Source organism: Bacillus sp. EKM202B, assembly GCF_011066025.1.
Lineage (GTDB): Bacteria > Bacillota > Bacilli > Bacillales > Bacillaceae_G > Bacillus_A > Bacillus_A toyonensis.
Genome location: NZ_JAAMNK010000005.1, coordinates 57,010 through 113,620 on the forward strand (window position 1 = coordinate 57,010; position 56,611 = coordinate 113,620).

Here is a 56,611-nt window from a genome sequence, read left to right on the forward strand (position 1 = left end):
TTTTATTTGAACTTATATAACTTATCTCAAACACCAGCTATTTTAGCTGGTGTTTTTTCACTGTAATTATTTTGAATTTTCAATCTCTCGTGGTATACTTATGTACAAATCTATTTGGATAGAAAGGACGTTATCTACGTATGCCAACATTTACTTTGTAATGGACCAGCAATTGGATAGCATTACTCTCAAAAAAGCACCGTGCTTTTTCAAGGGAGTAGTCTGCCCATTCCCATTACAAAGGAACGTAACGCATCTGTAGTATGATGTTTACGGAGGTTCCTCTTTGGGGAACCTCCTTTTATTTTTGTCTACTTCTCATGTCTTCATACTACAAGACATCCAAATAGCTGTATTACGTTCCTTTACCACTACTATAAGAGGTGAAGGAAAATGCAGAAAGTACAACTTTCTTGGAGTTTATATGAAAATCAGCAAAACACAATCGAAAAATATTGTAAAAATTGCGGACGTAATACCCTATTTACTGATACGAATATTCGCAGGCATAACGCCAATGGAAAAAACATATACCGCTTTGCCATTTATAAATGCCCGAACGATCATACGTGGAATCAAAAACTGCGCATTTATAAATCATTTACTGATCATGTGGAAACAATCGATATGATTCAGCAAGACCAAACAGAAACGACTACTACCATTTCTATGACACAACATAAAGAAAGTGGCATAGTTGAAATCACGATTGTATTAGACATCGTTTTTGGCTCCCACCGAATTGATAAAGTGTTATCCACATATATTTCAGATTGGAGCCGTACTACCATTGTGGATAAAATTAAAAGTGGGGATATTCAATTGAACGGACAACAAATGAAACCAAATAAACAACTCTCTGAAGGCGATTATATTTCAATTTGTTTATAAGGAGGTGCCTCATGCTAAACGTGAGAAAAGGTACGATGGATTTATTAGAAGGATTAGATAGAATGTATACAGAATGTAAAAAAGCGCTCTTACAAAATCAAATTTACCAATGGGATGATTCTTATCCAGCTCGAGAACATATTTCCTATCACTTAGAACAAGATGAACTCTATTGCTTGTTTGAGGATGATTCACTCGTTGGTGCTGTCGTGTTAAACGAGTGGCAGTCTCCCGAATATAAACGAATTGATTGGTCAGAAACAGACGGACGCTTTCTTATCGTCCACTCTTTCGTTATCCATCCTCTCTCGCAAGGAAAAGGATATAGTAAAGTACTTTTATCTTTTTGGGAAAGTGAAGCAAGACGGAAAGGTTACAATGGCATACGCCTAGATTGCTTTACTCGCAATCCGGTTTCATTAAGTCTATATGAAAAAAACGATTATATTTGCCGAGGTGCTGTTTATTTTGAAAGTAAACAGCCTCCTCACAACTGGTATAATTGCTATGAAAAAATCCTCTTACAATCGTAAGAGGATTTTTTTATTTCTTCACTTTTCGTAATACGAAGTGTGCACAACCGAAGTTACAGTACTCGTATAAATACTCTGATAAAGTACTAATTTTCGTATCATATGTCGCACGTTGGTTACTATCATCAAAGAATCCGCGCAATCTAAGTTGCTCATATCCCCAGTCTCCAACGATATAATCATATTTATTTAAAATTTCTGCATAGCGCTCTTTAAATGCTTCTTCACTAAAACCGTCACGAAAGTTTTTAATTACTTCGTACTGAACATTATTAATGCTCACCGTAGCATGAATTTCTTGCTTTTGCTCCATCATTAACTTCCTCTCTAAGCATTCTTCTTTTTATCGTATCACAAAGCATAACAACCAACAATTTCAAATACAAAAAATTGCAAATTAGTACATGCTATGGAGAAGGAGGTGATACATCGTGAAAAAACAAATTTTACTTTCCCTTCTCACTCTTTCCCTATTTGCAGGCTGCCAATCAACGAATAAAGCCGAAATGGAACGTGAGGAAGGAAGCCGTGTTCTTGTTTCCAACAAAAACGACATGTATCATACGGAAAATACAAATACACGATTAACGAGAGTCGGTTATTCATCTAAACAAAAGCATGAAGTATCTAACAAACAAGTAGGGGCCATTAACCGTGAGAAAGTTGCTGAAATGATTACAAGCATGACAGTCAAACTTCCTGACGTTACAAACGCTGCTACGCTCGTTACCGATGATGAAGTATTTGTTGTATACCGTGCAAACACAACGGATCCGAAACTCGTAGCGGATCAAGTATATAAAGCTGCTTTGTCCATCGTTCCTCGCTATTATAAAGCATATGTATCGACAGACCAAAAGTTGATTTCTCAAATTCAAGGACTGCAATCTGGTGCATTAAATGATACAGAATATACGCAAAGCCTCGATATGTTAAAACGGGAAATGAGTAAAAATCCTCATTTGAACAATACAGAGGATCAGACTTTAAATGATATGATTAAAAAGTAAAACAGGTGGAGAAAACCTCCACCTGTTTTACTTTTTATTTTTTATTACGATCCGCATAAACCTCCATCGCATCACACATAAACTGTGCTAACCCTTCGCCAAACTTATCAATATTTTTCGTGAAGCGCTCATCAGCGACGTACATTTGACCGAGTCCCTTGAAGGCTTCTAATGAATATTCACCAAAGTTTTGCAAGTAATCATACCATACTTTAATAGCTTCTTGTGCCTCTTTAGAATCAGGTGCACCATGTCTAAGCGCCGCTAAATTTCTGTAAATAGTATTAAACTCTTCCTGATTCTCTTTTGACATACCTTTTGCATATTCGTTCGCTTTATCTACAGCTGTATCTCCCCATCTTTCACGCGCTTCTTCTTCATATGGGTTATGGCTAAAATCAAATCCTTCAAATTTCTCTTTGTTCGTCATTTCAATCTCTCCTTTTGTATGCTGAATTGTTTTATCAATCGTCGCAATCACCTTATCTAACCTCGCACGTTTTTCAAGAAGCATTTTCTTATGAAGCTGTAATGCTTCTTCGCGATCAAATGACGGACTCATGATAATTTCTTTAATTTTCTTCAAAGGGAAGCCTAGCTCTTTAAAAAATAAAATTTGCTGCAGTGTCTCTAAATTTTCGTCAGAATACAGACGATATCCAGATTCTGTCGTCTCGTCTGGGGTTAACAACCCAATTTCATCGTAATGATGCAGTGTGCGCACACTAATTCCAACTAAATCAGCTACTTCTTTTACTCTCATTGTCATTTGTATCTCCCCCTTAATACATACGATAAAGTATGACGCAACGTTAGAGTCAATAAGTAAATTCATTTTATCCCTCTATTTGCGAGCAGTAATACCCTCACCTCAAAATTCGGGGAATAGACAACACTCCCATTGATTAAAGTTTCAATTTATCTCTAAAAGTTTCATCTCTCCCATATTTCATGCATAATAGATATGTACATATATTAGAAAGCGGTGAAAGTATGGTTTCAAATACTGTAATTGCCAGCATCATTATGCAACTCGTTGTTTCGGTTCTGGTCCCAATTATTGTACTCGTTTATTTCCGTAAAAAATATAATATTAATTGGAAAGTGGTCGGAGTTGGTGTTCTTATCTTTATCGGATTTACCCAAATTCTCGAAACACCATTTCATCTATTTATGCGCGGTAATCCAGCAATCGCTCCATTTTTAGAAAATCCATTTGTCTTCGCACTTTATGGCGGGCTAACTGCTGGTATTTTTGAAGAATTAGGACGCTTCGTTGCCTTCTTCTTCCTACTAAAAAAATATCTAGAATATAAAGATGGCTTTGCTTACGGAATTGGTCACGGCGGGATAGAATCTATTTTAGTTGGCGGATTCTCTGCATTGCAAACTCTCATATTCGCAAATGCTATTAACGATGGTAGCTTCGCTCAAATGGCAGAAAAACTACCTCAATTAAATCTTGTAAAGGACATGTTAATCGAGCAGCCTGCCTATTTTTACTTCCTTGGTAGCGTAGAAAGAATTATGGCACTCGTATTGCAAATTGCCTTTACAATGCTTGTTTTATACGCAGTAAAACAAAAGAAGTACATCTTCCTTGTATATGCTATATTATTCCACGCATTTGTAGACTTTTTCGCAGCACTTTACCAAACAAAAACGATCAACATCTTTGTTGCAGAAGGGATTACTCTTCTACTAACAATTTGTGCTCTCGTTGTGATTCGCAAAATGAAAGTGAAATTAATGAGTGTGCCGGAGTAAAAAATAACCCACCAGTTGGTGGGTTATTTTTTACTCCGCACTAACGGGCAGTAGGACTCTCACCTCAAAGTTCGGCAAATGCAGAGAAGTTAGGCGGGAGATCAACTACCCGATTGGTTCAACTAATAATCAGTGGACAAATCCCCCACTGATTAAAGTTTCACTTTATAAGGATTATCACAATGATGATAACTTTTGCCCTCTTGCAGCTCCCTCTTTGTTTCTGCATCTATAACGATATACTTATGAAACTCTTCTACTTCATTTTGAGTAAAAGAAGCAAAGAAGTACACTTGGCGATCAGGGTGAACAAAAAAATCTTGAAGCACCACTCTACTTCGACAACCGACAGCTGTTTTTTGTAGGAAAGAAAATTCTTCATCAGGCACTTCTTTAAATGAGATTTTTTTACGAACACTATATGCTACATTTTTGTATTCTTTATAAATTTTCTTATCTAACTGTTTATAAAACACATCCTCACTCACAAATGGCTTATTTCGATTACTTGGATAATCTAACTTTTGATTGGATTCTGCATATGTTGTGGATAATTGCATAAGAAAACAAATAATGAATACAATGCACATCATTTTTTCATAGTGACACCTCAATTTTTTTTATCCACATTACTTTTCCACATACTTAAATCGCTAGTCCGTTTCCAAGAAAAAGGAATTTTTTCCACATTTGTCGAAGTATATAGCGTCAACTTGAAAGATGGGGATGAATTATGAATAAAATTATTGTAATACGACATTGTTCCGCAACTGGACAAAAACGTGATGCCGAATTAACGACTGCCGGAAAAAATCAAGCTAATATCCTTGCTACATTCCTTTTAGAAAATCAGATACAAATAGATCATATTATTTCGAGCCCATTTGTCCGAGCTATCGATTCTATTCGGCCCTATGCGCTCCAAGCTAACCTATCTATCGAAGAGGATGAACGATTAGCTGAACGTATATTAAGCAACGTTCCGATGGATGATTGGATGCCAAAACTAGAATCTACTTTTACAAACATAGATATTGCCTTTTCAGGCGGAGAGTCAACAAAACAAGCGACGGACCGTGCTATATCGCTTATCCAAGACGTTTTAAAATTAAACCATACTACAACACTACTCGTTACACATGGAAACTTACTTACACTCATTTTAAAGCACTTTGATCATACGATCGGCTTTAATGAATGGAGAACTTTAACGAATCCTGATGTTTACGAAATTACAATTGGTGAACAAAGTATCATAAAGCGATTATGGGAAGCATCGTCCAAGTAGTATCCCTTTCCAAAACACTCAGTTGACGCCACGAGAAGAGACTGTATTAACAATAGAGAGGGGTATCATTCCATATGTATGAAGATGTACTTTCTTTACTACATAAAACAAATATTTCTTATGAAAAGTTTGAACACGAGCCAGTGCTTGATTATGAGACAGATCGTATCGTGCGTGAAAGACTCGGTTTGCAAGGTACTCCAAGTAAAAGCTTATTTTTAAAATCAAAATTCGGAGATTATTTCGTATTTTTTACGTTAGAGGGTACTCGGCTCGACCGAGGAGAAATGAAAGAAATAACAGGAGAAAGCTTATCACTTTGCTCTCCACATGAGTTACGAGAAAAAACTGGTTGCACCCCTGGCTGTGTAGCTCCTTTCGGTTATTCACAAGATGTAACGATTATTGTGGATAGTTCCATTTATACGTACGATAAAATTTTGATTACACCTGGTGTACCCGAATTTACAATTGAATTATCCACAGAGGAATTAAAAAAAATTGTATTCACATGCCCAAATACTGTTTTAGAGTACAAACAAAAAGAGAGCTAATGGTTAGCTCTCTTTTTTCATTATTTGGCTTCTGCTGTTTTTTCTTTTGCAGAACGTACTTGCTCGTCCGCATGATAAGAAGAACGTACAAGTGGGCCAGCTTCACAGTGGCTAAATCCTTTGCTAAGTGCAATTTCTTTAAGCTCTGCAAATTCTGCTGGTGGGTAATATTTAAGAACTGGTAAATGCTTCTTAGATGGTTGTAGGTATTGCCCAAGAGTTAAAATATCCACATTGTTTGCACGTAAGTCATCCATTGCTTCAATTAAATCTTCTCTCGTTTCACCTAAGCCCACCATAATGCTCGATTTAGTTGGAATATCAGGCTGCATTTCTTTCGCTCGACGTAAAAACTCTAATGAACGATCATATTTTGCTCTAGCGCGAACTCGGTCAGATAATCGACGTACTGTTTCAATGTTATGGTTTAAAATATCTGGTTTTGCATCCATTAACATTTTTAAGTTTTCTTCTACTCCACCCATATCAGATGGTAATACTTCGATAGACGTGAATGGGTTTTTACGACGTACTGCTCGTACTGTTTCAGCAAAAACAGCTGCTCCCCCGTCCTTTAAATCATCACGTGCAACCGCTGTTATAACGACGTGCTTTAAGCCCATTTGTACTACTGAATCTGCTACGCGTTCTGGTTCTTGTAAATCAAGCTCAGTTGGTAAGCCTGTTTTAACCGCACAAAAACGACAAGCACGTGTACAAACCGCACCTAAAATCATAAATGTTGCTGTTTTTCTTACAGCCCAGCATTCATGAATATTCGGACATTTTGCCTCTTCACAAACGGTATGAAGATTTTTAGAACGCATCATTTTCTTTAAGCCTGTATAGTTTTCATTCGTGTTTAACTTAATTTTCAACCATTCGGGCTTGCGCTTATATTCTGTTTGTTTTGTCATGGTTATCAACTCCGCACAATATGAAATAGTTTACCGTGTTCGCTTCTTTCAATGTAACATATCTATTCTAACGTATGAAAGCGATTTGCTCAAATGAAGATTCTAAGATTTTTTCCAATCGTTCCCTATAATGAAATACTCCGTATATCCCACACTAAAAAGAGTGATGTTGTGAAAGGAGTCTATTTCATGCTTCGAAAAATTTCTCTTTTGCTTTCAATTTGCTTTCTTCTCCACCAAAACATCGCTTACGGTGAAGATAATCAGCAAAGCATATACGAAAAGCGCATGGCACTATATAAAGAAACCGAGCAGTCTTCAGGCATTCCGTGGTATTACTTAGCTGCAATGGATCAATATGAAAGAAATATACGGAGCGTAAGAAAAGATATTCCGAAAAAACCAGATGCCATCATTTCCCTTTATTTCAAACCAGAAATATGGGCTGGACCTATTAATAGTAACGATACTCTCCCCCATACAATTTCTCTATTTGGCGGAATAGGTTTAGATGGTGACAAAGATGGATTTGCAAATGCAAGTAGCGACCGTGATCTTCTGCATACCGCAGCGACTATTTTAAGGAAACAAGGAACGTCAGAAGACCGTATTAAAATTATGCTCTGGGAATATTATAGACGTGCAAAAACAGTTGATTTAATTAGTGAATACGCCCGAATTTATAAACATTATGGACGTATTAATTTAGAAGGAAATGCTTTTCCTCTCCCAATTCGCAGTGACCATAGCTACCGTAGTACTTTCGGCGCTGGAAGAAGTTTTGGAGGAAGAAGAGTTCATGAAGGAACCGATATTTTTGCAGGATATGGTGTACCAGTAAGATCGACTTGCTATGGCATTATTGAGACAAAAGGATGGAACCGTCTTGGTGGATGGCGTATCGGCATTCGCGATCTGCATAATAATTACCATTATTACGCACATTTAGGCGGGTTCTCAAAAGAAATACAGCTTGGACAAATTGTTGAGCCAGGAAAAGTAATCGGATTTGTTGGTAGCACCGGTTATGGACCTCCTGGTACAGCCGGAAAATTTCCGCCCCACTTACATTTTGGCATGTATAAAGACAATGGCTATACAGAATGGGCCTTCGATCCATACATGCATTTAAGCTTGTGGGAACGCAAAGAACGAGCAAATACAAAACGATAACCGTAGCAGATTGCTACGGTTATTTTTTATCCCGCTATTTGCCCGGCAGTAAGATCCCTACCTCAAAATTCAGCGAAAGCAAAGGCGTTCGGTCGGTTGGGGATCAACTGCCCGTAAAAGCCCCCCACTGATTAAAGTTTCACTTTATATTCGCTAACTATCCGTTTTCTTTTTATCCGGTACAACAACGCCACCGCTTCCATAATAAGTAGGCACTTCTCCTTGAACAATGCGCGTTGCAATCGGAACATCTTGTTTCACTTTTATTTCTTTCGTATGAAATGGAATAATCACTTGCAACGTTACTTCCATCTCCATAACAATTTGAATCGCTGTATTATTAATCCCATGCGGCTCAATTTTTTGTTTAATATCCGTGTTTACATGACCGATTGTCGTGAAATCAATCGGAATATCTGGCCCCAGATGTCCGAGAAGCACATTATCCGTTACACGCCCAAAAGGAACTGCCATAGTCGCCCCGTTTTTTTCAGAAATACCTAGCTCCTTCAAATTCCCTTGTTCTACTTGCTGTAAATATTTTTCTATGTATGTGGTCGTTGATGTTACGATTTCATTTACTTGCTTTGTATTTAAATTAATTGTAGATACTCTTCCGTTCCGATCCGTTTGTACTTTCATTAATGAATCGACGTCGAATCCTTCATTAATTCTATCCTTTACCGCCTTCGTCATGACTGCTGTCGCCATTTTATGCGTCTCTACTTCCCCATATTTCATTAACGTTGGCTGAATGCTGTTATTCACAATCCATAATCCTTGCATTAGTAATATCACAAAAAGAATAAACGACATAAGCAGTATGTACCGAAAGGAAATAGGTCCCCTTCGAAACCGCGAATTTTTCGAACGAAATATGCTCATAAAAAAACCTCCTTCTTATATCATTTCTATGCAAGAAGGAGGGACGATATATGCTTATCTCATTTTTAATAACGCTTCTTTTCCAATCGTTCCTACTGGAATACCTAACGCTTCCGCTCCAGTCGTTACGGATTCTAACGGTGCTTCAAGAAGTTGTTCAATGGTTCTTACACCAACCGCACGGCCAGCAATAATTCCCCGATCACCTAACTTCTCATTTAAAAGACCTACATCTAATGCACCACACATAATATATCCTTTATCGCTCATTACAGCTAGCAAATTTGTCTTTGGAAGTTTTACACTAACCGCAATAAACGTATAATTATCGATTATAATTGGCTCCACATTAACCATAGTTCACACTCCTCTCTTTCTTATCTGTATGACAAGAGAAAAATGAGTGTTACAAGTAACTAGCCTATAGTTTGACGGAAGATGTATGAGTTATCAACACGTCTGTTAACACATCTCTAAGTAGTTCCGGCATATAATATTGTTTGTCAGAAAGTGTGGATAGCTCTGGGTATAAGTATCCGAATGTAAACATATCAATCGTTCCAACCGTATATATACGATCTAATTCCAGCGATTCCCCGTTAATCAATACATCTTCGAGTAAAATTTTATTCCCAGGAGTCGTATCTGGAATGACTTCTACACCAGCGTAAATCATTTTCCCCATCACTTTTCCTCGAAATCCGAATCCTTTCACCTCAAGATTCTCCATATTCGGGCGGCGTGCTTTCAAGATCACTTCTCTTAATGTTTTTCCTGACACTTTCAACGCACATGGATTAATTGGATGTGGACAAATTCTGTGAATATCTCCGCGCGTCACAACACCTTCTTCTAATCCCTCAAGAAGTACACCAGCGTTCACCATTCCAATCTCTGCACCGCACCACGTTTTCAGCGCATTTGCTAACATGTGCGAAAATGGTGTCTCATGAAACCAATCAACTGGTAATGATTCCTTTAAATGAACGACAGGCTCTGCCATGATATGCTTACTTTCTTCCTGCAGCATTTCAATTGTGGATAACGGTTTACTATAAGCACCTAACCGCTCTGTCTTAATCGCTCTACCGTCCTTCTTCAACAGTCTCTTCGTCTCTTTATCCACAGTAAGCTGCACGTGCCCAACGTAACGGCCCCACTTTTCACAACAACAAAGTAAAGTATTATTCATAAGAACACCGCGCTCAAATAAATGATGCGTATGTGCACCTAAAATAACATCTATATCATAATGCTCCGCCATATACTCATCCATGCTTTTTCCAAGGTGAGATAGGACAACTTTAATATGCGCCTCATCTTTCACTTCTTCTAAAATAGACTCTAAATGCTCGATTGGATCTTCAATGTGCCAGTCTAACATTTGATAAAACTCGGGATATGCTACCGTTAATCCAATAAAAGCAATCGTAATTCTATCTGTCGTTGTATGTAATTTATAAGGCTTTGCCCATGCTGGACGTATACCTTCTTTTTCAAATAAATTCGCGACGAGCACCTCAAATCCAGCATCATCATATAGACGATTCAAATGCTCCTTCGCTAACGTAATTCCTTCATTATTTCCAATCGTTACATAATCATATAACGCCTCATTTAAAAGCTTCGTATTGCCAAGCCCATTCGTCGCTTCCGAAATACTGTGAAAACGATCCACATGATCGCCGATATCAACCGTCAAAACGGTCTCTCCCGCTTCCTGTCTTCGCTTTTTCTCCCCTTGTACAAACCGATAAATTTGCGGCCAATTTTCAAAATGACTATGTATATCGTTTGTATGATAAAGGTGGATGATTGTTTCTTTATTTATATTCAGAGAAAAAACCTCCTCTCAATTCCTTACTGCCATTTACGCTATACGTACGCAATAATCCTGTAAATACTTTTCGTCTTTTCTTGCTATTTTACATTGTACTCGCATTATGAGAAAAAGCAAAAGATTGTCTTTTTTATATGAGAAGCTTTATTTTTTAAATCTGTGGATTCATTGGTAGAACGAGGAGTTTTCAGAAAGTTTACCGTGAGGAATTTTCCTATAAATTCTTTACTGTATTTGTCAGTATCTTAGCCTCAACTACTTTCAGTCGCCCTCTTTATGTATAAATGCTCCTTTCCTGTTTGAATGGTGCGGGGTATTCATTCCTCTTACTATGTCGTAATTTGTTGATAAGTCGATATCCCTTGTCGAATCGTCGATATATTGAAATAATCGCTGATATATTCCGAGTTATGGTCGATATATTTGAAAAATCGCTGATATATTTAACTGAACACCCACCTAGGTATCCTCTACCAAACCAAGACAAATCCGCAAAACAAAAAAGCGCCCTGCACAGCAGGGCGCTTTCTTGATACATATATTAACCAATAGAACCTTCCATCTCAAACTTGATTAGGCGGTTCATTTCAACTGCGTATTCCATTGGAAGTTCGCGAGTGAATGGCTCGATGAAGCCCATTACGATCATTTCTGTAGCTTCTTGCTCAGAAATACCGCGGCTCATTAGGTAGAATAATTGTTCTTCTGATACTTTCGATACTTTCGCTTCGTGCTCAAGTGAAACGTAATCGTTTTTGATTTCGTTGTAAGGAATTGTATCAGATGTAGATTGGTTATCCATGATTAACGTGTCACACTCGATGTTAGAGCGAGAGTTTTTCGCTTTTGGTCCGAAGTGTACGATACCACGGTAAGTTACTTTACCACCATGCTTCGCAATCGATTTAGAAACGATTGTTGAAGAAGTGTTTGGTGCTAAGTGAATCATTTTCGCACCAGCATCTTGGTGTTGGCCTTTACCAGCAATCGCGATAGATAACGTTAAACCACGAGCGCCTTCGCCTTTTAAGATAACTGCTGGGTATTTCATCGTTAATTTAGATCCGATGTTACCGTCAATCCATTCCATCGTTGCGTTTTCTTCACAAACCGCACGTTTTGTAACTAGGTTGTATACGTTGTTCGCCCAGTTTTGGATTGTTGTATAACGGCAATATGCATCTTTCTTAATGATGATTTCTACTACCGCACTGTGAAGTGAGTTAGTCGTGTAAACAGGTGCTGTACAACCTTCTACGTAGTGTACGTGTGCGCCTTCGTCTACGATGATAAGCGTACGCTCGAATTGTCCCATATTTTCAGAGTTAATACGGAAATACGCTTGAAGTGGTGTATCAACTTTAATACCTTTTGGAACATAGATGAATGATCCACCAGACCAAACTGCAGAGTTTAATGCAGAGAATTTGTTGTCTGTTGGTGGGATTACTTTTCCGAAATGCTCACGGAAAATATCTTCGTTCTCTTTTAATGCGCTATCTGTATCTTTGAAGACGATTCCTAGAGCTTCTAAGTCTTCTTTCATGTTGTGGTATACAACTTCAGATTCGTACTGTGCAGATACACCAGCTAAATATTTTTGCTCTGCTTCAGGAATACCTAATTTATCAAATGTCGCTTTAATTTCATCAGGTACTTCATCCCAAGACTTCTCAGATTTCTCAGATGGTTTTACGTAGTACGTAATTTCATCGAAATCTAAGTCATTTAAGTCGCCGCCCCATTGTGGCATTGGCATTTCATAGAACTTATCCAGTGATTTTAAACGGAAGTCTAACATCCACTGTGGTTCTTCTTTCATACGTGAAATCTCTTCAACGATTTCTTTTGTTAAACCGCGTCCAGCACGGAAAATCGAAACGTCTTTGTCTTTGAAACCATATTTGTAATCGCCGATATCTGGCAGTTGCTTCGCCATGTTGGTGTGTCCCTCCTTAGATAACCTCGTTTTTAGGAACCTTTAACATTACTTATCTTCGTTTAAGCCCTTTTCTAACGCTTTCCACGCTAATGTTGCACATTTAATACGTGCAGGGAACTTGCATACGCCTTGTAATGCTTCAATATCTCCTAAATCGATGCTGTCATCGTACTCTTTTCCTAGCATCATGTCAGAGAAAATTTTAGAAAGCTGAAGTGCCTCTTCAATTTTCTTACCTTTTACTGCTTGTGTCATCATGGAAGCTGAAGACATTGAGATAGAACATCCTTCTCCTTCAAACTTCGCTTCTTGCACAATACCTTCTTCTACTTTCATCGTAAGTTGAATACGATCGCCGCAAGTTGGATTGTTCAAGTTTACTGTAACACTATCTTCTAGCACGCCATTGTTACGAGGATTCTTATAATGATCCATAATAACTTGACGATATAACGTATCTAAATTATTAAATGACATTTGTGAAATACTCCTTTGTCTTGATTAGCGATTCAACAAATGTATCAATTTCTTCTTTTGTATTATATAAATAGAAGCTCGCACGTGCTGTTGAAGAAGCTTTCAGCCACTTCATAAGCGGTTGTGCACAGTGGTGTCCTGCGCGAACCGCAATACCTTCTACATCTAATACTGTCGCTACATCGTGAGGATGTACGTCTTCAATATTAAATGTAACAAGACCAGCGCGATGCTTTGGACCATAAATTGTAACGCCATCTACTTCTGATAGTCTTTCTAAAGCGTATTGCGCTAATTCATGTTCATGCTTTTCAATATTATGAAGACCGATTTCTTCTAGGAAATCAATTGCCGCACCAAGTCCGATTGCATTACCGATAATCGGTGTACCTGCTTCGAACTTCCATGGAAGCTCTTTCCACGTAGATTCTTGTAAGTCTACGAAATCAATCATTTCACCACCAAATTCAATTGGTTCCATATTGTTTAGCAATTCTTTCTTACCATATAATACGCCGACACCTGTTGGTCCGCACATCTTATGAGCAGATAATGCGTAGAAATCACAGTTTAAATCTTGTACATCCACTTTCATATGAGGTGCACTTTGTGCTCCATCAACGATCATGATTGCACCGTTTTCATGTGCGATTGCTCCGATTTCTTTTACAGGGTTAATCGTTCCAAGTACGTTTGACACGTGCATAATAGAAACGATTTTTGTATTCGGTGTAACAGTTTGACGAACATCTTCTAAAGAAATTGTACCGTCTAGTTGAAGCGGAAGGTATTTCAAAGTTGCGCCAGTTTTCTTCGCAACTTGTTGCCACGGAATGATGTTACTATGGTGTTCCATGTAAGAAATAACGATTTCATCGCCTTCTTTTACATTTTCAAGACCATAGCTAGCCGCTACTGTATTTAATGCTGTTGTCGTTCCGCGCGTGAAAATAATCTCTTCCATTGATTTCGCGTTAATAAACTTGCGAACTTTCTCACGTGCACCTTCATACGCGTCAGTAGCTTTCGTACCGAGCGTATGAACACCGCGATGCACGTTAGAATTATATTCTTTATAGTAACGTTCTAACGTTTCAATGACTTGAATTGGTTTTTGAGAAGTTGCTGCACTATCGAAATAAACAAGTTGTTTGCCGTTCACTTTTTGATCAAGAATTGGAAACTGTTTGCGTATTTCATGAATATTCATTAGCGAACTTTCCTTTCAATTACCTCAACAAGCTGTGCTTTTACTCCTTCAATTGGAAGCTCATTTACTACAGGTGCTAAGAATCCATGGATGACTAAACGTTCTGCTTCGCGTTTTGGAATACCACGGCTCATCAAGTAGTATAATTGGTACGGATCTACGCGGCCTACTGAAGCTGCGTGACCTGCCATTACATCATCTTCGTCAATTAAAAGAATTGGGTTTGCATCTCCGCGAGCTTTCTCGTCTAACATAAGAACGCGAGAAGATTGTTGTGCATTTGATTTAGATGCACCGTGTTCAATCTTACCAATTCCGTTAAAGATAGATGTTGCACTATCTTTTTGTACACCGTGTTTTAAAATCCAACCTTCAGAGTGTTTACCGAAGTGAACAACTTTAGTTGTAAAGTTTTGTGTTTGGTTACCACGGCCAATTGTTACTGTTTTCGTATCAGCATATGAACCGTCGCCCATTAAGTTCGTAACGTTCTCTGAGATTGTGTTTCCGTCATTCATAAGGCCTAGAGCCCAATCAATGCGGCCGTCGCGTCCTACAATGCCGCGGCGGTTAACGTAAGTTGTTACGTCTTTTGCTAATAAATCAACCGCACCGAATTTCACTTGTGCGCCTTGTTCCACGATTACTTCTGCTACGATATTTGCAATACCTTTAGCATTTTCATTTGCAACATAGTTTTCTACATAAGTTGCAGTACTGTTCGCATCAGCTACGAATAATACGTGGTTATATACGTTAGCTTCTTCGCCGTCTACTAAGAATACAGCTTGAAGTGGAGTTTCAAGAACAACGTTTTTCGGAACATATACGAATGCACCGCCGTTGATTAATGCAGCATGAAGTGCAGTTAGACGATGCTCGTCTACTTTCACGCCGTCTTTCATTAAATACTTTTGTAATAGTTCAGCATGCTCTGTTGCAGCTGTTACGATGTCTGTAAAAATAACACCTTTTTCTTTTGCTTCGTCTGCTAAAGAAACGAACGCAGTTGTACCAGTACGTTGTACTAATACGCTGTTATTTTCATCGATTAAGTTTTTCACTGCTTCTGGAAGCTCTGTTAAAGAACTTACAGGCTCTTGCTTAGCAGCGTCGCCTTTTCCGATAAAGTCCCATTTTTCAATTTTCGTTTTATCAGGCGTTGGCATTGGAAGTTCTGTTGCTTGTGCAAGAGCTTGTAAGCGGAACTCAGTCAACCAAGCAGCTTCGTTTACTTCGCTAGCGCGCTGACGGATTGTTTCTTGATCGAAAGGTAATGTACCGATTGTCATGTTTATGCTCCTCTCTTACGCTTCTTGCTCTGCTGTTTCGTCTTCAATACCTAATTCTTTTTTAATCCAGTCGTAACCTTCAGCTTCTAGACGTTGTGCAAGCTCAGGTCCACCAGATTTAACGATACGACCGTTCATCATAACGTGAACGAAGTCTGGAGTGATGTAGTTTAATAAACGTTGGTAATGCGTAATCATTAGGCAACCGAACTCTTCGCCGCGCATTTGGTTAATACCTTTAGATACAACTTTTAACGCATCGATATCAAGACCAGAATCGATTTCGTCTAAGATTGCAATTTTTGGCTCAATCATCATTAATTGAAGAATCTCATTACGTTTTTTCTCACCGCCAGAGAAACCTTCATTTAAGTAACGTTGTGCCATTTCTGGATCCATTTCTAGGAATTCCATGTTTTTATCTAACGTACGGATAAATTTCATAAGAGAAATTTCATCGCCTTCTTCACGACGTGCGTTAATCGCAGAACGTAAGAAGTCAGCGTTTGTAACTCCGCTAATTTCACTTGGATATTGCATTGCTAAGAATAGACCTGCTTGTGCGCGCTCGTCTACTTCCATTTCTAATACATCTTCACCGTCAATGATGATGCTACCTTCTGTTACTTCATACTTTGGGTGACCCATAATTGCAGAAGATAAAGTTGATTTACCTGTTCCGTTAGGTCCCATAATTGCGTGGATTTCTCCACCTTTTACTTCAAGGTTTACACCTTTTAAAATTTCTTTGCCGTCAATTGATACGTGTAAGTCTTTAACCGTTAATGTAGAACCAGCCATCTCAATACCTCCATTAATCCTATATATACATTTTAAAAATTCCTAAAACGTTCATATTCTCATTTTATTCTCATTCTAATTTTATATCAAATAAAATGATATCGCAAACGACGAAAAAAAGTAACAATTTTTTCACAAATGTATATAAGTATTTCCTTTGCATCCTTATATGATACACCTTTCTTCTTATATATATAAAGAAAAAAGGACTGATAAATTCCCAGTCCTTTCCTTACGTTTATTCACTTACCGGAAGTACAGCACCTTTATATTCTTTAGTAATAAAATCCTGAATTTCTTTTGAATGCAATACTTCTACCAGTTCTTTAATTTCTTTTTTCTTCTCGTCACCTTTACGAACTGCAATAATATTTGCATACGGAGAGTCTGATCCTTCAATCGCAATTGCATCCTTTGTTGGATTTAATTTCGCATCAATTGCATAGTTTGAATTAATAAATAAAGCATCTCCCTCATTATTTTCATACAGCTTCGGTGACAGTCCAGGTTCAACATCTGTTTTAAACTTTAAGTTTTTCGGATTTTCTACAACATCTTTTACTGTCGCCTTAACAACATCTACTCCATCTTTAAGCTTAATAACGCCACCTTTTTGTAATAGTGCTAACATACGGCCGCGCTCAGCCACGTTATTACTCATAATAACTGTTCCGCCCTCTGGCAGGTCTTTTAAGCTTTTATATTTCTTAGAATAAATGCCCATTGGTTCTAAATGAATTTTTCCTGCGTTTACAATTTTATATCCTTTTTCTTGAATTTCTTTATCTAAATATGGAATGTGTTGGAAGTAATTCGCATCAATTTCTTTATCCGCTAACGCTTTATTCGGTAAAACATAGTCCTGGAACTTTTTAATCTCTAATTTAATACCCTTTTTCTCTAATATTGGCTGTGCTTTCTCCAAAATGACAGCGTGCGGCACGTTAGAAGCTCCAACGACAAGCTTATTTTCCTCTTTTCCCCCGCAAGCAGCTAATGTAAATACAGATAGCGCTGTAACAACTGACAGTATAATCTTTTTCATCTGATATCCCCTTCTCCCCTATAGGTATGTAGTTAGAAAAAAAGAGCCGGCATACACCAGCCCTTCTTCAAACAATTATTCTTTTACAGGAACAACTGCCCCTTTATACTCTTTAGTAATAAAGTCTTCAATTTCTTTAGAATGCAACACTTCTACAAGAGCTTTAATTTCTTTCTTATCTTTATCCCCTTTACGAACTGCTACGATGTTAGCATACGGAGAATCACTACCTTCAATTGCAATCGCATCTTTTTCTGGGTTTAATTTCGCATCAATTGCATAGTTAGAGTTAATTAGAACAGCGTCGCCTTCTTTATTGTTATACACTTGTGGTAATAAACCAGGCTCGATATCCGTTTTGAACTTTAAGTTTTTCGGATTATCTGCAATATCTTTCGGAGTTGCACTAACTGGATCTACTCCGTCTTTAATTTTTAAAATACCTTCTTTTTGTAAAATTGCTAAACCACGTCCATGGTCAGTAACGGAATTACTCATAATGATTGTTGCCCCGTCTGGCAGTTCTTTTAAGCTCTTATACTTTTGAGAGTATACACCAATTGGTTCTAAATGAATTTTCCCCGCTATTTCAAAATCATATTTTTTATCTTTAATTTCTTTTTCTAAATACGGAATGTGCTGGAAGTAGTTTGCATCTAATTCCTTATCCGCTAACGATTTATTTGGCAACACGTAATCTTGGAATTTTTTCACTTCTAATTCAATTCCTTTTTTCTCAAGCAACGGTTTTGCCTTTTCTAAAATTTCAGCGTGCGGTACGTTAGAAGCCCCAACAACTAGTTTCTTTTCATCTTTATCTTTCCCGCCACAAGCAGCTAACCCAAAAATTGAAGTTGAAATAAGTGCTGTAAGTAATAATTTTTTCATTTGAAATACCCTCCTGTTTTCATTATCTTTTATCTATTCGAGTCGTTACACTATCACCAATCCACTGAATGAAAAATACAACTAGTAACACGCAAATTGTCGCAACGATTGTTACATCGTTATTTCCACGCTGGAATCCTTCTAAGTAAGCAAGTGTTCCAAGACCACCAGCACCAACAACTCCCGCCATTGCTGTGTAGCCTACTAAAGCAATTGTCGTTACCGTAATACCAGATACTAACGCTGGTAATGATTCTGGAATTAACACTTTTAAAATGATTGTGCTTGTTTTTGCCCCCATTGCTTTTGAAGCTTCGATTACACCTTTATCAATTTCACGAAGTGCGATTTCAACCATTCTTGCGTAAAATGGTGCCGCTCCAATAATTAAAGCTGGCAATGCTGCACTAGCCCCGAGAATTGTTCCAAGGATAATCTTTGTGAATGGAATTAATAAAATGATTAAAATGATGAACGGTATAGAACGGAATATGTTTACAAAGGCTCCAATCCCTGTATTAACCGCTTTGTTTTCCCATAAATTATCTTTCGATGTCATAAAGAGTAACAATCCTAAAATGAGTCCTAAAACAAATGTGGCAAGCGCTGCGATTGCCGTCATATATAACGTTTCACCAGTCGCTTCTAACATTTGATTCCAATCAACATTTGCGAGTAACTTATCCATGTGCAATCACCTCCAGCTCTACTTGATCTTGATGTATTCCCTCTATCGCTTGCTGGATTGCTGTTTCCTCACCATTTAAATGAACAACTAAACTTCCGTAAGAACCGTTATTCGTTTGTGCGATATTTCCTTGCAAAATGCTAACTTCTATATCACTGCGTTGCATTAATCTTTGAAGTACTGGTCTTTCTACAGCCTCGCCGACAAACTGCAAGCGAATTACTTTGCCATCTGGATATTTTTCAATTAAACTTTCAATTGTTTCGTTTGTATCTTCAGAATCTGTTAACTGCTGTACAAAGCGTTTCGTAATGTCTTGCTGTGGATTACGGAATACGTCAAGTACTGGACCTGTTTCTACGATTTTCCCTTTCTCCATTACCGCAACACGATTACAAATCTTTCGAATTACGTGCATCTCATGTGTAATCAATACAATTGTTAAACCGAGACGCTTATTAATATCAAGTAGTAAATCTAAAATTTGATCTGTCGTTTCCGGATCCAGTGCTGACGTTGCTTCATCACATAAAAGCACTTGTGGGTTGTTAGCTAACGCTCTAGCAATCCCAACACGCTGCTTTTGTCCACCACTTAACTGGGATGGATACGCGTCTCCTCTTCCTTCTAATCCAACGAGATGAATTAACTCATCAACACGTTTTCTTCTCTTCTCCTTATCAACACCTGCAATCTCAAGTGGAAATGCGATATTTTCGCGTACAGTTCGTGACCAAAGTAAGTTGAAGTGCTGAAAAATCATTCCAATTTCTTGCCTTGCCTTACGAAGTTCACTTCCTGTAATTGCTGAAATGACACGATTTGCAATTGTAATTTGGCCAGAAGTTGGTTTCTCTAACTGATTAAACAGCCTTATTAAAGAACTTTTCCCAGCACCACTATATCCGATAACACCAAATATTTCGCCTTTTTCTATTTTTAAATTGGCGTTATCTACAGCAGTGACATCACCGCTTTTTGCCTTATATATTTTCTTTACATTTTCTAATAAGATCATGATGTTCACCCCTTTTTTAAGTAAAAAGCGCAAGCGGCTCGTTTAGAACAAGAGGACACCCGAATCCCTGACGTAGAGGCGCTTTTTGCCTCATAGGAAGGGATGAAACGACCGACTGTTCTAGCCGCTGGAGCTGGATTTCATAAAACTTTGGATAGACTCCGCAATTTTTTTATTTTTCATGCGTGTAATCTATCGCCATAGCTCCTCTTATTATTTGAATGTCCTCCACATTCAAACAACAAAAAAACCTTTCCGCTTTAGAGAAGCAGAAAGGTTTATATGCGTATATAACAACATTATCCCTCTCTCTCATCTCTCAAAGCATTCGCTTTGCAGGAATTGGCACCATTTCAACATAAGTTGACGGTTGCCGGGCTTCACAGGGCACAGTCCCTCCACCTCTCTTGATAAGAGAAATCAGATTTAATTTTCGTCTGATTTGTAATTTATGAAATTGTCTATATTTTATGAATTGAATTGTATCAATATCCACACGTCATGTCAACAAGAATTTTCACAAAACAAGAAACTTCAGAATTTTAAGCACCTACTGACATCGGTTTACATATATGAAACATCGATTCAACTAATAGCATCGTTCGATATGTTCCCGAATATTGCACACGTCCATCGTTCATTAACGTTTGCAATCTTACATTTCCGTTCACTAATTGTTTTACATCCTCTGCATCTAAGCACACAATTTGTTCCGTTCCTTTTGCCTCTTGTGACAATTCTATATAATCTCTTGAAATTTGTAATGAACAACTTTCATCTCCAAAGCGGAAATTAACAGTTTTTTCTCCTTGTCTTAAAAGCGGTTCTAAATGATATTGACCGTTAGCGTAATTTACAAATGATTGAAGCAAAGAATATAATTTCACCCTAAATCACATCCTTCATATCACTTTCTATTACATACCATTTCCCTCTCACTAAAGAGCAATCCTGTTACTTTCGCTCGACAAATACTGTATCCATCCCGCATGTCGACATATTTCCCAAGAAATATGTCGAGGCGGCAAAAACTTTGCCGCCTACTTTAATTCCGTATATAAATATTCAACCGAATGAAATGCATATATCTTCTTCATGAGTGTCCCATTTTCAAAAACAAGTAAACAAGGCACACTTTCGATTCCATACTCTTTCGCTAAATGCGGAGCATAATTTAAATCTAACATTCCAATTTTCAACTCTTCAATCGTCATCTCGACAACCGTTAACATCTTCTTTGCTAATTGGCATGTTCCACACATCGGTGTATATACATATAGCACTGTTTTTTCTTCATTCTCTATTAGGGCTGTAGCTTCGGCTCCTGTCCAGTCAATCACTTCTATCATTCCTTACCGTAAATATTCTGTATAAACGTCAATGTCAGCTCCCCATAATACATTTGCTAAATGTGAAGAAGGTGCAGTCGCCACTTCTCGGTACGAGCGATCAATATAAATATGCTCTGCTTGCGGAAATTCTTTTCGAAACTGTTTCCTTAACTTTTCCCCTGCATCATCAGCATCCACTAGCACATATACGTCCTTATCAAAAAACTGATCAATGAGCTCATCCATTTTCGACAAACCAATTGTACCATTTGTACAAACAATTTCCACCGGTTCACGAATAATAGATTCAATCTTTCTTCTGTCTGATTTACCTTCTACAATAATGACTTTTTCTACATAAATCATATGTCATCACCCGATCACCATATACTATACAACCTTTAACTTAGTATATAGTATATTCGTTATTTTCATGTTGTTTCCTGTTTATTTTTGCAAAAGAAAAGCGGAAGCGGCTTGTTTAGAACAAGAGGGCAATTGGAACTCCTGAACTATAGGCGCCTTTTGCCTCAAGTGAAGGAGTGAAATGACCGACTGTTCTAGCCGCTGGAGCTAGACAATGAAAAGCGGAAGCGGCTTGTTTAGATTGTAAAAAGCATGAAACTTCACTAAATAGATTTCCCATTAATGTACTCTCACATGATAATTGATTCATATATATGTGCTTTTCAACTCATTATGTAGCACAAAATAAAAAGGACAGCACAAAGGCTGTCCTTCAGTTGACTAAAATTAGTCTTGGTTTGTCATTTCTGCATATTTTTCTGCAGTTAATAACTTCTCAACTTGGCTTGCATCAGAAAGTTCAACTTTAACCATCCATGCACCCTCGTATGGAGATTCGTTTACAAGTTCTGGTTGGTCACTTAATTCTTCGTTTACTGCTACAACTTTACCGCTTACAGGTGCGTATAATTCAGAAACTGTTTTAACAGATTCTACGCTTCCGAATGGCTCGTCAGCTTCGATTGTTGCACCTACTTCAGGAAGTTCAACGAATACGATATCGCCTAGCTCACCTTGTGCAAAGTGAGTAATACCGATTACAACTTCATTACCTTCAGTTTTTACCCATTCGTGTTCTTCAGAGTAACGTAAATTATTTGGAATGCTCATGACTGTACCTCCAGTGAATGTATTAATTATGTAAAAATACCTTATTGGTACTTTTTCCACACACTTTCAAACTGCTCTTCGTTAAAACCAAGTGTTACATTCGTTCCATCTGTTACAATTGGACGTTTAATCAACATGCCATCAGATGCTAAAAGCTCATACATTTCGTCTTCGCTTGCATCTTTCAACTTATCTTTTAGACCAAGTTCGCGGTAACGCATTCCACTTGTATTAAAGAATTTTTTTAATGGTAATTCACTTTTTACATGTAAATTACGTACATCTTCTTTTGACGGTGGATTTTCAACAATATGAATCATCTCATATGCTACATCGTTTGCCTCAAACCATTTCTTTGCCTTTTGACATGTGCCACACTTTGGATATGAATAAAATGTTACTGTCATAAATTCACCTACTTTTTTACTAACCTTTACCTTTATCATATAGAAAACGTTTTATTATTTCAAACGATTATTCGCTAAACTTTTACTTATTTCGTGATAAATTTTAATAATCCTGCGAATTTTTCTTATTTTTCCGCCATTTATTAAGAAAAAAATAAATATATAATTTTTTTCGATTCTTCTCTCATTCTGCATCGAACATATATCTTAAATAAACGTTTGATTAATTTTCTATTTTTCTATGTGAGCCTTTGTGCTGCATCAATTCTTTCCTACCGAACATACATCTTAAACAAACGTTTGATTAATTTCCTATTTTTTATGTGAGCCTTTAAACTGCATCGATTTCTTCCTACCGGACATGCATCTTAAACAAACGTTTATTCAAAAAAGAAGAAGCCCCTTTTACGGCCTCCTCCATCATCGACTTAAATAATCTGAAATTGTTTGAAACACTACTATATACATATTATGAATATTTTGATTGGAAACCGTATCTTTATATAATCCCATACCCCAATACTGTCCTTCAGGGTTTCCCATATTTACAAATCCTTGCGTATACATCATAGCTCTATCCTTTGGGGCATTGTCATAATCTAAATCTTTTTCAGTAAAAATTAAATATGGTTTATCTTGTAAGCCAATAAAAAACACTGGCTTCTTTAACGATAAAAATAAGTCCGTATACCGCTCCTTTGATGCCTCTTTAAAATATTCTTTCATAACGAAAAAACCATCAACTTTTGCTGATTTCTCCTGCATCTCTTCTAGCTTTACACTTTCAAACTTTATATTTCTAAACGTATCTTTCGGTTTTTCTCCAACAACTCCAATTACGAGTGCTCTCCCGTTATATTCTAATTTCTCTCCTTCTTTATCCTTTGCACACCCAGCACTCACTAGGCATATCAATATAAAAAATAAGAAATACGATAAACGCTTCATATAGCACTCTCCCCTTCTTTTAAGTCAAGTGACAAAAACGTAAGGTTAATTCAAGAAAATGTAAGTAAAATCGATAGCCCAATTTACGTTTCTATATTATAATCAATTGAATTTACCTACATTACTAAACATAGGAGATTATCATGAAGAAATTTAAACTTTCATCTTTTCTTCCGTTAAGTTATATACTTCTACTCGTACTCGTAAGTCCCCTTTACGACGTATTAAATAAATCAACTGTTCACGCAGTAGATGTCACAACTGTAGTAGATGATTGGATTCCATTTGTAAAAGCATTTATTATTCCTTATTTACTTTGGTTTCCTTACTTATACGGCGCACTTATTTATTACTGCTTTGCTGATCGAAAGCAATATTACGTTACTTTAAGTAGTGTAATTCTTGGCAAACTTGCTTGTTTTTCTATTTATTATTTTTGGCAGACAACTGTACCACGTCCAACTGTCGTTGGAACAGACGTATTTTCTGAACTAGTTCGCTATATTTATAGTATTGATCAACCGGTAAACTGTTTCCCTAGCATTCACGTTCTTACGACATTTGTAATTATGTTAGCTGCCTTTAAGCGTAGAGAGCAACATGCTTTTGAATATTACATCCTTACTTTCTTCGGTACACTTATCATTTTATCAACACTATTTACGAAGCAACATGCATTTGTAGATGCTGTTTCTGGAATGACGCTCGCGAGTATATTATACTTCGGCGTTCAGCTCTTATTAGCAAAAGAAACAGTACGCATTCCAGTAAAACAAAATCATAAGATGTAACATAACAAAAAAGCAGACTGTGGCTTCTTCAGTCTGCTTTTATCTATTATTAAGGAGATTTTCAAATTAAGATTGCGGTACAGTCATATCACCAGAATGAATACGACCTGCTTTTTTAAGAGCAATGTAAAGTATATAAGAAACAGCTACTGGAATGATGATATAAGTGATTGCCATAGCTGGAAGAACTCCCCATCCTTGACTGGAAATTAAATTAATTGGTGCGATAAGAGAACTTAATCCAAGACCAGCGATTTCTTTCCCTGCTTCTAATTGGAAAATTAATGCCGATACTGGGCCGACTATCGCACTAGCGACGACAGTCGGGACGAGAATCATTGGATTTTTAGTAATGTTTGGTAACTGTACTTTCGGAGTACAAAGCGCCTGAGCTAATATGCCACCTAAATTATTTTCTTTCGCTGAGATTACAGAGAATCCGATAAACTGAGCAACGCATCCTGCTAGAGCTGCACCACCTGCAACGCCATCTAAGCTAAGTGCGATCGCTAATGCAGCTGATGAAGCTGGAGAGATAAGTAATAGCCCCCAAACTACTGCAATGACGATAGAAGCGATAAACGGGCTACCAGCTGAACTATCTTTAATAAATGCTCCAACTGTATTTAAAACAGGAGTAATATTATGAGATAACCAAATACCAACTAAACCAGAACCTAATATGGCCGCAAATGGAACGAGCATCATATCTAACGCAGTTTTTCCACTTAAACGTTTACCGATATATACAGCTAAAGTTGCTGTTAATAATGCACCGATTGGCTCACCTGTTTTAATGATTAGACCCGCTTCAGTAATTGAAATGGATCCGGCACCAATCGCTCCAGCTACCATCGCTGAAAAGATAACAAGACCGTTTGCACCGAGCATAAAAGCAATGCCGGCACCAATCGCTGGTGCCATAAGTGATTTTGCAACAACTCCGATTGTAATAAGTAATGGAATATCAACAATTCTTCCTATATTTTCGATCAGTAAACCAATTCCGAGGGATACGAAAATACCTTGTGCGATTCCAGCAGATGCTTTAAATACACGAGACATTATATATTCCTTCATTTGTTTCACCTTCTCCTATAAGTTAGTAACCAATTGTTTTCATATAATCACGTAAAATATCGTTTGATTTTGCGAATCGAGATTCTTCGTCCTCTGTTAAGTTTAGTTCTACAACTTCTTTCATACCATCTCTAGTAATAATAGCTGGCACTCCTGTACAAATATCATACTCACCGTACTCTCCATCTAAAATGGCTGATACAGCAATGACACGGTGATCATCGTTAAAGATTGAGCTCGCAATATACGCTAGAGAATTTCCGATTCCGTAATAAGTAGTACCTTTTCGTTTATAAATTTCCCATCCTGCTTTTGCAGTCTTCTCAACAATTTCATCTAAATCTATTTCACCAAATCGTTCTTTTTGCTCCTCTAAAATTTGTAGAATTGGCTTTCCACCAACAGTCACGTGAGACCAAGCAACCATTTGAGAATCACCATGTTCTCCTAATGAATACCCATGAATACTACGAGGATCTACATGTAACATTTCAGATAAAATTGTTCTTAAGCGAGAAGAATCTAGTGATGTACCAGTACCGATCACACGATTTCTAGGTAATCCAGATAATTTCCACACTTCATATGTAATAATATCAACTGGGTTCGATGCAAGTAAGAAAATACCGTCAAATCCACTTTCCATTACGCCGCCAACAACACTTTCCATAATTTTCGCACTCGCTCCTAAAGTATCTAAGCGACTTTGTCCAGGTTTTGGTGCTGGTCCCGCTGTAATAATAACGATGTCCATATCTTTGCAGTCTTCATAGCTTCCTGCATATACTTTTGTTCTTGTATTTGTAAAGTTAATGCAATGTGATAAATCCATCGCTTCCCCAACTGCACGTTCATGATTTATATCAATTAATAATAGCTCTTCGCAAATGCCTTGATTTACAATGGAATATGCACAACTTGATCCAACTAATCCAGTACCGATAATTGCAATTTTTCTTGTATTTCTTTTCATAGCAATCTCTCCTAATTGATCATATAATCTATTTCTTTTGTTCTTTACACTCTTAATTATAGAGATTCCCACGATAGAAACCATGGATACTTTGTGAAATATTGATCAAAGTTTTTGTCCTTTTTGTGAATTGTTATATTTAGTTTTCGTCATATTTGTTACAACTGAAAAAATATTTATTATGTATTTATTGACATATATAAAGTGAAACTTCAATCAACCTTTATCCATTGGGCTTTTACGGGACAAAACAAAAAAACGAGCGACTTCATTCGCTCGTTTTTTTCATCCCATTATTCCGCACTTAATTGGCCTTTTAATTGCTGCACAATCATTGGATTCGCAGGTGCTGCCGGTTTGTAATAACTCTTTTGCTTTGCGTACTCATACATATTACGTTGGCGCATTTCATCTTGATTACGAATTTGAATTAATGTTTGGTGTAACTGTTCATTATCAGACTGAGCAATATAATTTGCATAACTTGTTAAACTTGCATTTAATCCTGCTAAATAATCATTTACCATATCTTTTTCATTCATTTCTCTCTTCCTCCTATCCTAAAAAAGTCATTAATTGTTGCTTCGTATTTCGTGCATCTTGCGCATCCTTTTGTAGCATTTGTTTCAACTCTGGATCTGTACACGTCTGTGCATACTGCTCCAACTTGTTAATAATTGTTGCGTGTCCACCGATTAAATGACGTAAGTTTTCTACTTCAAGCTCTGTTAAATTTTGCATGGAATACTCCTGCCTTTCTTTGTTCATTCGTCATTAGTATTTGGTTCTTTTTGGATTATATACATGCATGAATTAACTTCTCCTACCTATAAACAAAATAAAAGATGCATAGCTAGGCCATCCATCTTTTATGCTAAATATTCGTTCAATTTTATAGAGATACAATCATACTTATACTCACAAGTAAATTCCATACAATGTGTAAAATAATACTAGGTATAATAGATTGCGTCTTTTTGTATAACATCGCAAACACAATCCCCATAATCGTCGCCGTAATTAGAAGACCTCCATGAAGAATTCCAAAAATGAAGGAAGAAATAATGATACCAACTAAAAAATTATATTTCTTTTCTAAAAATCGATATAAAATACCTCGAAATAGAATTTCTTCTTTAACCGGTGTAATTATAGCAACACTTAACACATATATAATACTTTGTAGACTATTTTGAAGTCCTAAGCTCCCTAATTGTTTCTGTTGTTCTGCTGCACTTTCAAAACTAAACACATGTAACATTAAATATTGTGATAACGCAATAACCATAAAACCAATTAATAGATATAAATATGTCTTCCCATTCTTCAAAACGGATAAATCCCAAATATATTTAATAAAATGAAGAACTGGTTTATAAGCTAATAAAACGATAGCAACAACAGCTGCATCTAATAAAAGGAAATAGTACCCTTCTAAATTATCACGCAACGCTTCCTCACCATAAATCCCAAAAGCTAAACCAAGGAATAACCCTCCTAGAAGTAAGAATCCTAAAATGATTGCTATCATTACAAATAGATTTTTATATGTTATATTATCTATTTTCCTTTCCACACTATACGCTTCTAACACCGTTTTACTCATACTATTCCTCCATTTGTTTTCATTACCTTAACAAAAATCCTTTAATATAAATATAAGGATAATATAACAAAAATTTCAAAAAGAATAATATGCAATTTTACATATTATGAACGCTTTGTATTCTATAGTTTTAGGAATTATATTATTATAAAATAAAAATTTCTTACTTCCACATCATGATCCCCACTTCATACTAAACCTTATGAATAAAAGGAGAGGTAAACATGAAAACACATGATTTTCTTACTAAGGTGCAAGATAGCTATGACCCTAACCCAAGCCAAGACCCTTTTATATTTATGTTTTTCGGTTTCCTATTAGCGATATACACATACTTAAAACCCACAAAATAATATCATTTAGCAAAAAAGAGCCTCTAAACAATTAAAGGCTCTTTCTAGTTAAATTCCTTTCCGCTTCTTCAATCGCCCGTTGCATTTGCACTAACGGATTTTTAATCATCTTCCCATGCCCTGTCGCTAATATAGACGGCTTATACTCTAGCAATTTCTGAGCGCTTTTTAATGAAACTTCTGCATCCCACGTACCAAACATAGGAAACGGAAAAAGCCACATCAACTGCCCTGCTACCGCCACTCCTCCTCTCGTTTGAAATGCATCTCCAACAATGAGCGCATCATTTCTCGTGTCTAAAAACGCCATTGATCCCGGTGTATGGCCTGGGGCTGCAATTGCTACAAGTGAACCAATTTGATCTCCCTCTTGAAGAAGGATATCTGGAATCGTCTTTATCCTTTTTGACACACTCACTTTTACTTGCGTGCCTGGTTCTCCGAGTTGCAGTGACAAATCCCCTTCAAGTAAACGAGCATCTCTTTCAGAAATATAGACCGAAACATTCGGCAGTTCTTGTTTTATAGCATCAAGCGCTCCTACATGGTCATCATGTGCATGTGTTATAACGATATTCGTAATCGGTTTTCCTAGTTTTCGAGCCGCTTCTAAAATCTTCTTTGCACAAAATGGCAAAGCTGCATCAATTAACGTTAATCCTGTTTCTTCTTCGACAAAGTAACAGTTAATCGGAAATAGACGCGGTAAAAATGCGATTTGATGAACTGTTCCTACTTTTATTAACTTCATCTCCTATCCCTCCATGAAAAAGAGCTGTTTACAAATACATATGTAAAACAACCCTTTTCAAGAATCCATCAATAAAAAAACCAGCAGCCAAACGGCCACTGGTTCCTTTTCATCTATTAAACTGTATAACGCTCATCTTCTAAAATTTTCGCAGCGATTTCACGTTTCTTCGGAATTACGTTAAGTGGCGTGTGACGAGTTAATTTACGTAATGATGATAACATCATGCGCAGCATGTCGCCGTTTTCAACTGCGATAAGTGTTTCTTTCGCATCTGCTTCGATTTCGTTGAATGCTTCTTGGCAGAATACTTCAGTGTATAACACTTTTTGTTTATTCTTTTCAAGACCAGTTGTTTTAATTGCTTTTTCTGTACGAAGAACAGCTGATTCCATTGCATAAAGGTTGCTTACGATGTCAGCGATATTCACAAGAATTTCTTGCTCTTTATCTAATGCTTTACCGTATTTTTGAGCCGCTAATCCAGCTACCATTAAGCCGATTTTCTTCGCGTTAGTTACTAAATATTTTTGAAGTGCTAATGGCTCATCGCCTACTTCTTCTGGCATCATCATCATTAACTCTTCTTGTAATTTTTGTGCTTTTTGAAGAAGTGGTAATTCACCTTTCATCGCTTTACGTAAGAACGTACCTGGTACGATTAGGCGGTTAATTTCGTTCGTTCCTTCGAAAATACGGTTAATACGAGAATCGCGGTACATTCTTTCAATCTCGTATTCTGCCATAAATCCGTAACCACCGTGAATTTGAACACCTTCATCTACTGTATAGTCTAATACTTCAGAACCGAATACTTTATTTAAAGAGCACTCGATTGCATATTCAGCGATAGAAGCTGCTACTGCTTTACCGTCTTTCACTTCTTCTTCAGATAATGTGCTCATGCGGCTTTCGAATAAACCTACTGTACGATATACAGAGCTTTCAGCTGCATATGTTTTCGCTGCCATATTCGCAAGTTTCTCTTGAATTAATGGGAAGCGAGCGATTGGTTGTTTGAACTGTTGACGTTGGTTTGCATATTGTGCTGAAATTTCTACTGCACGTTTCGCAGATCCAACTGTACCAACACCTAATTTATAACGACCGATATTTAAAATGTTGAACGCGATAATATGACCTTTACCGATTTCACCAAGTAAGTTCTCTTTTGGTACTAATGCATCTTCTAAAATTAACGTACGAGTTGAAGAACATTTAATACCCATTTTCTTTTCTTCTGGGCTTGTAGATACGCCAGCATATTCTTTCTCTACGATAAATGCTGAGAAGTGCTCTCCATCGATTTTTGCATATACGATAAATACGTCAGCGAATGCAGAGTTTGTAATCCACTGTTTTTCACCATTTAATACGTAATGTGTACCTTCTGCATTTAAACGTGCAGTTGTTTTTGCACCTAATGCGTCAGATCCTGAACCTGGCTCTGTTAATGCGTATGCAGCTAATTTTTCACCAGTTGCAAGTAATGGTAAATACTTTTTCTTTTGCTCTTCGTTACCGAATAATACGATCGGTAACGATCCAATACCTACGTGAGCACCGTGAGTAATTGCAAAACCACCAGCGCGAGAGAATTTCTCTGCGATTAACGCTGAGCTTACTTTATCAAGACCAATTCCACCGTACTCTTCTGGTACGTCAGCACCTAATAAACCAAGTTCCCCAGCTTCTTTTAAAAGACGAACAGAACGATCAAACTCATGTTGCTCTAAATATTCAAGCTCTGGAAGAACTTCATTTACGATAAAGTCCTCTGTCGTTTTTGCAATCATTTTATGCTCAGATGAAAAATCTTCTGGCGTAAACACTTGATCAATCGTAATCTCATCAACTAAAAAGCTACCGCCTTTAACCGCATTTCCTACTGTTTTTTCCATGAAAATTTCCTCCTTCATATTTTCATGAGCCGCTTCTCTCTTTTTGAAAGAAACTGGCTCTCCCGTTTATTTTTTATAAACCTTTGTTGCTTCCATTCTTTTTTTCATAATCCAGTTCCAGTGGCTAAAACAGTCGGTCGTTTCACCCCTTCCTGTGAGGCAAAAAACGCCTCTTCGTCAGGGCTTCCAACGCCCTCCTGTTCTGAGCGAGCCACTTCCACTTTTTTTATAATCCAGTTCCAGCGGCTAGAATGTTCGGTGGCTTCGCTTCTTCCTGCGAGGCAAAAAGCGCCTCTACGTCTGAAGCTCCATCCCCCTCACATTCTGAACGAGCCGCTTGCACTTTTTTTATAGTAATTCAAACACTCCCGCTGCTCCCATTCCGCCGCCGATACACATTGTTACGATACCGAATTGTTCGTTGCGGCGTTTCATTTCGTGAATAAGAGATAGTGTTAGTTTTGCTCCTGTACAGCCAAGTGGATGTCCAAGTGCAATTGCACCACCGTTTACGTTTACTTTTTCTTCATCTAAACCAAGTTCACGAATAACTTGGATCGATTGAGAAGCGAATGCTTCGTTTAGTTCGAATAAGCCAATATCAGATAGCTCTAAGCCAGCTAGTTTTAACGCTTTTGGAATTGCAGCGATTGGGCCGATTCCCATTACTTCTGGTGGTACGCCAGCTACTGCAAATGAACGGAATTTCGCAAGTGGCTTCATGCCATCGCTCACTGCTTTTTCACGATCCATTAATAGTACAGATGCTGCACCGTCACTCATTTGTGAAGAGTTACCAGCCGTTACAGAACCGCGAACGTTAAATGCTGGACGTAATTTACCTAAAATGTCTAGCGTCGTCTCTGCTCTTACACCTTCGTCTTGTGCGAAAATGATTGTTTCTTCTTGCAATTTATTGTTTGATCCAACCGAGCGTAACGTCACATCTACAGATACTGTTTCATCAGCAAAGTTCCCTGCCGCTAATGCTTTTGCAGCACGTTGATGACTTCTTACTGCAAATGCATCTTGCTCTTCACGAGAAATTCCATATTTCACAGCAACTTGCTCTGCTGTATGTCCCATGCCCATATAATATTCTGGAGCCGCTTCTACAAGGCGACTATTCGGACGAACGACGTGTCCCATCATCGGAACCAAGCTCATTGATTCCGCTCCGCCTGATAATACAGCTTCAGAGTGTCCAAGCATAATGCGCTCTGCTCCGTAAGCGATACTTTGTAAACCTGAAGAACAGTAACGGTTAATTGTAATAGCTGGAACATCGTAAGAAAGCCCTGCTAATCCGCCGATATTACGAGCCATATTTAAACCTTGCTCTGCTTCTGGCATCGCACAACCGAAAATTAAATCATCGATTGGTCCTTCATAATTCGCACGCTTTAACGTTTCCTTTACTACTAACGCCCCTAGATCGTCAGGACGAACTGTTTTTAATGAACCCCTCTTTGCTTTTCCAATTGGTGTTCTTGCTCCCGCAACAATGACAGCTTCTCTCATGAACGATATCTCCCCTCGTTATTAGTTACGTAATGGCTTTCCTTTTACAAGCATGTGCTGCATTCTTGCTTGTGATTTCATCTCACTTACTAAGCTAATAAATGCTTCACGTTCTACATCTAATAAATACTGCTCATCAACTTCTGTTCCATACGGTACTTTTCCGCCCGCAATGACATATGCAAGTTTCTTCGCAATGTGAAGATCATGTTCAGAAATGTAACCTGATAAATGCATTGCTTCTGCACCAAGTACAAGAGTTGCATATCCTGTTTCACCGACAACTGGTATCTTTTTACGGATCGGTGCTTTATAGCCAGCTTCATATAAAGCAAGTGCTTTCTGTTTCGCATCGTATAGTAAGTGATCACCATTCACACTAATACCGTCTTTATCGCCTAAGAAGTTGTTCGATACAGCTTCTTGTGCTGATGTAGAAACTTTCGCCATCGCTACAGATTCGAATACTTTATTCGCAACTTTTTGCAGATCAAACTCTACACCGTTTGGCATTTTATTTAAGTGTTTAATGTATAGCTCTTTATTACCGCCTCCGCCAGGGATTAAGCCAACACCAACTTCTACTAAGCCCATATACGTTTCACTAGAAGCTTGAATGCTAGCTGCTGGTAAGCAAACTTCTGTACCTCCACCAAGCGTCATACCATATGGTGCTGCTACAACTGGCTTAGAAGAGTACTTAATTTTCGTCATTGCATCTTGGAAGTTTTTCACAACCCACTCAATTTCAAAGTAGTTGTCATCTTGTGCTTCCATTAAGATCATTGCTAGGTTCGCACCAACGCAGAAGTTCTTCGATTGGTTACCGATAACAAGACCTTTATAATTCTTTTCTACTTCATCAACAGCGTAGTTAATCATTTGCGTAATATCCATACCGATTGCATTGCTCTTCGAATGGAATTCTAAGCAAAGGATGCCGTCACCTAAATCAATCAAGCTCGCGCCGCTATTTTTCTTTAATACGCCATTTTTCTCTTTTAATTGTTTAAGAGAAATTGCTTTTTTATTACGCTCGATTAGCTTATATTCACCATTATCGTAATAGTAGCTATCGCCGTTATCATGTTTATAGAAAGCAGTAAAACCTTTCTCTACCATTTCTTTTACCCAAGCTGGTACATTTACGCCGTTTTCTTCCATCTTTTGAATCGATTTTTCAACGCCGATTGCATCCCAAATTTCAAATGGTCCTTGCTCCCAACCGAAGCCCCATTTCATCGCTTGATCGATTGCCACGATATCGTCAGCAATTTCTTTATGAAGCTTTGCAGAGTATAAAAGAGTTGGTGTAATGATATTCCATAACAACTCTCCTGCGCGGTCTTTCGCGTATACAAGCGCTTTCAATTTATTCGATAAACCTTTTTCTTGTTTACTTAACTCAATAGATGCAGCTTTTAATTTTTTGCGAGCTTCGTATTCCATCGTTTCAGGATTTAATTCTAAAATTTCTTTTCCTTGTTTTAAGAAGAAGCCTTGACCTGTTTTACTACCAAGCCATTTTTTATCAAGCATGTCATGCATGAAAGTTGGTACTTTAAATACATCACGCTCTTCTTCTTGTACGTTTTCATATACGTTATTTGCAACGTGTACGAATGTATCTAAACCAACAACATCTAATGTACGGAACGTTGCGCTCTTCGGACGGCCAATAAGTGGGCCTGTTACAGAATCAACTTCTCCAATGCTATAGCCACGCTTAATCATTTCTTGAAGCGTTACAAGCAAGCCGTACGTACCAATGCGGTTTCCAATAAAGTTTGGTGTGTCTTTTGCGATAACAACGCCTTTTCCAAGAACATCTTCGCCAAATAGTTTCATGAAGCTTAATACTTGTGGATCTGTTTCTTTCGTCGGTATTACCTCTAGAAGTTTTAAATATCGTGGTGGGTTAAAAAAGTGTGTGCCTAAGAAGTGCTTCTGGAAGTCGTCTGAACGACCTTCTGCCATTTTTTCTACTGAAATGCCTGACGTATTCGAGCTTACAATAGAACCCGGTTTACGAACAGCATCTACTTTTTCAAATAGTTTCTTTTTAATATCTAAGTTTTCAACTACTACTTCAATAATCCAATCTACATCAGCTAGACGCTCAAGATCATCTTCTAAGTTACCTGCTTCAATCAGTGCTAAATTTCCTTTCACTGTCAGAGGAGCTGGTTTTTGCTTTAATAGTTTTTGCACAGCCGTATTACTAAAACGATTTCTCACACTTTTATGTTCTAATGTAAGTCCCTTCGCTTCCTCTTCTTTTGTTAGCGCAGGTGGTACAATATCAAGCAATAATGTCGGAATACCAATATTAGCTAAGTGTGCCGCAATCCCTGAACCCATTACGCCTGAACCTAGAACAGCAGCCTTTTTAATTTGGAACATCCAATTCTCCCCCTATTCTTGAATGAATGCTCATTCAATTTTTCGACATAAGTCGCAATCAATGAGTGAGCCTCTACTAATAAATATATGATACAGTTTGAATTTTCGCAATATATTTATTGATAAAATTTTCTGAAATAAATATTTTTCTTTTATTTGCCCATGCTATATATATGTATTTTCTTCACTCAAATACACTTTTCCTTTTTATAATCTGACGAAACTGGAGGAATATATATGGCAAAACTTAAGAAGAACCCTTCAAAAGCTGGAATTAGCGCAGCAAGCGTAACTGGAAATGCAGGTCCACATAATCACGGTGTGGAAAAAGGACGTCAAGGTAATAACCAACAATATAAGAAGCATAATATGGGCGAAAAATAACGCTATATTTTTGGGCAGAAAACGTGGCATAATGATTAATGGCTGCTTTTTCTGCCCAATTTATTTGTACATATGGAAAACAAAAGAGGGAACGATGATGAAACGAACAATAGTTATGATTGTAATGATTGCTACACTATTTACAGGGATGATTTTCTTCTCTTATGCACAAAGACAACAAACTGTAAGAGTTGATCAGCCTAGTATTACGGGGCAATACGGAATTACAATCGATGCAGACACAGGTGAAATTTTGTATGGCAAACGCGAAGATGAACGCTCTTATCCGGCTAGTATAGCCAAAATGATGACAACCCTTCTCTTACTAGAGAATGTAAAAGAAAATGAAGAAATTACAGTTACAGAAAACGCAATAAAAACAGAAAGTCAAAGTAAAAAAATTAAGCTGCGTGCTGGGGAAAAATTAAAACGGGATGAGGCATTAAAACTTATGCTTATCATTAGTGCAGACCCAATCTCTGAGTCAATTGCAGAACATATCGCGGGATCAAAAAATGAGTTTGTGAAAATGATGAATGCTAGAGCGAAGGAACTTGGTACAAAGCATGCAACTTTCAAAAACGCAAGTGGTGCTGATGCACTTGGAAATAAAGTATCACCATATGACATTGCCATTATTACGAAAGAAGCATTAAAATACCCAATCGTTTTACAATATATGAATTCAGTAAATACAACTCTACATACTTCTGAACGCTCTCCAAAAATCGCAAACTATGGACGAGAGGAACTATATGACGATCCATATGCGATTGGAAGTAAAAGCGGTTTATCTGCACTCGGAAAATATACGGTCGTAACTGTTGATGAGAAAGACGGTAAACGCGTTATTAACGTCGTATTATCTTCTACTCGCGCGCAACTATATCCTGATACGAAGAAAATGGCACATTACGCATTTAAGCAATTAAAATAACCAAGGAGTATGTTCTCCTTGGTTATTTTTTAACCATACCTTTTAATACGAACGCAACGTTCGCTGGACGCTCTGCTAGACGACGCATGAAATAGCCATACCAGTCGTTTCCATAAGGTACATAAACACGCATCTTGTAGCCTTCTTTTACAAGATCAAGTTGACGCTCATTACGAATACCATATAACATTTGGAATTCAAATTGGTCTCTTGGAATATTGTGTTCTTCGGCAAGTTTTTTCGTATATTCAATAATTGCTTCGTCATGTGAAGCAATTGCAGTATAATTTCCATTTAATAAGTGCATTTTAATAATTTTTTTATAGTTATCATCTACATCTTTCTTATCCGGGAACGCTACATCTTCAGGTTCTTTATAAGCTCCTTTTACAAGACGTAAATTAGGACTATAAGCATTTAATTCTTCCATATCTTTTTCTGTACGATATAAGTAAGCTTGAATAACTGTACCAATATTATCGTATTCAGATTTTAATTGTTTAAAGATCTCAATTGTTTTCCCGCAGCGCGTATAGTCTTCCATATCAATTGTAATAAACACACCATTTTCTTTTCCAGCTTCTAAAATACGGCGCATATTGTTCATTACGATTTCATCAGAGATATCTAATCCCATAGAAGTCATCTTTAAAGAAAGCTGCGAATTAAGACCTTCTCTTCCAATTGCACGAATCGCTTCAATCGATTCGCTAGCCATTTCATTTGCTTCCGCTTCGTTATCAACAAATTCACCTAAATAATCGATCGTTACACAAAGGCCTTGCTTGTTCAATTGTTTAATAGCTGCTGTCGCTAATTCGATTGTCTCCCCTGCGACAAAACGACCTGCTCCAAAGCGTAAACCGTACTTTTTAGCTAACTTTGTTAGCGCTTTATTTTTTGACAAGAAAAGAAACGAATTTCGCATTAATTGTTCCATGTAATTCACCCCTATGACTGTAATTTATCTGTTTTTTACCCCTCTTCGAAATTATATCATTCTTTAAAATTATTTGATACAAATAATTATTTAGACAATTTATAAAATACTATAAAAACATTTAAAACCTTATATTCTTGCTTACAAATATAAAGGGAATATTTTTCGACATTTAGAAAAAACGGGTTTACTGGGCCTCAAATAGACATGTCGAAAATATTCGACATGTCTATAAAACCCTTTATATTCCATATAAATTATATAAAGATATTAATAAAGTGAAAATTCAATTAGAATAAGGCGGGCCCTCCCCCTCTGATTATTAACCCTCACCAATCGGGCTTTTACGAGATAAAAAAAGCTTAAGGTGACATTCACCTCAAGCTCTCTTATTTTTCATTTCGCTTCTCTTCATTTATCTTTTTTATATCCGAAATTAACTGTACCATTTCTTCTTTCGCATCGGGATACGTCTCATTCCAATGCTTAACTAAAGCCGGCATCGTCTTAGCTATGTAAGAATACAGTGCCCACTTCTGCACCTGTTCTTTTCTTTCTTCATTGCTCTCTCCAAGTAATAGTTCCGTGTATTTCTCTAACAACCCATCAAATTGTTCGTTAAACTTTTCACTCATCTTATCTACCTCCTATATGAAAAAAGCAGCGAAGATCGCTGCTTTTTCTTATAATTTTGATCGAACAGAGTTTAATTTCTTCTCCATTGTGCTTACTTTATCACGACGATCATCGATACGAATTGTTGTCGCAACGCGCTGTGCACCTTTCGTATATGGAACTTCATGCATTTGTTGAATGACTTCTAGAATGACAGGAAGATCTCCTTCAATAATTGTATTCATTGGTGTTAATTGATACTTCACGTGATCTGCATTTTTCTCTAGCACCTTTTGTACTTCTGCTACATATTCACTAACACTTGGATTACCTGTTCCTACCGGAATAATCGATACGTCAACAATTGCCATAGTAGTCTTCCTCCTATACTTGCTTCTTATATATCCATTGTCTATTTTACCGAAATACTCATCATTTTACTAATTTGTTATTCCTCTATTTTAAATTGCTCAACTAATCTTTCTAAGTCTCTCATGTGCTCCGTCAAGCTTTCCATCGTATGAGCTACCTTTTCTAAATGATTCACTTGAGATTCAGTTGCAGCATTTACCTCTTCCGAAACAGCTGCGCTTTCTTGACTCGTACCGGCAATTGTATGCATTACCTCTGTAATTTCCCCTTGCTCGTGACCTATATTGTTTACTTCTTCTACAATTTTTTCAACTGAGATACTAATCGTATTTACAACCGACATAATTGTACGGAATTCCGTCTCTGCCTCTGTCGTCACTTTATTTTGTATATCAGCAATATCTTTCAATTTACTTACGACCTCTACAACTCGTTTTACTTCTAATTGGACATCGCCAATCATCGTTGCGATTTCTCCTGTTGCCTCTTTTGATTGTTCCGCTAACTTTCGAACTTCCTCAGCCACAACAGCAAATCCCTTACCTTGCTCACCTGCACGTGCTGCTTCAATCGAAGCGTTTAAAGCAAGTAAGTTCGTTTGATCCGAAATACCTTTTATAAGCTCTACAACATTTTGAATCGATCCGACTTTTTGCTCTAACTTACCAGATGCTTCCTCTGTATGAACAACAATCGAAGATGACTCTCCTCTTGTACGAACTAAATTCTGCATCGTATTTAACCCTTGCTTAGATGCCTTTTCCGCTTTACCAGCCACTCCTTCTATTTCACCAACGGAGCTATTCATTTCTTCCACTGACTGCGCCATGTTCTCAAGCTGAGCTGAAACTTCATCTACACTATTGGCAAGAGTAGAAGCTCCCACGCTCACATCATCCATTGCACCTGACACTTCTCTACTAGCGGCCACCGTTTCATTCGTTAAATAATGGAGATTATTCGTTGATTGCTGCACTGTTGATACACTATTTTTAATTTTACTTACCATTTCATTCATTTGCCCAACCATATGATTAAAATGGTTCGTCAGCTCTCCAACCTCATCTTTACTTGTCACTTTCATTTGCAGTGTTAAATCTCCTCCTGCTACTTTTTGAACGTGATTCGTTAATAATTGCAGTGGCCTTGCTAATCTTCTTGAAAATAAATAGGAAGCTACTATTCCAACTAATAAACTAATACATGCCATTATAATGACTGTATTTCTCATACTACTTAACAATCCATCAATTGTTTGTTTCGGATAAAAAATTCCTATCTTCCATTTCATCGCATCAAATAACTGACTATAAACAACTACATCCTCACCTTTTAATGTAGTTTCAGCATATTTTGTAACATCTTTATTCAAACTCTTCAGCAATGGCTCTTTAGAAATATCTTTCCCTATCTTTTCTGGGTAAACAAGAGCTATATTTTTATCATTTATAATAAACATTTCTCCATCATTATTGTATTGAATATTATGAAGTAACTTCTGAATTGTTCCGAGCGATACATCCATCGCAACAACGCCTAATACAGAACCATCTTCAGACGTAATAGCTTTAGAAACCCCTACACTTAACTTTCCTGTCGCGATTTCATATGAAGGTTGTCCCCAATGAACCTTTTTCACATCAGCCTCTGAATCTTTATACCACGGTCTTGTCGTTGGATCATATCCTTCCGGCACTTTTCCACCTTCAGCAAGATTGGCACTTAATGTTTTTTTATCTTTCGTACCAATATATAAATCTAAAATACCAGGATGGTTCTTTTTATACTCCGCAAACTCTTTCGTTAAAAATGCTTCCTCTTCTGGAGTAACTCCATCTTGAATCATATTACGAATCATCTCACTGTTCGCATAATACCCCATATCTTCATCAGTTCTTTGAACAAATGTCGTAAGTTGCTCTGTCACAAGATCCATCGTATTTTGAGAATACTGGTCTAAGGAACTTACTTCTTTCTCTTTCTGTAATTGATACATAGCTGTACCCAATACTACGAACATCATAGAAATAAGCACTGAAAATACTACCGCAATTTTTAAACGTAAACTTCTTAACATCTTTCCCCAAGCATCCCCTTCGCATTAAATTAAAATCTCATTAATCACTATATTAAGTATAATAGATAAAATTAAAAAATTGAAATTAATTCTCACCTTAATACAATTAGAAAACGGACTACCACTTGTGCAAAAACAAATAGTTCATTATCCTTAAAATATAATCTCATTCGTTCGGAGGGAACTATGTTACAAAAATTCGGTTTCTCACAATATGAAAGCCAAGCTTATGAAGTTGTCGTATCAAGCAATGAACCGTTAGATGCTACAACAATTGTGAAGCACTCTGGTGTTCCAAAAGCAAAAATATATGAAGTGCTAGCACGCCTGATAGATAAAGGAATGGTAATGGATTCTGTTTCAGAAAAGAAAAAGTTGTATACAGCATTACCACTAAAACTAGCAATTGAAAAATTAACGACAGAATTCCAATCAAATATTAAAGACTTAGAAACGAATATATCAAAAAAATCATTTACGGATGACCGTGTGTGGAGCTTAAAGATGCAATCTTCTATTCGAGTTCAAAGTAAAGAGCTCATTGAAAGTGCAAAAAAATCGATTCGTATTTCAGCTTGGAATGATACTCTTTCAGAATACCTTCCTTTACTAGAACAAAAAGCAAAACAAGGCGTCCAAATTGAGTCCCTTATAGTTGGAAAAGTAGAAACAGATTTAGAAAACATGCATTTTCTAATCCCAGCTGAAGAACCTAATGCATTAGAGCGCTACTTACTACTCATCGTTGACGACCGTGAAATTTTATTTGCTGGTGTAGAACAAGAGTCATGGCAAGCAATGAAAACAATGTCACAACCTTTCGTGAAGTTCTTTACAGAATTCTTCTATCATGACGTTGCACTTGCGAAAATTACCCAGAAACACCATGATCTCTTTATGGAAGATGAGGAAATTAAGAGTTTGTTGATGAAATTAAGATACTAATTAAATAATAAAAAGGAGTCTAGTTTTTCACTTAGACTCCTTTTCATTTTGTTCCTTTATATCCATCAACAGCTCAATGATTTTCTCATTTTGCTCCACTTGTTTCTCTGAATTTTGATAAATGAAACGAACCCATCTAAAGAGAAAAATTACAAGAAAGAATGGTATGATCGTAAATAAAAAACCAATGATTGAAAAACTTGAATACATATACTATCACCTCGCTATATATACCTTCTTCATTTTTCTACTAACCCCTTCCATTTTTTACAAATAAAAAAAGAACCTATCAAACGATAGATTCTTCTTTCACAAACTGAGTAGAACGTCCTCTCGTAATGGAGAAAATCGCACAAAGCAGTGCTAATATAATAAAGCCACCGCCTACCCAAGCGTTATATATAACAGATGATTTTTCAATAACAACTCCGCCTACTGTTGAACCGAGCGCAATTCCTAAGTGAAGGGCAGAGTTATTTAAACTTTGCTGAATACCAGCTGATTCTGGTGCAATTTCAATTAAATAGTTTTGTTGTGCTGGTGAAATAGCCCAGCTCAGCATACTCCAAAGTCCCATCATAATAATGAAGAGCGGGAATGAGAATGTCATCATTGGCAATATGAAGATCGCACACGCAAATACGATAATAATTGAAATAATACTTTTCTTCGATCCCCATTTATCAGCAAGCAAGCCCCCAAGGCCGCCTCCAAGTACCGCTGCAATTCCGAAAATGAAGTAAAATACACTAATCCAATCCGCTTCAACATGCATCACATCTTTTAAAAATGGTGTTAAGTATGCATACAGTGTTAAATGACCTGTTAAAAATAAAAATGATGTTAACTGTGCACTTACAATTTTTTTATCTTTCAACGTAGCAATTTGTTCTCTTATTGATAATACCGATGTCGGCGGTACTTTCGTTAAGAATAATGAAATACAAGCGATTGCCATAACTGTTAATATCGAAATGAATACAAATGGTGCACGCCATCCATATTCATTGCCGAGCACAAGACCAAGTGGTACCCCAAGTACGAGAGAGCCACTAATCCCCATGAAAATAATTCCAATTGCACGCGCACGAAAATGCGGTTCTACAACGCTAGAAGCAAGTGTTACAGATAGCGCAATAATTAATGAACCACTTGCCGCACAAATTACCCTTGAGAACATTAACATTTCGTAATTTACACTAAATGCTGAAATAATATTTCCGATTAAGAAAATTGATAATGCCCCAATGTATAATGTTTTTCTTTCAAACTTTCCTGTTACCGCTAATAAAACTGGACCTGATAAAGCAAATACTACTGAAAATATTGTTATAAGCTGACCAGCTGCGCTAATAGATACTCCTAAATCATTGGCAACTAAATCAAGCGTTCCTCCTATAATTAGCTCAACCGTTCCGACTACGAAAGCCGCAATAGCTAAAATATATACACGAAAATTCAAGTCTTTCCCCACGCTTTCTATTTTGGTTACTACTATTATAGTAACCAAAATAGAAACTGTAAGCAAGTACAATTTTTTTACAATAAAAAAGGTAGGCGCATTATACACCTACCCCTCCATCATTCAGTTTCTTTCTTCTTATTTAAATACCAATACACCGGAAGTCCAGTAAAGACAATTCCAATTGATAAGAAACAACTTACCGGATCATTGATAATTGCACTACCAATTACAAAGAACGAACCTAAAATCGCTACGATTGGTACGATTGGGAATAAAGGTACACTATATGCACGCTCTTTATTCTTATTACGTTTTCTTAAAATGAAGACACCAATAAACGTCATTACATAGAAAATATAAATAATGAATACGGAAATCTCAGATAGCTTATTTGGATCACTAATAATCATTAAAATAATTCCTAAAATGATTTCAACAGTAATTGCATTTGCTGGTGTTTTAAATCTCGGACTTTCCTTTGCAATAAACTTAGCAAATGGAAGTTGTCCACGTTCTGCCATCGACATCGGGATACGTGGGAACGTTAAAATCTTTCCATTTAAACAACCGAAAATAGAAACGATAATACCGATACTAATAATTTTTCCGCCATATTCTCCAAGTAGCATGCCTGCAGCTGTCGCTGTTGCATTTTCTCCAAGGTCTACAATTTGTGTTGCTGGTAATACATTCAGTAACGCCAAGTTAATTAATACGTAAGCAGCAGTTACAATTAAAATACCAACTGTCATTGCCTTCGGTAATAACTTTGTTGGATTCTTCATTTCTCCGCCGATGGAAGCGAGTAAAATCCAACCGTCATAAGCAAATAAAGTTGCTAAAATTGCCATACCTATACTTTGATTTTCTGATATCGGCACTACTACGTTAAAAATATCACTATTTCCTTTCCAAAAGCCTAATACAACAATTAAAATGATCGGAATCATCTTCCCTATTGTCGTAACCGTTTGGACGATACCTCCATATTTTGTCCCCATACTATTTACAACGCCTAGGAACACAACGGTACCAATTGCGATTGGTAAATTCCATACTTTATCTAAATAGAAAAAATTGATCATTAAAGAACTAAAATACAACCCTAACGTTCCAATAATAGCTGGGCCATACACAATCGTTTGCATCCAGCCTGATAAATACCCCCAAAAACTTCCGTAAATCTCCTCTAAATACGTATACAACCCACCATTTTTCGGGATTTGCGCTCCAATTTCAGCTACTGTTAAACCACTTGCTAGTGTCAACAGACCACCAATTACCCAAGCAAGAATAGCCATATTAGAACTCCCTGAGTAATCTAATACGCTCCCTGGTTTCATAAACACACCAGATCCAATGATAGTCCCTACTACGATAGAAAGCGCTACTGTTAAACCAATTTTGTTTTTCTCATCATGATGCATGCTGCGTATCCTCCTTCCAATCCTAGTGTGATGCAAAAATGAAATAAAAAAACACTCCTCCCTAAAAAAGGGACGAGTGTTATATTCGTGGTTCCACCCTTGTTTCAATTCGCAAAGTTACATACTTCACCAATTTCTCAAGTCTAAATAACGGTTTTTGCCGGCAAGCAATTACTAGGTATCCGTTCACTGCTGCAGTTCAGAGGTGGTAATCTATTTTCCCGTACTAGGAAGCTCACAGCCAAAGGCTTCCCTCTCTGAGAATCGTAAAAAATTGATCATGTCCTCATCATCACTTCTTGATGTCGAATTTTGTAGTTATTGTTCATTATATTGAATTGTTAGAAAAAATCAATATATTTTTTATATAACATAAGAAATATTTCTCTTCTTATATTATAACAGAAGGTACGACACTTCTCCATTTCCCTAAAAATGGTACAATCTATTTAGGAGGTGCACCAATAATGATTGCTGTCTTTTGTATCATCGCTACGTTTCTCTCCGTTCTATTCGCTATCATGCATCGGCAAAAGTATCCTGGTTATAGCATTTTAGCGGTAGCTATTATGCCAGCTGTTTCCTTCTACGTATTGGGTAAATATCAATATACGGAAGTGTTTATCGGTTTTGCAATCTTCTACTGCATCTTTGGATACATACTAACAATGAAAAGAATTTTATTGAATCATTAAAAGAGACCGATTTCTATAAGTAGAAATCGGTCCTCGCATGTACCTTCCGGTTGCCCACACGAAAGATACATAACTCAATTATTTATCTTCTTTTTTCATAAAAAATTTATGATGTGGAAGATTCACATTTAATTCCTCTAATTGTTTCTTTTCATTTTCTAGAACTGCTTTTGCTTTTGCCTTTGTTGCTTCATCTAATCCCGCGAAGATGTCTTCATGCTTCTCTTTCCCTGGAAGTTTCACGCCTAACTTTGTTAATTCTTCTTTTGCTTGTTCACGTGTTAATTTTCCGGATTTCTCTTGCTCTAAAATCGATTTCGCTTTTTCTTTCGCCTGATCATCTAATCCTGCAAACATATCCTTATGTTTACCCTTCTCTGGCAATTTCACGCCTAGCTTTGTTAATTCTTCTTTTGCTTGTTCACGTGTTAATTTTCCGGATTTCTCTTGCTCTAAAATTGACTTTGCTTTTACTTTCGCCTGATCATCTAATCCTGCAAACATATCCTTGTGTTTACCCTTCTCCGGCAATTTCACACCTAGCTTTGTTAATTCTTCTTGCGCTTGTTCATGTGTTAACTTCCCAGATTTCTCTTGCTCTAAAATTGATTTTGCTTTTTCTTTCGTTTGATCATCTAATCCCGCAAGCATATCTTTACGTTTTTCTTTCTCTGGAAGCTTTACACCTAGCTCCTCTAATTGTTTCTTTGTATCGTCCATAATTGTTTTCACTTTTTGTTTTGTAGCGTCATCTAAATCTTTCTTCACCGTTTTTGTAGGCTGATCCACTGCTGGAGTATTCGTTGCCGCAAATGCTGGTACACCCACTCCTCCTATAATTCCAAATGATAAAGCACCTGCAATTGCTAAATACCCAACTGTTTTCTTCTTCATAGGAAATTTCCTCCTTCATATTTCTAAAGCATGTACACTTTCGTATACAATGCCTATAGTAATATTGGTTTCTTAAAATTCCCTTAACGACTTAACAAAAAAACACCGCTCATCACGAGCGGCGTTGTTCTAAGCTTTTTGTAATTGTAATTCTTCACGTTCCATTATTTTTCTTAATACAATTGTTTGTGTCATTGTAAATAGGTTACCTGTAATCCAATACAGTACAAGACCTGATGGCGCCGCAAATCCCATAAATAGAATCATTGCTGGCATCATAATTTGCTGCATTTTTAGCATTTGTACTTGTTCTCCAGGTGTGATATTAGATTGGAAAACTTTCATCTGAATAAATGTCGTTAACGCTGCAATAATCGGTAATATATGATATGGATCTGCATGTCCTAAGTTCACCCATAAAAATGAAGATGTGCGAATCTCTTCTGTTCGGCTAATCGCATAATACAAAGCAGAGAAAATCGGCATTTGTATAAAGATTGGCCAACAACCAGCAAGTGGATTCCAACCGCCTGATTTCATTAGTTCTGACATTTCTTTTTGATACTGCTTTTGTTTTTCAAGATCTTTGCTTACATCACCGTATTTTTTCTTTAGCTTCTGCAATTCAGGTTGCATTTTTTTCATTTTCGCTTGGCTACGGTATTGTGAAACAGCTAATGGAATCATTGCTGAACGAATAACGAGCGTCATGATAATGATCGCAATCCCGAAGCTAGCTCCAGGTATATGATGAGCAACAAATTGAATCATAAACGAGATTGGATATACAAAGTAATGATCCCAAATCCCAGTACTATGTGCATCAATTGGGGCCGCATTACTGCAACCAGATAAAACAAAAACAAGTAATAATGATAAACTAACGAGCACAGCTCGATATGATTTTAACATGTTCATTCCTCCAATGTTTCGTAATTATTTAGCGAAACATTGGTGTATACGGACCGACCTCGTCATTCTCTTCACTTGATTCTTGTCTGCGAACAGAACGAATCATTCCATATTTATAAAAAATAGAAAATAGCGTTACATTTCCTGCACTATCTTCACATGTATCAACTAACGCAAAAGCTCTTTGTTTACCGCTCGATGCTTGCTGACGCACAAAGCGAGAAACATTGGCAAGGAAGAAAACTTCTAATAAACAAAGCGCCGTTGTTACAAACGATATATATAGAATTGCATCCTGCAATAAAAATTCCATCGCTTCACATCCTTAATAAGCTCATTTTAGCACATCGGGCAAATATTCTCTATTTCCTTTTATTTTCAAAAAAAGTATTTTGCATATTTTCTCAAGAAAACAATAATTAAGAAACATTGTATTCGCTTTCTTTAGTATATTCACGCACATCAATGAATAGGCTTGATTTATTAGAAATTTATAAAATTTTTGCATTATAATAAAACTATTGCCAGTTTTTGAAAAAACCTTTATTCTCTTCTTGTAATCAAAAATGAATATGGAGATGAAACATACTATGGGTCAACTAGGAGACGCCGATTACGTTCCCGACACCGCCTTTTTATCTTTCCCAGCAGCTAAAACATTTCACTTAGAATTTATGATACAGTTGGTTGTTATTTTCATAGCTTCTATTTTGTATGCAATTTCTATGAACATGTTTTTTATCCCGCATAATATGATTAGCGGTGGATTTGCTGGTGTAGGGATGATTATCGGTTATTTAATGCATTACAATATCGGTGCACTTATCTTTTTACTAAACATTCCTCTTCTTATTTTAAGTCACTTTTACTTAGGCAAGAAGACAACCTTTTTAACAGCGTATTTTGTAGCTGTATCATCTTTAGCGATGAACATTATCCCAGTACATCAAGTTTCAGACGATATTTTACTTTCTTCTGTATTCGGTGGTGTAATTTGCGGAGCAGCTTCAGGAATCATATTCCGATTTGCTTCTTCAACAGGTGGTTTTGATGTCGTTGGATTGATTGTAGCAAAACATCGAGATATTTCGATTGGAGCAATCATCTTTGGATTCAACTTGATCTTACTTGTTGCAGCAGGATTTATTTTCGGATGGGATATTACGCTTTATACGTTAATTAGCCGGTTTGTAGTCAGCAAAGTAATTGATGCCGTGCATACAAAACATATTAAATTAACGATAATGACAGTTACAGAAAAAGGTGAGGAAATAAAAAGCGCACTATTACATCACGGCATACGCGGGGTGACAATGGTAGATGCTGTCGGCGGCTATACAAACCATAAGAAAAAAATGATTTACACTGTCGTGACTCGATATGAGTTAGGCGAAATGAAACGTATTATCCGTCAAGTGGATAACAAAGCATTCATGAACATTACTGAAACAGTTGAAATTGTCGGCCGTTTCAAACGCATATAAAAAAGCGCAAGGAACTAACATTCCTTGCGCTTTTTATTTTTTACACTTATTACAAAATCAGATAATTCTATTATTGTGTCCCTAAATGTGTTATAATGAAAACAGACTCACAAAAAAAGAGTATATAGACTTGGAAGTTTCTCATATTTTACAAACAAAAAGAAACGAGAAGTCGGGTATATTTCAGTCACCATACACGTAACGGTTTAAAAACCGATCATCTTAGTTATTCTTCACTAATCTTTTTATAAAAAGATACGTACAACTAAAATTCACTTCAATATACTATACCTACCTTTTTGACTTCCAAATCATCTTATTACATAAGGAGATGAACATATGAATCAATATATACGATATACAATAGCTGTCCTGTTTGCCATTATCGGCGGTGTGATTTGCTTCTGGACAAACACTCAGCTTGGAGAGAATATCATTTTTAATGGAATCGAAACACTTGTAAGCGCTTCAATTTTAGGCGGATACATTTATTTCCTCTTCAATCCAGAAGAAAATGCTCAAAAAACAATGTTATTAACAATGATCGGAATCGTTGGTGGATGTATTTCCTACTCAATGACAAACTATACATTACCACTTCAATTAAGCTCTGCTTTCTTCCACGGTCTATGGACTTGGTTTATCGCATTCTGCCTAGCAGATGTATTCAATCTTTTACAAGACACTGAAGAAGAAAATGGTCGTCAAATTGAAAGTAACTCGTAAGCTGGAAGAATATCTTCCGGCTTTTTTGTTTGCTATTCTTTCCTGTTCATACTCCATCACCAAAATAAAAAGAAGTTACCTCCACGGCAACTTCTTTTCCATATACCCCACTTAGTATTCACTTAAATATATCAACGATTTTTCAAATATATCGATCGTTTCTCCACTTATATCAACGATTTTTTCATTATATCGACGATTCGACACAAGATATCGATTTAACGACAACCTTCGACACTTGAAACACACAACATACCCTATCCCCCAAGCAACTTACTGCCGAACTCTACGATTAAAAAGATAATTAATAGGATCGCGAGTATCTTTAATGCTACATATGCTACTTTAAAAACAACATAAATGAGCAAGACTATCAAAACAATTGATAAAATTTCCATATTTACTTCCTCCAAGCTTTGCTCTTCTTATCTTATTTTACTCGTCCTAGGCTGTTTATGGAACGTTATAAGATGACATATAAAAAAGAGGATACCTCACCCATCGTAAGATACCCTCGCCTGTAGCTGCTCAAACCATTCTCTCTCTACTTGTAAATATCCCATTCCACTCTTCTCAGCACTCTCCAATTCTTTATCAGCTTTCTTCATATAAGTGCGGGAAGCTTCCATATCGTCCTCTAAATATTTAATAATTCCTTGTGCACGGTAATATCCGTTTAAATCCATTTTGGTAATGGCCTTTGCATGTTCCTTTGCTTCTTGCAGAGAAAGGCTATTTATCTGATAAAGAGCTTTATATAAAAGATACCAACTATGAAAACTACTAACGAAAAATTTATTTTCCTTCGTTACAGATAGTTGAACAATTTGTTCTATATACGGTATTGCTCTTTCCATTCCCCTTTGATCAGCTCGGGCATAAAAGACGAGCATAAGTCCGCTCATTATCTCTCTTATACTTTTATCCTCTTTTAATTTTTCCTCACTAAGTTCTACTAATCTCTCATCCCAATCTTTCGGTCTTTTATAACTAAATAACTCACTCGATATTTGAATCGTATATAAATGCTGCTTAGCTTTTTCATCATCTTTAATTAAAATGAGAAATTGCATACCATCACTCAGAAGCGTTCCTTTTATCGGCACGATTGTAACTGCAAAAATCACAAAGTGGAAAACGGAAAAATATAAAAGATATTGATAATAACTCACCATATATATCTAACCTGAAGTAATACCGAATAGTAAACTCATAATTGGCCCACCTAAAGTCATCCACGCCCATTTCTTTGAAAGGTTCGGTGTCTCTATAGAAGACGGCGCTAACATCACCACGCCACCAAAGTACGCCCATAATTTATTTTCTCGAATGCGTAATTTCCCTTTTTCCTTTTGAACAGTGATAGGTCCTACTGTCATAAATTTAAAATTCAAACCACCTATCAAACCAAATACTACGTGCCCTAGCTCATGAATGGCTAACACTAATACTACAATTCCAAATACTGCCCATATATTCAACATTACTTCTAATTTCCCAGTTCGGATTACTCCATATAAAATGGACAAAACTAGCGCCACCGTCATTGAACTAGCTGGCCTTCTTAAAATATCCACTCTTTTCTCTCCTTAATAAATCATTTTCCTCTGCATTTCGTACATAAATTTTCCGAGATGCAATATCCAAATAAATGAGATTAAGCCAATTAATACAAAATCGATATTACTAGCCGCTGTATATATAACGGCAGCCCACCATACATATGCCAATATTGTATTCGTAAATTCATACGCTTTATATCCAGCCTCATGCACAATGTGTTTTAATCCTTCATCTGCGTTTTTCGTCCACATTTTCATAGATTCCATATATGTTACACCTTGTTCAGGATATAGCTTATTATAACGATTTTTTGTTATGAGCCCGATAATCACTACAGTAGTTAAACAAACAATAGAAGCTACTAAATTCCACACCGCAAATGAAACATTTGTATCCTGTAACAGTGCACGTCTACATGTAATAACTGCATATACAAACCATGCCTGCGTAACTATATCACCTACACGTAAATATATACTTATAATGCCTAATTTTCTGCCTTGTACGCTCTCTTCTTCATCGCGTGCTTCCGCTAACATACGTGTATTCTTCCAAGTGTAGTACATCATTAAAATTCCAAAAATAGTACATACACCTATAAATAGATTAGATGATAATTTTCTCGGTTCATCCGAGAGTAAATCTAAAGCTATATAAGATGTTAAAAAACCACCCATCATACTTAATGCTATTTTTCCCACAAAATCAAATTGTTTTTTTCGTTTACTCTTCATCGTCCTCTTCCCCCTCCACTAACGTGAATATTTCCTCCACCGGTACATTGAAAATTTTTGCGATTTTTAACGACAATACAATAGATGGTGCATAATCCCCACGCTCAATTAAACTAATCGTTTGCCGTGATGAGCCAATCGCTTTCCCTAAATCCCCTTGTGATAAACGATGCTTTGCTCGCAATTCCCTCACTCGATTTTGAAGCTTCATATCTTCCCTCTTTTTCATTTATTTAATTAAAATTGTAAATAATATCCTTATTTTTGTCAATTATAATTGTCATTACGACTATAATAATTGACAAAAATAAGGATGTATTATGATGAAAATAACCTATATAATGAATGTGAAATATTAAACAAAGGAAGTGACATATGAATAAAACATCTACTTTTTCCTATATTCTTACTAAGCTTACAGCGACTTTCTTATTATTATTATTATTATTAGCACGCTTCTCTTAACAACTAGTCAACAAACATTATATAGTTTCTTAGCTGGATTACGAGAACTGCTATATGTTCCCTTCGTTCCTATTCTTGCTACATATGCAATTTTTTGTTCTATTTGCATCGATAAATTGAAATTAAAAACACATACAAGACTGAAGACATTATTACTTTATATTTTTTGTGGCTATTTATTTTTTCTTCTCTTCCTAATATTTAAAGAAGCTAGTCTAATACAGTTCTTGTTCCTCGGATCAATTGGTGCAGTATGTTCTCTTTCTTTCTATTTATGTACAGTTATAGCAACAAAATTTAAGTGGCTACAATATTTCGTACCAAGCATTGTGTTTATTATATTTATCACAATTAACTTAGTAGATTTAGAAAGGTTTGGAACATCAAAAGAACAATGGGTCGAAACAAAAACAGATAACTCTTTCGAAGCATCTTTTCAACATTTTAGTGGTAAACATAAAGTCCCAATTGAACTAAAACGAGGGGACATATTAGAATTCACCATTGAATCACGAGCTGAAAATTCGAATGGCTACATGGGGGACATAAAAATGGCTAGTGAATTTCAAGAGGAAGAAAAATATTTAGCTCCAGCTGGACCTAACACATACCAGTTCGCGGCAATTAAGACAGGAACTTATTACATTATAGTTAGCGGAAATCAGCTAAAAGGAAAGTTAAAAATAGATTGGAACATAAAATGAAACTTTAATCAGCCCTCACCAATCGGACTTTTACGGGCAGCCCGACAAATAGCGGGATAAAATAAAAAAGGCAGTGCTTTTGCACTGCCTTCCTAAATTTTGACATAGAATGGATTCCATATTAACTTGCGTTTTGTAACAATACTCGTTTTAACTGTTTACGGAAACGAATGCCTAGCGTAATTGCTACGATTACGATAACTCCAAAAATGATTTTACCAATATGACCTTCTAACACCCCAAAAATATCATGTAAGTTTCCACCTAACCAATAACCACCGATTAAGAAGAATGACACCCAAAACAGAGCACCTGAATAAATTGTAATCGCAAAACGACGGAATGGTAGATTAATAATTCCTGCAAAGTATCCTGTAAAATGGCGTACACCAGGAATAAAGAAACCGATAAAGATCAGGAAGTACCCATACTTATCAAACCACATTCTTGTTAAGTCGATTTTTCTTTGTGTTAAAAATACGTATTTCCCATATTTTTGAACGAAAGGCATACCTAATTTATTTCCTAAAAAGTATTGAATCGTCATTCCTACACTTGTCCCAATAAAGGATAAGATAATTAAAATTGGTAAACTTAAATCACCCTTCTGTGCTAAAAATCCCGCATATGCTAATGTTGGCTCTCCCGGAAACGGAAGCGCAATATATTCTAACAGCAACCCGACAAGTACAACATAATACCCGTATTGCTGAAATAATTCATGAACCCATTCCATGTCATCTCTCCTTTCAGTCACGTACAACTTCTTACTATTATTGTATAAAAAAAATGTCGAAATAACTATCACAATAGCTTACATTTTTATTACATTTTTGTAAGGCTCACACTAAATTTTTTTGTTCTCTATTTACTTATATCTATTAGCATTTAAAAACAAGCTAACAACTATATATCACGCGAATGAAATCCATTAATATACATTTTTTATCCAATTTTTAACACTAAAAAACTATCTTATTTTGTTCTCTATAAAAAACCACCACAAACTCATACGAACTTCATATTAGCTTCATATACGTATTGTAAGATTATATCGGAATTTGTTGAAAAATTTAGCTAATATATGACTAAACATTAAATTGAATAAATATAAGTCGCTTTTCGAAATTGAAAAAAGGGTGAATAAGAAATGGAAGCTTATAAAATGCACGATTTTATTAATACGAATGTTGAATCTCATCAAAATGAAACCGTTTTTAATTTACAAATATGTGAAACAAATGAATTTGACGTAAGTTTAACAAAATCTACTACGCTGTCTTTTATCGTTTCAAAAAAGAACATTAAGATTGTCACTAGAAAATGGGTGAATTCAAATCCAGAAAGCATGATTGGCAAAAGCTACATCATTCCAACGAAAGCTTTTCACTATTTCTTACCAATTATTTCTGAAACTGAAGATGAACTAAATATTCAAGTTCAAAGTTTTGGACTACATGGTGAGCTTTTATTAAACGAAAGATTACTTATTGATAAAAACAACAAATGCAATCCAAAGATTACTACCTTCTTTGAAACATTAGATGAAAATGTTAATCAAGCATTACGAGGATTACAAATTCATTGTATGTAAGACTACTACAAGAAGTAAAAGGAGAATATAATGAAAAAATTATTATTAAGTGCGCTATTATCATTAGGATTTTTAACTCTTCCATTCACTACTGCAGAAGCAGCTACAACGAAAGATCAGCTTATCGTAAACACACAACTAAATAAAATGGATTATTATCAAAATGGAAAATTCATAAAAAGTTTCACTGTCGCTACTGGAAAAGCAGCAACACCTACACCTAAGGGTACTTTTCAAATTGTAAATAAAATTAAAAACCGTCCTTACTATACAGGAAAAATTAAAGGCGGCGATCCACGTAATCCACTTGGGGACCGCTGGCTCGGATTAAATATGGCAGGAACTTACGGAACAACGTATGCGATTCATGGAACTAACAATAATCAAGCAATCGGGAAAGCAACAACACTTGGTTGTATTCGTATGTTTAACAATGATATTCACTGGTTATTTGAGCGCATTCAGCAGCAAGCTACTGTCACTGTAAATTAACCTAAGAACAAGATTTACGTGTAGCCAAGAATTTTATGTCTTGGCTTATTTTATTTATTCATTTACAGTAGCAAAACAACTGTATTTACATATATAATAAAAATAGATTGCGTTCAACATCATCGTAACATTGATAAACATGGATATTAAAATTATACAGTTATAATATTTTATAAATTTTACAATACATACTATAATAGAACTACTGTAATTCTGAAATATTCAGTGACACTAAACAATCCCCCTTGCTACTTTCATTACTATTTTATAGCGGGGGCTTATTATATGTATAAACAATCTGAGTCATCCGAAAAATGATGAATTCGAATATTGCAGTAAAAAGCGTTATTTAGGAGGTGTTACTATGACGCATATACTGGTGATTGAAGACAACCCAGATATACAAGAACTTATTCGTGAATTTCTAATGGCACAAAACTTTACTGTTGATGTAGTTGGTGCTGGTACAGAAGGCATTCTTCTTTTCCAAAAAAATTCATACGACCTTGTCCTCCTCGATGTAATGTTACCAGATATAGATGGCTATAGTATTTGTAAAATTATGCGAGGACAATCTGATGTACCAATCATTATGCTAACAGGCTTACATAATGAAGAAAGTGAAATTAAAGGATTTGAGTTAGGTATTGATGACTATATTACAAAACCGTTCCATTACACCGTATTTATAAAACGTGTAGAAGCTGTATTGAGAAGGGCAGCAACGAAGGAAGCAGAAGCTGCAACTATACTACAATTCCATGAATTGATGTTAAATTCTACAGCATATGCCGCTTATGTTCATGGTAATCAAATTGAATTGACTACAAAAGAATTTGAAATTATATATACTTTACTGCAAAATCGGGGAAAAGTACTATCAAGAAGTGATTTGTTGAATAAGGTATGGGGCTATGAACATTTTGGTGATGTGAGAGTTATAGATACACATATTAAAAACTTACGAAAAAAATTAGAAATTCCTTATATTAAAACGGTGAAAGGCATTGGCTACAAAATCGAATCGTAGCAAAGACAACATCACCAAAAATATATTCATCAAAACCTTATTATTTTGTATTTTGTTATCACTTTGTCTTTATCAAATTATTTATTTTCTAGCCTCAAATTACGATAAAGATCGTTTGAGAGCGTCTGGAACGCAAACTGCGGAACAAGCGGAATCAGACAAACAAAACGACCAAAGTAAAACAAAGCAAAATAAAGCTGTGTCAGAGAGTAGCATCTCTAATTTTCAATCTTCTCAAATAGACATGAATACACTCTCTACAGCCATCAATCATCTTTTGCAGCCTAGCCAAACTGCAAAAGCAAAAGAACATGCACAAAATATTCCGGGGAAAAGTAACACAACGTCTTCACTTACAGAAGCGGAAAAGCAAGTTACTAACAATGATGCCTTACATACACAAAATGCAGCAAGTAAAACAAATGATACACATGATAATCCATCGTTAACAGATGTGTTGCAGCAATTAGCTCCACATATTGGGGCGACAATGCTTGCATTATCTCTGCTTGGATCTTTAATCTACGCAAAAATAATCGCCAAACCTTTCCAATATATGAGCGATGCTTTAAAAGATATTATGAATCTTGATTTCTCAGATAAAAAGCTACTTAACAAAAATACAGATCAAACAGATTTTAATTTGCAAGTAGCTGCCTCACAAGTACCTACTATTGTGAAAAATTTACATGAAAGCAATCAAGATTTAAGAAATGAAATCAAGAAGGAACAACA

General features: G+C 36.5%; 65 protein-coding genes, 2 pseudogenes, 1 riboswitch and 1 other annotated feature (2 of these 69 running past the window's edge). Of the genes and pseudogenes, 20 read left to right on the forward strand and 47 right to left on the reverse strand.

Annotated features, from left to right (window positions below; genetic code table 11):
- The 3 genes from G9F74_RS08550 to G9F74_RS08560 all read left to right on the forward strand — a co-directional run.
- Nucleotides 1-20, forward strand: the final stretch of a protein-coding gene (locus tag G9F74_RS08550; protein ID WP_000392613.1) for a DUF3055 domain-containing protein. Its footprint begins 247 nt before the window's first position; the window shows 20 of its 267 coding nt (coding positions 248-267); the start codon falls outside the window, past its left edge; its stop codon occupies nt 18-20.
- A gap of 373 nt (nt 21-393) precedes the next feature.
- Entirely contained in the window at nt 394-891 is a 498-nt protein-coding gene (locus G9F74_RS08555; protein ID WP_001174592.1) for a hypothetical protein, read from the forward strand.
- 11 nt (nt 892-902) lie between these two features.
- Nucleotides 903-1,424: a GNAT family N-acetyltransferase gene (locus tag G9F74_RS08560; RefSeq protein ID WP_000935789.1), complete on the forward strand. Its 522-nt coding sequence runs from the start codon at nt 903-905 to the stop codon at nt 1,422-1,424.
- 10 nt (nt 1,425-1,434) lie between these two features.
- Here the strand turns inward: G9F74_RS08560 and G9F74_RS08565 are convergent, their stop codons facing one another.
- Entirely contained in the window at nt 1,435-1,737 is a 303-nt protein-coding gene (locus G9F74_RS08565) for a YutD family protein (RefSeq protein ID WP_000435941.1), read from the reverse strand.
- A 118-nt stretch (nt 1,738-1,855) separates the two neighbouring features.
- Between G9F74_RS08565 and G9F74_RS08570 the strand changes: the two genes are divergently transcribed.
- Nucleotides 1,856-2,434, forward strand: coding sequence for a YhcN/YlaJ family sporulation lipoprotein (locus tag G9F74_RS08570; protein ID WP_000744137.1), 579 nt, complete (start codon nt 1,856-1,858; stop codon nt 2,432-2,434).
- Nucleotides 2,435-2,468: 34 nt separating this feature from the next.
- Here G9F74_RS08570 and G9F74_RS08575 read toward each other — a convergent pair whose 3' ends face one another.
- Nucleotides 2,469-3,203: a MerR family transcriptional regulator gene (locus tag G9F74_RS08575; RefSeq protein WP_000178763.1), complete on the reverse strand. Its 735-nt coding sequence runs from the start codon at nt 3,201-3,203 to the stop codon at nt 2,469-2,471.
- Nucleotides 3,204-3,385: 182 nt separating this feature from the next.
- Between G9F74_RS08575 and G9F74_RS08580 the strand changes: the two genes are divergently transcribed.
- On the forward strand, nt 3,386-4,201 hold the full coding sequence (locus G9F74_RS08580; RefSeq protein WP_002039875.1) for a YhfC family intramembrane metalloprotease: 816 nt from the start codon (nt 3,386-3,388) through the stop codon (nt 4,199-4,201).
- 152 nt (nt 4,202-4,353) lie between these two features.
- Here the strand turns inward: G9F74_RS08580 and G9F74_RS08585 are convergent, their stop codons facing one another.
- On the reverse strand, nt 4,354-4,794 hold the full coding sequence (locus G9F74_RS08585) for a hypothetical protein (RefSeq protein WP_002104427.1): 441 nt from the start codon (nt 4,792-4,794) through the stop codon (nt 4,354-4,356).
- Between the two features lie 140 nt (nt 4,795-4,934).
- Here G9F74_RS08585 and G9F74_RS08590 point away from each other — a divergent pair, with 140 nt between their 5' ends.
- Together G9F74_RS08590 and G9F74_RS08595 are read left to right on the forward strand one after the other, a co-directional pair.
- Complete coding sequence (locus tag G9F74_RS08590) at nt 4,935-5,489, forward strand: histidine phosphatase family protein (RefSeq protein WP_001033547.1); 555 nt, start codon at nt 4,935-4,937, stop codon at nt 5,487-5,489.
- A gap of 74 nt (nt 5,490-5,563) precedes the next feature.
- Nucleotides 5,564-6,043: a YbaK/EbsC family protein gene (locus G9F74_RS08595; RefSeq protein ID WP_016107205.1), complete on the forward strand. Its 480-nt coding sequence runs from the start codon at nt 5,564-5,566 to the stop codon at nt 6,041-6,043.
- A gap of 20 nt (nt 6,044-6,063) precedes the next feature.
- Here G9F74_RS08595 and lipA read toward each other — a convergent pair whose 3' ends face one another.
- The gene (lipA, locus tag G9F74_RS08600; RefSeq protein WP_000166369.1) at nt 6,064-6,960 is read right to left on the reverse strand and encodes a lipoyl synthase; all 897 of its coding nucleotides are present in this window, start codon (nt 6,958-6,960) and stop codon (nt 6,064-6,066) included.
- Nucleotides 6,961-7,149: 189 nt separating this feature from the next.
- Here lipA and G9F74_RS08605 point away from each other — a divergent pair, with 189 nt between their 5' ends.
- Complete coding sequence (locus G9F74_RS08605; protein WP_000944667.1) at nt 7,150-8,133, forward strand: M23 family metallopeptidase; 984 nt, start codon at nt 7,150-7,152, stop codon at nt 8,131-8,133.
- Between the two features lie 153 nt (nt 8,134-8,286).
- On the opposite strand, the gene yunB is transcribed toward G9F74_RS08605, so the two are convergent.
- The 19 genes from yunB to G9F74_RS08700 all read right to left on the reverse strand — a co-directional run bounded on the left by yunB (nt 8,287) and on the right by G9F74_RS08700 (nt 24,042).
- Nucleotides 8,287-9,018: a sporulation protein YunB gene (gene yunB / locus G9F74_RS08610; RefSeq protein ID WP_002093086.1), complete on the reverse strand. Its 732-nt coding sequence runs from the start codon at nt 9,016-9,018 to the stop codon at nt 8,287-8,289.
- Between the two features lie 54 nt (nt 9,019-9,072).
- The gene (locus G9F74_RS08615; RefSeq protein WP_000248467.1) at nt 9,073-9,375 is read right to left on the reverse strand and encodes a YunC family protein; all 303 of its coding nucleotides are present in this window, start codon (nt 9,373-9,375) and stop codon (nt 9,073-9,075) included.
- 64 nt (nt 9,376-9,439) lie between these two features.
- Entirely contained in the window at nt 9,440-10,855 is a 1,416-nt protein-coding gene (locus G9F74_RS08620; protein ID WP_206776900.1) for a bifunctional metallophosphatase/5'-nucleotidase, read from the reverse strand.
- 544 nt (nt 10,856-11,399) lie between these two features.
- A complete protein-coding gene (sufB, locus tag G9F74_RS08625; RefSeq protein WP_001118824.1) occupies nt 11,400-12,797 on the reverse strand; it encodes a Fe-S cluster assembly protein SufB in 1,398 nt (465 codons plus the stop codon).
- 48 nt (nt 12,798-12,845) lie between these two features.
- Entirely contained in the window at nt 12,846-13,277 is a 432-nt protein-coding gene (sufU, locus tag G9F74_RS08630; RefSeq protein ID WP_000009525.1) for a Fe-S cluster assembly sulfur transfer protein SufU, read from the reverse strand.
- The gene (gene sufS / locus G9F74_RS08635; protein WP_001020759.1) at nt 13,267-14,487 is read right to left on the reverse strand and encodes a cysteine desulfurase SufS; all 1,221 of its coding nucleotides are present in this window, start codon (nt 14,485-14,487) and stop codon (nt 13,267-13,269) included. Before sufS ends, sufU begins: the two co-directional genes overlap by 11 nt.
- On the reverse strand, nt 14,487-15,779 hold the full coding sequence (sufD, locus tag G9F74_RS08640; protein WP_000152176.1) for a Fe-S cluster assembly protein SufD: 1,293 nt from the start codon (nt 15,777-15,779) through the stop codon (nt 14,487-14,489). The genes sufS and sufD overlap by 1 nt, the downstream gene beginning before the upstream one ends.
- A 15-nt stretch (nt 15,780-15,794) precedes the next feature.
- Nucleotides 15,795-16,580, reverse strand: coding sequence for a Fe-S cluster assembly ATPase SufC (gene sufC / locus G9F74_RS08645; protein WP_000929162.1), 786 nt, complete (start codon nt 16,578-16,580; stop codon nt 15,795-15,797).
- 238 nt (nt 16,581-16,818) lie between these two features.
- On the reverse strand, nt 16,819-17,625 hold the full coding sequence (gene metQ / locus G9F74_RS08650; protein ID WP_000720648.1) for a methionine ABC transporter substrate-binding lipoprotein MetQ: 807 nt from the start codon (nt 17,623-17,625) through the stop codon (nt 16,819-16,821).
- A 75-nt stretch (nt 17,626-17,700) separates the two neighbouring features.
- Nucleotides 17,701-18,513, reverse strand: coding sequence for a methionine ABC transporter substrate-binding lipoprotein MetQ (gene metQ, locus G9F74_RS08655; protein WP_000735098.1), 813 nt, complete (start codon nt 18,511-18,513; stop codon nt 17,701-17,703).
- 22 nt (nt 18,514-18,535) lie between these two features.
- Nucleotides 18,536-19,201 carry a methionine ABC transporter permease gene (locus G9F74_RS08660; protein WP_000359403.1) on the reverse strand — a complete coding sequence of 222 codons (666 nt, stop codon included), beginning with the start codon at nt 19,199-19,201 and terminating at the stop codon, nt 18,536-18,538.
- A complete protein-coding gene (locus G9F74_RS08665; RefSeq protein WP_000601773.1) occupies nt 19,194-20,219 on the reverse strand; it encodes a methionine ABC transporter ATP-binding protein in 1,026 nt (341 codons plus the stop codon). Before G9F74_RS08665 ends, G9F74_RS08660 begins: the two co-directional genes overlap by 8 nt.
- Nucleotides 20,220-20,528: 309 nt before the next feature.
- Nucleotides 20,529-20,636, reverse strand: a riboswitch (SAM riboswitch).
- 125 nt (nt 20,637-20,761) lie between these two features.
- Nucleotides 20,762-21,106 (reverse strand): hypothetical protein, encoded by a 345-nt coding sequence (locus G9F74_RS08670; RefSeq protein WP_000781223.1) that lies wholly within the window; start codon nt 21,104-21,106, stop codon nt 20,762-20,764.
- 153 nt (nt 21,107-21,259) lie between these two features.
- On the reverse strand, nt 21,260-21,568 hold the full coding sequence (locus G9F74_RS08675) for a thioredoxin family protein (RefSeq protein ID WP_002039867.1): 309 nt from the start codon (nt 21,566-21,568) through the stop codon (nt 21,260-21,262).
- Nucleotides 21,569-21,571: 3 nt separating this feature from the next.
- A complete protein-coding gene (locus G9F74_RS08680) occupies nt 21,572-21,916 on the reverse strand; it encodes a toprim domain-containing protein (protein ID WP_000640865.1) in 345 nt (114 codons plus the stop codon).
- Between the two features lie 115 nt (nt 21,917-22,031).
- Complete coding sequence (locus G9F74_RS08685; RefSeq protein WP_141522479.1) at nt 22,032-22,226, reverse strand: hypothetical protein; 195 nt, start codon at nt 22,224-22,226, stop codon at nt 22,032-22,034.
- Nucleotides 22,227-22,303: 77 nt separating this feature from the next.
- Nucleotides 22,304-22,687, reverse strand: a complete 384-nt coding sequence (gene gcvH, locus G9F74_RS08690; RefSeq protein WP_000026896.1) for a glycine cleavage system protein GcvH — start codon at nt 22,685-22,687, stop codon at nt 22,304-22,306.
- A gap of 41 nt (nt 22,688-22,728) precedes the next feature.
- Complete coding sequence (locus tag G9F74_RS08695; protein ID WP_000218973.1) at nt 22,729-23,094, reverse strand: arsenate reductase family protein; 366 nt, start codon at nt 23,092-23,094, stop codon at nt 22,729-22,731.
- Nucleotides 23,095-23,514: 420 nt separating this feature from the next.
- The gene (locus tag G9F74_RS08700) at nt 23,515-24,042 is read right to left on the reverse strand and encodes a hypothetical protein (RefSeq protein WP_000826884.1); all 528 of its coding nucleotides are present in this window, start codon (nt 24,040-24,042) and stop codon (nt 23,515-23,517) included.
- A 143-nt stretch (nt 24,043-24,185) separates the two neighbouring features.
- On the opposite strand from G9F74_RS08700, the gene G9F74_RS08705 reads away from it, so the two are divergent.
- Nucleotides 24,186-24,833, forward strand: a complete 648-nt coding sequence (locus tag G9F74_RS08705) for a phosphatase PAP2 family protein (RefSeq protein WP_000713778.1) — start codon at nt 24,186-24,188, stop codon at nt 24,831-24,833.
- A gap of 66 nt (nt 24,834-24,899) precedes the next feature.
- Here G9F74_RS08705 and G9F74_RS08710 read toward each other — a convergent pair whose 3' ends face one another.
- The 9 genes from G9F74_RS08710 to G9F74_RS08750 form a co-directional block, all read right to left on the reverse strand.
- On the reverse strand, nt 24,900-25,913 hold the full coding sequence (locus G9F74_RS08710) for a PTS sugar transporter subunit IIC (RefSeq protein WP_000666180.1): 1,014 nt from the start codon (nt 25,911-25,913) through the stop codon (nt 24,900-24,902).
- Nucleotides 25,914-25,935: 22 nt separating this feature from the next.
- Entirely contained in the window at nt 25,936-26,886 is a 951-nt protein-coding gene (locus G9F74_RS08715; RefSeq protein WP_000828231.1) for an L-lactate dehydrogenase, read from the reverse strand.
- A gap of 293 nt (nt 26,887-27,179) precedes the next feature.
- A complete protein-coding gene (locus tag G9F74_RS08720) occupies nt 27,180-27,428 on the reverse strand; it encodes a spore coat protein (protein WP_001002985.1) in 249 nt (82 codons plus the stop codon).
- Nucleotides 27,429-27,441: 13 nt separating this feature from the next.
- On the reverse strand, nt 27,442-27,627 hold the full coding sequence (locus G9F74_RS08725) for a hypothetical protein (RefSeq protein WP_001180553.1): 186 nt from the start codon (nt 27,625-27,627) through the stop codon (nt 27,442-27,444).
- A gap of 151 nt (nt 27,628-27,778) precedes the next feature.
- On the reverse strand, nt 27,779-28,492 hold the full coding sequence (locus G9F74_RS08730; protein ID WP_000048028.1) for a CPBP family intramembrane glutamic endopeptidase: 714 nt from the start codon (nt 28,490-28,492) through the stop codon (nt 27,779-27,781).
- Between the two features lie 384 nt (nt 28,493-28,876).
- Entirely contained in the window at nt 28,877-29,596 is a 720-nt protein-coding gene (locus tag G9F74_RS08735; protein ID WP_000767046.1) for an MBL fold metallo-hydrolase, read from the reverse strand.
- A gap of 116 nt (nt 29,597-29,712) precedes the next feature.
- A complete protein-coding gene (locus tag G9F74_RS08740) occupies nt 29,713-31,497 on the reverse strand; it encodes an acyl-CoA dehydrogenase family protein (protein WP_000416287.1) in 1,785 nt (594 codons plus the stop codon).
- Between the two features lie 348 nt (nt 31,498-31,845).
- Nucleotides 31,846-33,018: an acetyl-CoA C-acetyltransferase gene (locus G9F74_RS08745; RefSeq protein ID WP_001206331.1), complete on the reverse strand. Its 1,173-nt coding sequence runs from the start codon at nt 33,016-33,018 to the stop codon at nt 31,846-31,848.
- A 21-nt stretch (nt 33,019-33,039) separates the two neighbouring features.
- Nucleotides 33,040-35,421, reverse strand: coding sequence for a 3-hydroxyacyl-CoA dehydrogenase/enoyl-CoA hydratase family protein (locus tag G9F74_RS08750; protein WP_000486372.1), 2,382 nt, complete (start codon nt 35,419-35,421; stop codon nt 33,040-33,042).
- 237 nt (nt 35,422-35,658) lie between these two features.
- Here G9F74_RS08750 and G9F74_RS08755 point away from each other — a divergent pair, with 237 nt between their 5' ends.
- A complete protein-coding gene (locus tag G9F74_RS08755) occupies nt 35,659-35,805 on the forward strand; it encodes a YuzL family protein (RefSeq protein ID WP_001096344.1) in 147 nt (48 codons plus the stop codon).
- A gap of 97 nt (nt 35,806-35,902) precedes the next feature.
- Nucleotides 35,903-36,742 (forward strand): D-alanyl-D-alanine carboxypeptidase family protein, encoded by an 840-nt coding sequence (locus G9F74_RS08760; RefSeq protein ID WP_000831489.1) that lies wholly within the window; start codon nt 35,903-35,905, stop codon nt 36,740-36,742.
- Nucleotides 36,743-36,764: 22 nt separating this feature from the next.
- Here the strand turns inward: G9F74_RS08760 and G9F74_RS08765 are convergent, their stop codons facing one another.
- The 4 genes from G9F74_RS08765 to G9F74_RS30660 all read right to left on the reverse strand — a co-directional run bounded on the left by G9F74_RS08765 (nt 36,765) and on the right by G9F74_RS30660 (nt 40,746).
- Complete coding sequence (locus G9F74_RS08765) at nt 36,765-37,682, reverse strand: proline dehydrogenase family protein (protein WP_016107207.1); 918 nt, start codon at nt 37,680-37,682, stop codon at nt 36,765-36,767.
- A 389-nt stretch (nt 37,683-38,071) separates the two neighbouring features.
- On the reverse strand, nt 38,072-38,317 hold the full coding sequence (locus tag G9F74_RS08770; protein WP_001290590.1) for a YusU family protein: 246 nt from the start codon (nt 38,315-38,317) through the stop codon (nt 38,072-38,074).
- A gap of 48 nt (nt 38,318-38,365) precedes the next feature.
- Nucleotides 38,366-38,668, reverse strand: coding sequence for an MTH1187 family thiamine-binding protein (locus tag G9F74_RS08775; RefSeq protein ID WP_165406219.1), 303 nt, complete (start codon nt 38,666-38,668; stop codon nt 38,366-38,368).
- A gap of 77 nt (nt 38,669-38,745) precedes the next feature.
- Nucleotides 38,746-40,746: a methyl-accepting chemotaxis protein gene (locus G9F74_RS30660; protein ID WP_016107208.1), complete on the reverse strand. Its 2,001-nt coding sequence runs from the start codon at nt 40,744-40,746 to the stop codon at nt 38,746-38,748.
- Nucleotides 40,747-40,932: 186 nt separating this feature from the next.
- Between G9F74_RS30660 and G9F74_RS08785 the strand changes: the two genes are divergently transcribed.
- A complete protein-coding gene (locus G9F74_RS08785) occupies nt 40,933-41,691 on the forward strand; it encodes a TrmB family transcriptional regulator (protein ID WP_000939471.1) in 759 nt (252 codons plus the stop codon).
- Between the two features lie 27 nt (nt 41,692-41,718).
- Here G9F74_RS08785 and G9F74_RS08790 read toward each other — a convergent pair whose 3' ends face one another.
- From G9F74_RS08790 to G9F74_RS08800, 3 genes are all read right to left on the reverse strand, one after another.
- Nucleotides 41,719-41,901 (reverse strand): hypothetical protein, encoded by a 183-nt coding sequence (locus G9F74_RS08790; protein WP_000287384.1) that lies wholly within the window; start codon nt 41,899-41,901, stop codon nt 41,719-41,721.
- Between the two features lie 79 nt (nt 41,902-41,980).
- Nucleotides 41,981-43,165 (reverse strand): MFS transporter, encoded by a 1,185-nt coding sequence (locus tag G9F74_RS08795; protein WP_131202376.1) that lies wholly within the window; start codon nt 43,163-43,165, stop codon nt 41,981-41,983.
- A gap of 107 nt (nt 43,166-43,272) precedes the next feature.
- Nucleotides 43,273-44,583 (reverse strand): APC family permease, encoded by a 1,311-nt coding sequence (locus tag G9F74_RS08800; RefSeq protein ID WP_000546326.1) that lies wholly within the window; start codon nt 44,581-44,583, stop codon nt 43,273-43,275.
- Between the two features lie 65 nt (nt 44,584-44,648).
- Nucleotides 44,649-44,885: a binding site (T-box leader), on the reverse strand.
- A 165-nt stretch (nt 44,886-45,050) separates the two neighbouring features.
- Between G9F74_RS08800 and G9F74_RS08805 the strand changes: the two genes are divergently transcribed.
- On the forward strand, nt 45,051-45,278 hold the full coding sequence (locus tag G9F74_RS08805; RefSeq protein WP_000562240.1) for a hypothetical protein: 228 nt from the start codon (nt 45,051-45,053) through the stop codon (nt 45,276-45,278).
- A gap of 78 nt (nt 45,279-45,356) precedes the next feature.
- Here the strand turns inward: G9F74_RS08805 and G9F74_RS08810 are convergent, their stop codons facing one another.
- The 3 genes from G9F74_RS08810 to G9F74_RS08820 form a co-directional block, all read right to left on the reverse strand.
- Complete coding sequence (locus G9F74_RS08810) at nt 45,357-46,172, reverse strand: hypothetical protein (RefSeq protein ID WP_000730876.1); 816 nt, start codon at nt 46,170-46,172, stop codon at nt 45,357-45,359.
- 129 nt (nt 46,173-46,301) lie between these two features.
- Nucleotides 46,302-47,084, reverse strand: coding sequence for a membrane protein insertase YidC (gene yidC, locus G9F74_RS08815; RefSeq protein WP_000920530.1), 783 nt, complete (start codon nt 47,082-47,084; stop codon nt 46,302-46,304).
- A gap of 28 nt (nt 47,085-47,112) precedes the next feature.
- Entirely contained in the window at nt 47,113-47,397 is a 285-nt protein-coding gene (locus G9F74_RS08820) for a hypothetical protein (protein WP_000394928.1), read from the reverse strand.
- A 277-nt stretch (nt 47,398-47,674) separates the two neighbouring features.
- Between G9F74_RS08820 and G9F74_RS08825 the strand changes: the two genes are divergently transcribed.
- Together G9F74_RS08825 and G9F74_RS08830 are read left to right on the forward strand one after the other, a co-directional pair.
- Nucleotides 47,675-48,568 carry a YitT family protein gene (locus G9F74_RS08825; protein WP_000530041.1) on the forward strand — a complete coding sequence of 298 codons (894 nt, stop codon included), beginning with the start codon at nt 47,675-47,677 and terminating at the stop codon, nt 48,566-48,568.
- Between the two features lie 339 nt (nt 48,569-48,907).
- Complete coding sequence (locus tag G9F74_RS08830) at nt 48,908-49,294, forward strand: DUF3938 domain-containing protein (RefSeq protein ID WP_001077779.1); 387 nt, start codon at nt 48,908-48,910, stop codon at nt 49,292-49,294.
- A 257-nt stretch (nt 49,295-49,551) separates the two neighbouring features.
- Here G9F74_RS08830 and G9F74_RS08835 read toward each other — a convergent pair whose 3' ends face one another.
- The 4 genes and pseudogenes from G9F74_RS08835 to G9F74_RS08850 form a co-directional block, all read right to left on the reverse strand.
- A complete protein-coding gene (locus G9F74_RS08835) occupies nt 49,552-49,692 on the reverse strand; it encodes a DUF3985 family protein (RefSeq protein ID WP_000404759.1) in 141 nt (46 codons plus the stop codon).
- A gap of 96 nt (nt 49,693-49,788) precedes the next feature.
- A pseudogene (locus tag G9F74_RS08840) lies at nt 49,789-50,841 on the reverse strand (site-2 protease family protein).
- A gap of 42 nt (nt 50,842-50,883) precedes the next feature.
- On the reverse strand, nt 50,884-51,591 hold the full coding sequence (locus G9F74_RS08845) for a DUF3169 family protein (RefSeq protein WP_000837706.1): 708 nt from the start codon (nt 51,589-51,591) through the stop codon (nt 50,884-50,886).
- Complete coding sequence (locus G9F74_RS08850) at nt 51,581-51,802, reverse strand: helix-turn-helix transcriptional regulator (RefSeq protein WP_000776158.1); 222 nt, start codon at nt 51,800-51,802, stop codon at nt 51,581-51,583. The genes G9F74_RS08845 and G9F74_RS08850 overlap by 11 nt, the downstream gene beginning before the upstream one ends.
- Nucleotides 51,803-51,966: 164 nt before the next feature.
- Between G9F74_RS08850 and G9F74_RS08855 the strand changes: the two are divergent.
- A pseudogene (locus G9F74_RS08855) lies at nt 51,967-52,760 on the forward strand (hypothetical protein).
- Between the two features lie 121 nt (nt 52,761-52,881).
- On the opposite strand, the gene G9F74_RS08860 reads toward G9F74_RS08855, so the two are convergent.
- On the reverse strand, nt 52,882-53,496 hold the full coding sequence (locus G9F74_RS08860) for a DedA family protein (RefSeq protein ID WP_000455364.1): 615 nt from the start codon (nt 53,494-53,496) through the stop codon (nt 52,882-52,884).
- A gap of 414 nt (nt 53,497-53,910) precedes the next feature.
- Between G9F74_RS08860 and G9F74_RS08865 the strand changes: the two genes are divergently transcribed.
- The 4 genes from G9F74_RS08865 to G9F74_RS08880 form a co-directional block, all read left to right on the forward strand.
- On the forward strand, nt 53,911-54,354 hold the full coding sequence (locus G9F74_RS08865) for a DUF3978 family protein (RefSeq protein WP_000388765.1): 444 nt from the start codon (nt 53,911-53,913) through the stop codon (nt 54,352-54,354).
- 30 nt (nt 54,355-54,384) lie between these two features.
- Nucleotides 54,385-54,846 (forward strand): L,D-transpeptidase, encoded by a 462-nt coding sequence (locus G9F74_RS08870; protein WP_000735064.1) that lies wholly within the window; start codon nt 54,385-54,387, stop codon nt 54,844-54,846.
- Between the two features lie 364 nt (nt 54,847-55,210).
- Nucleotides 55,211-55,876: a response regulator transcription factor gene (locus tag G9F74_RS08875; RefSeq protein ID WP_000148831.1), complete on the forward strand. Its 666-nt coding sequence runs from the start codon at nt 55,211-55,213 to the stop codon at nt 55,874-55,876.
- Nucleotides 55,854-56,611, forward strand: the 5' portion of a protein-coding gene (locus G9F74_RS08880) for a sensor histidine kinase (RefSeq protein WP_000201947.1). Its footprint extends 682 nt past the window's final position; the window shows 758 of its 1,440 coding nt (coding positions 1-758); its start codon is at nt 55,854-55,856; its stop codon lies beyond the right edge, outside the window. Before G9F74_RS08875 ends, G9F74_RS08880 begins: the two co-directional genes overlap by 23 nt.

What these genes read in the sequence shown, in the direction of transcription:
- G9F74_RS08555 (WP_001174592.1), top strand. Translation starts at nt 394, where the DNA reads ATGCAGAAAGTACAACTTTCTTGGAGTTTATATGAAAATCAGCAAAAC.
- G9F74_RS08560 (WP_000935789.1), top strand. Translation starts at nt 903, where the DNA reads ATGCTAAACGTGAGAAAAGGTACGATGGATTTATTAGAAGGATTAGAT.
- G9F74_RS08565 (WP_000435941.1), bottom strand. Translation starts at nt 1,737, where the DNA reads ATGGAGCAAAAGCAAGAAATTCATGCTACGGTGAGCATTAATAATGTT.
- G9F74_RS08575 (WP_000178763.1), bottom strand. Translation starts at nt 3,203, where the DNA reads ATGACAATGAGAGTAAAAGAAGTAGCTGATTTAGTTGGAATTAGTGTG.
- G9F74_RS08580 (WP_002039875.1), top strand. Translation starts at nt 3,386, where the DNA reads ATGCATAATAGATATGTACATATATTAGAAAGCGGTGAAAGTATGGTT.
- G9F74_RS08585 (WP_002104427.1), bottom strand. Translation starts at nt 4,794, where the DNA reads ATGATGTGCATTGTATTCATTATTTGTTTTCTTATGCAATTATCCACA.
- G9F74_RS08590 (WP_001033547.1), top strand. Translation starts at nt 4,935, where the DNA reads ATGAATAAAATTATTGTAATACGACATTGTTCCGCAACTGGACAAAAA.
- G9F74_RS08595 (WP_016107205.1), top strand. Translation starts at nt 5,564, where the DNA reads ATGTATGAAGATGTACTTTCTTTACTACATAAAACAAATATTTCTTAT.
- lipA (WP_000166369.1), bottom strand. Translation starts at nt 6,960, where the DNA reads ATGACAAAACAAACAGAATATAAGCGCAAGCCCGAATGGTTGAAAATT.
- G9F74_RS08605 (WP_000944667.1), top strand. Translation starts at nt 7,150, where the DNA reads ATGCTTCGAAAAATTTCTCTTTTGCTTTCAATTTGCTTTCTTCTCCAC.
- yunB (WP_002093086.1), bottom strand. Translation starts at nt 9,018, where the DNA reads ATGAGCATATTTCGTTCGAAAAATTCGCGGTTTCGAAGGGGACCTATT.
- G9F74_RS08615 (WP_000248467.1), bottom strand. Translation starts at nt 9,375, where the DNA reads ATGGTTAATGTGGAGCCAATTATAATCGATAATTATACGTTTATTGCG.
- sufB (WP_001118824.1), bottom strand. Translation starts at nt 12,797, where the DNA reads ATGGCGAAGCAACTGCCAGATATCGGCGATTACAAATATGGTTTCAAA.
- sufU (WP_000009525.1), bottom strand. Translation starts at nt 13,277, where the DNA reads ATGTCATTTAATAATTTAGATACGTTATATCGTCAAGTTATTATGGAT.
- sufS (WP_001020759.1), bottom strand. Translation starts at nt 14,487, where the DNA reads ATGAATATTCATGAAATACGCAAACAGTTTCCAATTCTTGATCAAAAA.
- sufD (WP_000152176.1), bottom strand. Translation starts at nt 15,779, where the DNA reads ATGACAATCGGTACATTACCTTTCGATCAAGAAACAATCCGTCAGCGC.
- sufC (WP_000929162.1), bottom strand. Translation starts at nt 16,580, where the DNA reads ATGGCTGGTTCTACATTAACGGTTAAAGACTTACACGTATCAATTGAC.
- metQ (WP_000720648.1), bottom strand. Translation starts at nt 17,625, where the DNA reads ATGAAAAAGATTATACTGTCAGTTGTTACAGCGCTATCTGTATTTACA.
- metQ (WP_000735098.1), bottom strand. Translation starts at nt 18,513, where the DNA reads ATGAAAAAATTATTACTTACAGCACTTATTTCAACTTCAATTTTTGGG.
- G9F74_RS08660 (WP_000359403.1), bottom strand. Translation starts at nt 19,201, where the DNA reads ATGGATAAGTTACTCGCAAATGTTGATTGGAATCAAATGTTAGAAGCG.
- G9F74_RS08665 (WP_000601773.1), bottom strand. Translation starts at nt 20,219, where the DNA reads ATGATCTTATTAGAAAATGTAAAGAAAATATATAAGGCAAAAAGCGGT.
- G9F74_RS08675 (WP_002039867.1), bottom strand. Translation starts at nt 21,568, where the DNA reads ATGATAGAAGTGATTGACTGGACAGGAGCCGAAGCTACAGCCCTAATA.
- G9F74_RS08680 (WP_000640865.1), bottom strand. Translation starts at nt 21,916, where the DNA reads ATGATTTATGTAGAAAAAGTCATTATTGTAGAAGGTAAATCAGACAGA.
- G9F74_RS08685 (WP_141522479.1), bottom strand. Translation starts at nt 22,226, where the DNA reads ATGAATCAATTATCATGTGAGAGTACATTAATGGGAAATCTATTTAGT.
- gcvH (WP_000026896.1), bottom strand. Translation starts at nt 22,687, where the DNA reads ATGAGCATTCCAAATAATTTACGTTACTCTGAAGAACACGAATGGGTA.
- G9F74_RS08695 (WP_000218973.1), bottom strand. Translation starts at nt 23,094, where the DNA reads ATGACAGTAACATTTTATTCATATCCAAAGTGTGGCACATGTCAAAAG.
- G9F74_RS08700 (WP_000826884.1), bottom strand. Translation starts at nt 24,042, where the DNA reads ATGAAGCGTTTATCGTATTTCTTATTTTTTATATTGATATGCCTAGTG.
- G9F74_RS08705 (WP_000713778.1), top strand. Translation starts at nt 24,186, where the DNA reads ATGAAGAAATTTAAACTTTCATCTTTTCTTCCGTTAAGTTATATACTT.
- G9F74_RS08710 (WP_000666180.1), bottom strand. Translation starts at nt 25,913, where the DNA reads ATGAAGGAATATATAATGTCTCGTGTATTTAAAGCATCTGCTGGAATC.
- G9F74_RS08715 (WP_000828231.1), bottom strand. Translation starts at nt 26,886, where the DNA reads ATGAAAAGAAATACAAGAAAAATTGCAATTATCGGTACTGGATTAGTT.
- G9F74_RS08720 (WP_001002985.1), bottom strand. Translation starts at nt 27,428, where the DNA reads ATGAATGAAAAAGATATGGTAAATGATTATTTAGCAGGATTAAATGCA.
- G9F74_RS08725 (WP_001180553.1), bottom strand. Translation starts at nt 27,627, where the DNA reads ATGCAAAATTTAACAGAGCTTGAAGTAGAAAACTTACGTCATTTAATC.
- G9F74_RS08730 (WP_000048028.1), bottom strand. Translation starts at nt 28,492, where the DNA reads ATGAGTAAAACGGTGTTAGAAGCGTATAGTGTGGAAAGGAAAATAGAT.
- G9F74_RS08735 (WP_000767046.1), bottom strand. Translation starts at nt 29,596, where the DNA reads ATGAAGTTAATAAAAGTAGGAACAGTTCATCAAATCGCATTTTTACCG.
- G9F74_RS08740 (WP_000416287.1), bottom strand. Translation starts at nt 31,497, where the DNA reads ATGGAAAAAACAGTAGGAAATGCGGTTAAAGGCGGTAGCTTTTTAGTT.
- G9F74_RS08745 (WP_001206331.1), bottom strand. Translation starts at nt 33,018, where the DNA reads ATGAGAGAAGCTGTCATTGTTGCGGGAGCAAGAACACCAATTGGAAAA.
- G9F74_RS08750 (WP_000486372.1), bottom strand. Translation starts at nt 35,421, where the DNA reads ATGTTCCAAATTAAAAAGGCTGCTGTTCTAGGTTCAGGCGTAATGGGT.
- G9F74_RS08755 (WP_001096344.1), top strand. Translation starts at nt 35,659, where the DNA reads ATGGCAAAACTTAAGAAGAACCCTTCAAAAGCTGGAATTAGCGCAGCA.
- G9F74_RS08760 (WP_000831489.1), top strand. Translation starts at nt 35,903, where the DNA reads ATGAAACGAACAATAGTTATGATTGTAATGATTGCTACACTATTTACA.
- G9F74_RS08765 (WP_016107207.1), bottom strand. Translation starts at nt 37,682, where the DNA reads ATGGAACAATTAATGCGAAATTCGTTTCTTTTCTTGTCAAAAAATAAA.
- G9F74_RS08770 (WP_001290590.1), bottom strand. Translation starts at nt 38,317, where the DNA reads ATGAGTGAAAAGTTTAACGAACAATTTGATGGGTTGTTAGAGAAATAC.
- G9F74_RS08775 (WP_165406219.1), bottom strand. Translation starts at nt 38,668, where the DNA reads ATGGCAATTGTTGACGTATCGATTATTCCGGTAGGAACAGGTAATCCA.
- G9F74_RS30660 (WP_016107208.1), bottom strand. Translation starts at nt 40,746, where the DNA reads ATGTTAAGAAGTTTACGTTTAAAAATTGCGGTAGTATTTTCAGTGCTT.
- G9F74_RS08785 (WP_000939471.1), top strand. Translation starts at nt 40,933, where the DNA reads ATGTTACAAAAATTCGGTTTCTCACAATATGAAAGCCAAGCTTATGAA.
- G9F74_RS08790 (WP_000287384.1), bottom strand. Translation starts at nt 41,901, where the DNA reads ATGTATTCAAGTTTTTCAATCATTGGTTTTTTATTTACGATCATACCA.
- G9F74_RS08800 (WP_000546326.1), bottom strand. Translation starts at nt 44,583, where the DNA reads ATGCATCATGATGAGAAAAACAAAATTGGTTTAACAGTAGCGCTTTCT.
- G9F74_RS08805 (WP_000562240.1), top strand. Translation starts at nt 45,051, where the DNA reads ATGATTGCTGTCTTTTGTATCATCGCTACGTTTCTCTCCGTTCTATTC.
- G9F74_RS08810 (WP_000730876.1), bottom strand. Translation starts at nt 46,172, where the DNA reads ATGAAGAAGAAAACAGTTGGGTATTTAGCAATTGCAGGTGCTTTATCA.
- yidC (WP_000920530.1), bottom strand. Translation starts at nt 47,084, where the DNA reads ATGTTAAAATCATATCGAGCTGTGCTCGTTAGTTTATCATTATTACTT.
- G9F74_RS08820 (WP_000394928.1), bottom strand. Translation starts at nt 47,397, where the DNA reads ATGGAATTTTTATTGCAGGATGCAATTCTATATATATCGTTTGTAACA.
- G9F74_RS08825 (WP_000530041.1), top strand. Translation starts at nt 47,675, where the DNA reads ATGGGTCAACTAGGAGACGCCGATTACGTTCCCGACACCGCCTTTTTA.
- G9F74_RS08830 (WP_001077779.1), top strand. Translation starts at nt 48,908, where the DNA reads ATGAATCAATATATACGATATACAATAGCTGTCCTGTTTGCCATTATC.
- G9F74_RS08835 (WP_000404759.1), bottom strand. Translation starts at nt 49,692, where the DNA reads ATGGAAATTTTATCAATTGTTTTGATAGTCTTGCTCATTTATGTTGTT.
- G9F74_RS08845 (WP_000837706.1), bottom strand. Translation starts at nt 51,591, where the DNA reads ATGAAGAGTAAACGAAAAAAACAATTTGATTTTGTGGGAAAAATAGCA.
- G9F74_RS08850 (WP_000776158.1), bottom strand. Translation starts at nt 51,802, where the DNA reads ATGAAGCTTCAAAATCGAGTGAGGGAATTGCGAGCAAAGCATCGTTTA.
- G9F74_RS08860 (WP_000455364.1), bottom strand. Translation starts at nt 53,496, where the DNA reads ATGGAATGGGTTCATGAATTATTTCAGCAATACGGGTATTATGTTGTA.
- G9F74_RS08865 (WP_000388765.1), top strand. Translation starts at nt 53,911, where the DNA reads ATGGAAGCTTATAAAATGCACGATTTTATTAATACGAATGTTGAATCT.
- G9F74_RS08870 (WP_000735064.1), top strand. Translation starts at nt 54,385, where the DNA reads ATGAAAAAATTATTATTAAGTGCGCTATTATCATTAGGATTTTTAACT.
- G9F74_RS08875 (WP_000148831.1), top strand. Translation starts at nt 55,211, where the DNA reads ATGACGCATATACTGGTGATTGAAGACAACCCAGATATACAAGAACTT.